Source organism: Streptomyces sp. NPDC001599 (genome assembly GCF_042893535.1).
Lineage (GTDB): Bacteria > Actinomycetota > Actinomycetes > Streptomycetales > Streptomycetaceae > Streptomyces.
The window spans coordinates 56,145-113,487 of record NZ_JBIAVA010000022.1 but is presented as its reverse complement, the minus strand read 5'-3'; the positions used below and the strand labels follow the sequence as shown (position 1 = coordinate 113,487).

Genomic DNA, 57,343 nt, shown 5'->3' with positions numbered 1-57,343 from the left:
AGGGCCGCGTCGAGGGGCACGGCGACGGGGGTGCGGCGGGCGGCACGGGCGGCGGTGCGGGCGGCACGCTCGGCGGTCGCCCGGGCCTCGGGCCAGGGGGTGGCGTGATGGTGGGCGTCCGCCGGGTGGTGCGGGGTGGACGCGCCTTGACCGCCGTGGCCGTCGTGGCCGTCACGTCCTCCGTGGCCGTCGCGCCTGCCGTGACTGCTGTGGCTGCCGTGACTGCTGTGGCTGCCGTGGCTGCTGTGGCCCGAGTTCTCCCTCACGAGGGCGAGCGCCTCCTCGACGTCGAGGTCCTCGGCGTCCGCGTCGGACCGTGTGCCGGGGGAGGTCATCAGGCGTCCGGGCGGGTGTCGGTGGTGGCGTCGGGCGCCACGTCGGGCTTGCCCCGCTCGGGAGCGGGCCCGGTGTCGGCGGCCTCCTCCGCCCAGCGCTGGGCGAGAGCCGCGGCCCTGCGGGCGGTCTCGGCGACGGCCTCGGGCCCTCCTCCGGCCCGCCCGGCCGCGTAGCCGACGAGGAAGGTGGTCAGCGGGGCGGCCGGCCGGGCCACCCCGTGGGCGGCGTCGCGCGCGAGATCGAGCAGGATCCCGGTGTCGACGTCCAGGTCGATGCCCAACTCGTCCTTGGCTGCGGAAATCCATTCATCCAACACGTGACCATGCTCCCTGATGCGTGCCCTTGCGGTGGCGAGGTCGTCCCAGGTGTCGCAGTCGAAGGAGGCGACGGCGTCCGGGACGCGAGTGAGGCGCAGAGCGCCGGTCAGGCGGCGCAGCGGCAGCCCGGTCAGTTGTGCCCCGGCTGCCCGTCCGCCCCGGCCGGCGCGGTCCCGTGCGAGGGCGGCCAGTTCCCGGCGCAGCGCCGATGCGCGGTAGGCGGCGACGAGAGGCTGGTCGCGGCCGTCGGCGTCGGTGAGCAGCACCCCGTCGGCGTCGCCCGCGGCGAGGGCGGACAGCAGCCGCCCCACGGTCGGTCCGGCCAGGAACGGCAGGTCGGCGGAGACCACGAGGACGTGCTCCGCCGTGGTGTGCCGCAGTCCGGCGGCGAGGGCGGCGAGCGGTCCGCCGCCGGGCGGGTCCTCGCGCGCCCAGGTCACGGGGCGCGCGGTGGGCCGGACGTCGGCGACGACGACGGTGGTCCGGGCCCCGGCGCAGGCGGTGAGCACCCGGTCGAGGAGCGCGCGTCCGCCCACCCGCAGCCCCGGCTTGTCCGCGCCCCCGAGCCGCCGGGCGGCCCCGCCGGCGAGCACGACGGCGTCGTACCCGGCGGGGCCGGGATCGGTGCCGGCGCCTGGATCGCCGGGGGGCTCGTACGCGGTCACCCCCCGAGTATGGGGCCCTGCGCGATCACAGGGAACGCAAGGGAGCCCGCCTGATCGGAGTGTGCGCGGACACACCGTCATCTTGTGGGCGTCATCACCCCGGTCACAGGGTCCGCAGCAGCACCGCCGGCTGTTCCACGCAGTCCGCCACGTACCGCAGGAAACCGCCCGCCGTACCGCCGTCGCACACCCGGTGGTCGAAGGTGAGCGAGAGCTGCACGACCTGACGGACCGCCAGCTCACCCTCGTGCACCCAGGGTTTGGGGACGATGCGGCCGACGCCGAGCATGGCCGCCTCGGGGTGGTTGATGATCGGCGTGGAGCCGTCGACGCCGAACACGCCGTAGTTGTTCAGCGTGAAGGTGCCGCCGGTCAGCTCACCCGGCGTCAGCCGGCCCGCGCGGGCCGCCTCGGTCAGCCGGGCGAACTCCGCGGTGAGCGCTTCGGCGTCCCGCGTGTGCGCGTCCCGGACGACGGGCACGACCAGTCCCCGGTCCGTCTGGGCGGCGAAGCCGAGGTGGACCCGGTCGAGCCGGACGATTTCCCGGGCCTCGGCGTCGACCGTCGAGTTCAGCTCCGGGAACCGGGCCAGGGCGGCCGTGCAGATCCGGGCCAGCAGGGCGACCAGGGAGATCTTCGGACCGCCGGACGCGTTCATCGCGGTGCGCGCCCGCATCAGCTCGGTCGCGTCGGCGTCCACCCAGCAGGTCGCGTCCGGGATCTCACGCCGGCTGCGGGAGAGCTTGTCCGCGACGGCTCCGCGTACGCCCTTGAGGGGGACGCGGGTGCCCTCGGCTCGCGAGGCGGAGGATGCGGCGGACACAGCGGAGGGCGCGGCATCCGGCACCCGGTTCGTCCCGGCCTCCGGGTCCGCCGTACGACCGCCCTGTGCGGCGGCGGCACGCAGCGCGTACTCGACGTCCGCGCGCAGGATCAGCCCGTCCGGTCCAGAACCGGTCAGCTCACGCAGGTCCAGGTCGTGCTGCCGGGCCAGCCTGCGCACCAGCGGGGAGATGACCGGGACGGGTCCGTCCACCGGCTCGGCGGTACGCACCGGTCCGTCCACCGCGTCGGCGCCGCGGACCCGGCCGTTCGCCCGCCCGGACGCGCCGGTGGCCGCCTGCTGCCCGGGCCGCACCCTGCGCCGCCGCGCGGGCGCCTCGGAGGTGCCGTAGCCGACCAGGACGTTGCCGGAGCCCTCCGCCTTCGTCTGCGCGGCGGGCCTCTCGGCGTCCGGTGTCGCGGCGGCACCGGCGTCCGTCTCGGAGTCCCGCGCCGGGCCGGTGGCGGCCGCTGTGCCCTCGCCCACCGCGACGCTCACCAGCGGCGCCCCCACGGGCAGCTCGGTGCCCTCCTCGCCGAAGCGGGCGGTGACCACGCCGCCGTAGGGGCAGGGCACCTCGACCATCGCCTTGGCCGTCTCGACCTCGACGACCGGCTGGTCCACGGCGACCACGTCGCCGACCTCGACCAGCCAGCGCACGATCTCCGCCTCGGTGAGCCCCTCGCCGAGGTCGGGCAGCTTGAACTCCAGAACGTGCCCGTCAGAAGCTTGTGCCATCAGCTCTCGGCCTCCCACTGCAGGCGCCCCACGGCGTCCAGGATCCGGTCCACACCGGGCAGGTGGTGACGCTCCAGCATCGGCGGAGGATACGGGATGTCGAACCCGGCCACACGCAGCACCGGCGCCTCCAGGTGGTGGAAGCAGCGCTCCGTGACCCGGGCCGCGATCTCCCCGCCCGGGCCCCCGAAGGAACCCGACTCGTGGACGACGACCGCGCGTCCCGTCCGCCGCACCGAAGCGCACACCGTCTCGTCGTCGAACGGCACCAGGGAGCGCAGATCGACGACTTCGAGGTCCCACCCCTCGGCCCGGGCCGCCTCGGCCGCCTCCATGCAGACGGTCAGCGACGGCCCGTACGTGATGAGCGTGGCACTCCGGCCGGAGCGCCGCACCACCGCGCGGCCCACCGGTTCAACGGACGCCGGCTCCTCCGGGTTCCACGAGTCCTTCGACCAGTACAGCCGCTTCGGTTCGAGGAAGACCACCGGATCGTCGGAGGCGATGGACGCCCGCAGCAGCCCGTAGGCGTCGGCGACCGTCGCGGGCGTGACGACATGGAGCCCCGGAGTCGCCATGTAGTACGCCTCGGACGAGTCGCTGTGGTGCTCGACACCGCCGATGCCGCCGCCGTAGGGGATGCGGATGGTCAGCGGCAGGGGCATCTTCCCCCGCGTGCGGTTGCGCATCTTGGTGACATGGCTGACGACCTGCTCGAACGCCGGGTAGGCGAAGGCGTCGAACTGCATCTCGACGACCGGGCGCAGCCCGTACATCGCCATGCCGACGGCCGTGCCGAGGATGCCGGCCTCGGCGAGCGGGGTGTCCGTGCAGCGGTCCTCGCCGAACTCCGCGGCGAGCCCGTCGGTGACCCGGAAGACGCCGCCGAGGGTGCCGACGTCCTCACCGAGGACGTGCACGCCCGGGTCGGCGGCCATGGCGTCGCGCAGTGCGCGCGTGAGGGCCTGCGCCATGGTGGCCGGCTTGACGGCGACGGTGGTCATCGGTGCCCGCCTTCCTGCGTGCCGGACGCGGAACCCGCCTCGGACTCGGCCTCCGCCGCCAGCTCCGCGCGCAGCTGCGCCCGCTGCTCGCGCAGTTGCGGTGTGGACTCGGCGTAGACGTGCGCGAACAGGTCCAGGGGGTCCAGCTCGGGGTCCTGGTTCATGCGGGCGCGCAGGTCGGCGGCCATGGTCTCGGCGTCCTCGCGGGCGGCGCGGATGCCGTCTTCGTCCAGCAGGCCGCGCTCGGTCAGCTCCCGCTCCAGCAGCTCGACCGGGTCGTGCCGGCGCCAGGTCTCCACCTCGGCGTCGCCCCGGTAGCGCGTGGCGTCGTCGGCGTTGGTGTGCGCCTCGACGCGGTACGTCACCGCCTCCACCAGGGTGGGGCCGCCGCCCGCGCGGGCGTGCCGCACGGCCTCGGACAGGACCTCGTGCACCGCGGCGGCGTCGTTGCCGTCGACCAGGCGGCCGGGCATCCCGTAGCCGACGGCCTTGTGGGCCAGCGACGGGGCGGCGGTCTGCTTGTCGAGCGGGACGGAGATCGCGAAGCCGTTGTTCTGCACGAGGAAGACGACCGGGGCCCGCCAGACGGCGGCGAAGTTCAGCGCCTCGTGGAAGTCGCCCTCGCTGGTGCCGCCGTCGCCGACCATGGCCAGCGCGACCACGTCGTCGCCCTTGAGGCGGGCGGCGTGGGCGAGACCCACGGCGTGCGGCAGCTGGGTGGCCAGCGGCGTGGACAGCGGGGCGACCCGGTGCTCGTAGGGGTCGTAGCCGGTGTGCCAGTCGCCGCGCAGCAGGGTGAGGGCCTCGACGGGGTCGACGCCGCGCGAGACGACCGCGAGGGTGTCGCGGTAGCTGGGGAAGAGCCAGTCCCGCTCCTGAAGGGCCAGCGCGGCGGCGATCTCGCACGCCTCCTGACCGGTGCTGGAGGGGTAGACGGCCAGCCGGCCCTGCTTGGTCAGCGCCGTGGCCTGCGCGTTGTAGCGCCGGCCGCGCACCAGCCGCGCGTACAGCGTGCGCAGCAGCTCGGTGTCGGCGCGGTCCGCGGCCTTGGTGCCGAGGACGCGGTAGGGCTCCGTGTCGGGCAGCAGCGGCGCGGGGTCGGTTCGGGGCTGCCAGGCGGGCGGCGGTGTGGGCCGGTACGCGCCCCGCTGCTCCATGACCGTCATGACGGCACCTCCTCGTGGGAGACGGCTCCGGGCTCGCCACGGGTGTGACGGGCCTCACCTACCGATTGTTCGGTCGTCGGCACATTTTGGCTACATGCGGCCCCAGGCTGTGGACAAACGGTTCTCCACAGCCTGTGATGGACGCAGTACGTCCATGAGGGGAAGGCGGGGGCGCGTGGCATCTGAACAAATGGCCGATCGCCCCGGGGAGGGCGGCGGCCCGGACGAGCCCGGCGCCCCGCCGCCCCCGCGCCCGCTGGACGCCATAGACCAGGACATCCTGCGCATGCTCCAGGCGGACGGCCGGGCCTCGATACGGTCGGTCGCGGAGCGGGTGCACGTCTCGCGCGCGAACGCCTACGCCCGCATCAACCGGCTCGTCGAGGACGGTGTCATCCGCGGCTTCGGCGCCCGCGTCGACCACGAGCGCGCCGGGCACGGCACCTCCGCCTACATCACCCTGAAGATCGTCCAGAACTCCTGGCGGACGGTCCGCGCCCAGCTGCGGCAGCTGCCCGGCGCCTCGCACATCGCCCTGGTGGGCGGCGACTTCGACGTCCTGCTGCTGGTGCACACCCCGGACAACCGGGCCCTGCGCGAGCTGGTGCTCAGCCGCCTCCAGGCCATCCCCGAGGTACTCAGCACCCGCACCCTGCTGGTCTTCGAGACCGAGGACCTCGAACCGCAGGGCTGACCGGCTTGACCCGGGCCCGGTGCCGCCCGGGCGGGCCCCGCCCGTCCCAGGCCGCTCAGGACACCTTGCGCAGCCCGCCGAACACCAGCCGCGCCACCGCGTCGACCACCTCGCGCTCGCCCGCGCCGCTCACGCCACTGGCGCCGCCACTCGCGCCGCCCCGGCCGTCAGGACCGTCGGGCCGGTACCACTCGACGATCGAGTTGATCATGCCGAAGACGAGGCGGGTGGCGAGCCGCACCTCCACGTCCGCGCGCACGTCCCCCTCGGCCGCGGCGTCCTTCAGCAGGCCGGCGACCCGGTGGTCGAACTCGCGGCGCCGCTCCAGCGCCCACCTCTCGGTGCCGGTGTTGCCGCGCACCCGCAGCAGCAGCGTCACGTAGGGCAGTTCGGCCATGAGCACCTCGACCATGCGCCGCACGACGTACTCGAGACGCTCGGCGGCGGTCCCCACGCGCGCGTGCTCCTCGTCGAGGATCCCGAACAGCTCGTCCAGGGCCCGGCTCACGGCCCGGCGCAGCAGCTCCTCCTTGCCGCTGACGTGGTGGTATATCGACGACTTGGAGATCCCCGCCGCCTTGGACAGATGCTCCATGGAGGTGCCGTCGTAGCCGCGTTCGATGAAGACCTGCACGGCGACCGACAGCAGCGTCTCGGGCGTGTACGTGTCGCGCTTGGCGGTGGTCATGAGGGGGTGCCCTTCCGGTCCTCGGCGGCCTCGGCGTGGCGGTGGAGTGCCAGGGACGGCGCGCAACGCCCGGACGGTTCCCACTCGTGCACGTTGGCCAGCAGGTAGCAGGCCCAGGTGTCACCGAGCCGACGGCTCCATTCGAAGGGGCCGAGTGGGTAGTTCACACCCAGGCGCATCGCCGTGTCGACGTCCTCGGGGGCGGCCACGCCCTTGGCCACGGCGTCGAACGCCAGGTCGATGATCCGGGCGACGGTCCGGGCCACGATCATCCCGGGGACGTCGCCGACGACGCTGACCTTCTTGCCGAGCGCCTGGAACAGACCGGTGGCCTCGGACAGGAGGCTCGGGCGGACGCCGTCGGACGCGGACAGGGCGATCCGGGCGGCCGCGCGGTAGTCGAGCGCGAGGTCGAAGTGGACGAGGTCCTTCGACACGGGCATCTCACCGTCGGTGAGGCACAGCGTGCCGCCGCCGGGCAGGACGAGCCTCCCCGCGCCGTACCCGTCCTCCGGGCGCACCTCGATGCCCGCCTCGCGAATCAGCGCGACCAGCTCGGCCGCCGGGCCCAGGTCCCCCTCGACGACGACGTACGCGGGCGCATCGGCCGGTTCGGCGGTGTGCGGCCGGGGGCGCTCGGCACCGTCCCGGTAGTCGTACCAGCCCTGCCCGCTCTTGCGGCCGAGCCTGCCGGACTCGACCAGGCGGCGCTGGACCAGCGACGGGGTGAAGCGGACGTCCTGGAAGAACGCCTGCCACACGGAGTGCGTGACGGACTCGTTGACGTCCTGCCCGATGAGGTCGGTCAGTTCGAAGGCGCCCATCCTGAAGCCGCCGGACTCGCGCAGCACGGCGTCGATGGTGGCCGGGTCCGCGCCCTGGTTCTCGAAGACCGCGAGGGCCTCGGCGTAGAAGGGCCGGGCGATGCGGTTGACGACGAAACCGGGGGTGTCGGCGCAGGCGACCGGGGTCTTCCCCCAGGCGCGGGCCGTCTCGTAGGCGCGCGTGGCCGACACCGGGTCGGTGGCGAACCCGGAGACCACCTCCACCAGCGGCAGCAGCGGCGCGGGGTTGAAGAAGTGCAGGCCGACGAAGCGACCGGGCACGCGCAGCGCACCCCCGACGGCGGTGACGGACAGGGAGGAGGTGTTGGTGGCGAGCAGGCAGTCGTCGCCGACGACCTCCTCCAGCGCGCGGAACAGCTCCTGCTTGACGTCAAGACGCTCCACGACCGCCTCGACGACGAGGGCGGAGTCTGCCAGCTCGCCGAGGGTGCCCGCGGGCACGAGCCGGGCGCGGGCGGCGTCCCGTTCGGCGCCGGTGAGGCGGTCCTTCTCGACGAGCCGGTCGAGCCGGGCGCCGATCGCGTCGGCCGCTTCCCGGGCCCGGCCCGGGGCGGCGTCGTACAGCCGCACGGGATGGCCCGCGACCAGCGCCACCTGGGCGATGCCCTGGCCCATGGTGCCGGTGCCGACGACGGCCACGGGGCTGCTGAGGTCGAGTGCTGTCATGTGCGCGATCCTCCCGCACGGGGTTTTCCACAGATGCGGCGGTCCCCCTTGTCCCGACCGATCGTTCGGTTACTCTAGCCGTGTCCGCCTGTTTCTGCCCAGGTTTCCCCCCAGGTCCACGGACTCGACGACGAGTCGACGGCGAGTTCGTGAGAGACGAGGAGTTGGTCCCGCATGGCCGCCGAACTCACCGCACACCAGCTGATCGCCCGGCACCGGCCGACCCTGGACCTGGCGCTGGAGACGATCCGCACGCGCGCGTACTGGTCCCCCCACCCCGAGCACCCCAAGGCCTACGGGGAGAACGGCAGCCTGGACACGGCCGCGGGCAAGGCCGCCTTCGACGCCCTGCACGGCACCCGCATCGACCTCGGCCAGCCCGGCACCGACGGGTGGGTGGGCGGCGAGACCTCCCCGTACGGGGTCGAGCTGGGCGTGGAGTATCCGCACGCGGACCTCGACGTGCTGCTGCCCGCCATGCGGGCGGGACAGAAGGCATGGCGGGACGCGGGCGCGGAGCTGCGCGCGATGGTCTGCCTGGAGATCCTCGGGCGGATCGCCGCCCGGACGATGGAGTTCGCCCAGGCCGTCATGCACACCTCGGGACAGGCCTTCATGATGGCCTTCCAGGCGGGCGGCCCGCACGCCCAGGACCGCGGCATGGAGGCCGTGGCCTACGCGTACGTGGAGCAGTCCCGCACGCCCGGGACGGCGGAGTGGACCAAGCCGCAGGGCAAGCGCGACCCGCTCGCGCTCACCAAGCACTTCACGCCCGTCCCGCGCGGCATCGGCCTGGTCATCGGCTGCAACACCTTCCCGACGTGGAACGGCTACCCGGGCCTGTTCGCCTCCCTCGCCACCGGCAACGCGGTCCTGGTCAAGCCCCACCCCCGCGCGGTGCTGCCGCTCGCGCTCACCGTCCAGGTCGCCCGTGACGTCCTCACCGAGGCCGGCTTCGACCCGAACCTGGTGGCGCTGGCCGCCGAGCGCCCCGGCGAGGGCATCGCCAAGACCCTCGCCACCCGCCCGGAGATCCGGATCATCGACTACACCGGCTCCACCGCCTTCGGCGACTGGCTGGAGGCCAACGCCCGCCAGGCGCAGGTGTACACGGAGAAGGCCGGCGTCAACACGGTGATCGTGGAGTCGACCGACGACTACCAGGGCATGCTCGCCAACCTGGCCTTCTCGCTCTCCCTCTACAGCGGCCAGATGTGCACCACCCCGCAGAACCTGCTCATCCCCCGCGACGGCATCCGCACCGACCAGGGCGCCAAGTCCTACGACGAGGTCACCGCCGACCTGGCCCGCGCCGTCGACGGCCTCCTCGGCGACGACGCCCGCGCGAACGCCCTGCTCGGCGCGATCGTCAACCCGGACGTCAAGGCCCGCCTGGAGGCCGCCGCCGGTCTCGGCGAGGTCGCCCTCGCCTCCCGCGAGGTGACCAACGCGGAGTTCCCTGACGCGGTCGTGCGCACCCCGGTGATCGTCAAGCTGGACGGCGCCAAGCCCGAGGACGAGGCCGCCTACACCAGCGAGTGCTTCGGTCCGGTCTCCTTCGCCGTCGCCGTCGACTCCGCCGACCACGCCGTCGAGCTGCTGCGCCGCAGCGTCCGGGAGAAGGGCGCGATGACGGTGGGGGCGTACACGACCGACCCCGAGGTCGAGGAGGCCGTTCAGGAGGTCTGCCTGGACGAGGCGGCCCAGCTCTCCCTGAACCTCACCGGCGGGGTGTACGTCAACCAGACGGCCGCCTTCTCCGACTTCCACGGCTCCGGCGGCAACCCGGCGGCCAACGCGGCCCTGTGCGACGGCGCGTTCGTCGCCAACCGCTTCCGGGTGGTGGAGGTCCGCCGCCCGGCCTGAGACAGGGCCTCTACGGCACCCGCGGTGCGCCCCCGCCGGCGCTCCAGTGGTACAGCGTCATGGCCACACTGGTGGCGAGGTTGTAGCTGGAGACCTGGGGGCGCATCGGCAGCGCCACCAGCCGGTCGGCCCGCGCGCGCAGCTCGGGCGTGAGCCCGCTGCGCTCGGAGCCGAACGCGAGCAGCGCGTCGTCCGGCAGCTCCAGTCCCCGGATGTCCTCGCCCTCCGGGTCCAGTGCGAACAGCGGCCCCGGCGGCAGCCCGGCGACCTCCAGCCGCTCCACCACGGTCGCGAAGTGCAGCCCCGCCCCGCCGCGCACCACCGTGGGGTGCCAGGGGTCGAGCGTGCCGGTGGTGACCACGCCGGTCGCGCCGAAACCGGCGGCCAGCCGGATCACCGCCCCCGCGTTGCCGAGGTTGCGCGGCTGGTCGAGGACCACGACGGGGGCGCGGCGGGGCGTACCGGCCAGCGCCTCCAGGCCCGCCGCCCGGGAGGGCCGTACGGCCAGGGCGGCCACCGCCGTGGGGTGCGGCCGCGCCACGAGCGACGCGTAGGTCGCGTGCGACACCTCGGTCAGCAGCCCCGCCAGCGCCTCGCGCACGTCCGGCGCCAGCTCGTCGGCGAGGGCCAGGGCCCCCGCGCGGTCGCTCGTGACCGCCACCGGCACCTCGGCGCCGAAGCGCAGCGCGTGCTTGAGGGCGTGGAAGCCGTCCAGCAGCACGCACCGGCCGGCGTTCCGGTGCCAGGCGGCCGGCGGGCCGGAGTCGGGTGCGGGGTCGGTCATGCCCGGAAGCCTACGTGCGTGTGGTCGGGGTCCTTCCCGTCCACCGCGCCCGCTCCGGCCGCCGCCCCCTCGTCCTCCCGGGCCCGGGGCCCGGGCACCGTCGCCGTACGCGCGTCCCCATCCCCATCCCCGTGCCCGTGCCCGTGCCCGCCCGGCGCCTTGGCCAGGACCCCCGAGGGCCCGCGACCGGACAGCCGGCCACGCGCGCGTGCCGCCCAGCCGCCCAGCCGGCGCAGGAACGAGGTGGGCAGGAAGACCGCGTCTGCGGCGATCATCGCCAGCGAGAAGAACGGCAGTCCGAGCGTCACGGCGATCACCGCGTGCTCGATCATCATCGCGGCGAGGAGCACGTTCTTGACCCGCCGGTTGAACAGCGTGAACGGGAAGGCGACCTGGACCGCGACCGTGCCGTACGTGATGAGCATGACCATCGTGCCGTTGGCGGCCAGCGCGTCGGAGAGCGCGGGCCACGGCGAGAAGTAGTCCAGGTGCAGCGGGTAGTAGACGGCCGTCCCGTCCTGCCAGCGGGAACCCTGGATCTTGTACCAGCCGGCCGTCGCGTAGATCAGACAGGCCTCGGCCATGATCACGACCAGCGCGCCGTTGTGCACGATGTTGGTGACCACGTCCAGCAGGATCCGCGGCTGACTGCCCTCCGCGCCCCGCCCCACGACCCACCACAGGCCCAGCGCGACCCACACCGCCCACAGCAGTGCCGGGACGAACCAGTCGCCGTCGAGACCGCCCGCCAGCGTCACCGTGAGCAGCAGGAACCCCAGGACGCACCACAGCACCGGCCCGACCCGGTCCCCGACCCGCTCACCACGCGCGCGTGCCGCCGCCGCGCGCCCGGCCCGGCGGGCGTCCAGCGACCACACCCGGCCGCACCGGGTGAGGACCAGGTAGATGCTCATCAGGTGCACGACGTTGTCACCGCCGTCCCCCATGAAGACGCTGCGGTTCTGCAGCGAGAGCACGCCGACCATGAAGAGCACGGACATGGTCCGGGTGCGCCAGCCCAGCAGGAGCAGCACGCTGCTCAGCACGGCCACCGCGTAGACGATCTCGAACCAGACCCGCCCGTCCGACCACATCAACACCGTGAAGGCGCCGTTGTCCGAGATCAACTGCTCGGCGAGGTCGTGCCCCCAGGGCCCGTCCGGGCCGTACAGCTCGCCCCGGTGGGGCAGTTCGCGCAGCAGGAAGAGCAGCCAGGTGACGCTGAAACCGATGCGGATCACGGCGGTCTGGTACGGGCCGAGCGCGGCACCCGTGACGCGGGCGATGCCGCGGGAGACGGAGAGGACGGCGGCGTTCACGCGGCGCCCCCTTCCTGCTCGGAGTGCCCGGACCGCCCGGACTGCCCTGCCCTCGTGTCCCGGGTCTCGGCGGCCACCGACCACCAGGGCAGCTCGCGGACGGTCGGACGGTCGGAGACCTTCTCACCGCTCCACGGGGGCGGCTCCACGTTGGTCGTCCGGGAACGGTACTGGACGCGCTCGACGACATCCCCGGGCCCGGCGGCGCCGTCACGGTCCAGGCGCAGGAGCGCGATGCGCCGCAGATACGTCTCGGAGAGGGTGCCCCGCAGGCCCACCGGGCGGTCCTCGGAGTCGTGGCTGGCGACGAAGAAGTCCCAGGCCCGGCGCAGTTCGTTCTGCTGGGTGTGGCTCGGCAGCGGATTGCCGTCGATGGCCCGGCCGTCCTGGGCCGACAGGTCGTACCAGCGGGTCGTCCGTATCTCGCCGTCCGCCGTGCTGACCTCGGCGCGGAGCTGGACGGAGACGTTCTGCTGGAGGGGGTTGGGAGCGAAGAGCTTCCAGTTCTGCTCGAACTCGGGGAAGACCCACTCGTCCACCACGGAACCGTGCTGCTTGGTCAGGGTGTTGGACGGGGCCACGTGCAGGAACACCAGGCCTATGTGGGCACAGACGGCGACCGCGACCACCGCGAGGGCGACCACGGCACCGACCTGGTAGCGCGGGGAGAGCGCGGCGACCCCGGTACTGGGCCCGGCGGACCGACCCGGCCCAGCGGGCTCAGCGGGCTCGGGAGCCCGGGAGGCCCAGGCGGGCCCAGCGGGCTCGGGAGCCCGGGAGGCCCAGGCGGGCCCAGCGGGCTCGGGAGCCCGGGAGGCCCCGGCGGGCTCGGGTGCCCCCGAGGGCTCGGGGATCCCGTCGGGCTCGGGCGCCCCGGAGGGCTCAGCGGACTCGGATGCCCCCGAGGGCTCGGGTGCCCCGGAGGACTCGCGAATCCCGTCGGGCTCGGGGTTCCCGACGGATGCGAGGGCCCCGGAGGTCCCGGCCGGCTCGCCGGTCCCCTCCGGGCCCGCTTCGCCGTCCTGCCCGTCCTGCCCGCCCTGCCCCTGCCGGGCGTCCGAGCCCTTGTCGTACGCGTCCATTCCGCCCCGTTCGGTCCCGATCCGTCCATCCGCCCGCCCCGCCGGGGGCGTTCACGCGCCACCCTCGCGGCTGCTCGGCGGCGTTCGCACGCGAACGGTACTCAGGACCGGCCACCCGCACAGCCCCCGGTGGGCCGACCGCATCGTGGCCGTCGCCACATCCGGCGGGCGACAGCCTAGAGAACGTGCCCCGGACCGCCCTTGTCGTCCACCACGGGACGCCCGGCGGCGGCCCACTCCTGCATGCCTCCGTCGACGTTCACCGCGTCGACGCCCTGCTGGACCAGGTACATGGTGACCTGCGCCGAACGGCCCCCGACGCGGCAGAGCACGTGCACCCGGCCGTCCTGCGGCGCGGCCTCGGCCAGCTCGCCGTAGCGGGCCACGAACTCGCTGAGGGGAATGTGCAGCGCCCCGGCGGCATGACCCGCCTGCCACTCGTCGTCCTCGCGGACGTCCAGCAGGAAGTCGCCGTCCTTGAGATCTTCGATCCCGACCGTGGGCACACCAGCTCCGAAACTCATGCCCCAGACGCTACCGGAGCCGCCACCCGGCTCAGTCCCCCGCGAGCGCCGCCGCGAGCTCGGCCTCCCGCTCTCGCACCTGGGTCGCCAGCTGCTCGGCGATCTCGTCGAGGAGCCGGTCGGGGTCGTCCGGGGCCAGCCTGAGCATGGCGCCGATCGCGCTCTCCTCCAGCTCCTTGGCGAGCAGCGTGAGCAGCTCCTTGCGCCGGTCGAGCCATTCGAGGCGGACGTACAGCTCCTCGCCACGGCTCGGGCGCCGCTCGGGCACCGGCCCGGCGGCCCACTCCTCGGCCAGCTCGCGCAGCTCCGCCTCGTCACCGCGGGCGTAGGCGGCGTTGACGCGGGCCATGAACTCCTCGCGCCGGACCCGCTCGGTCTCCTCCTGGGCCAGGTCGGGGTGGGCCTTGCGGGCCAGCTCGCGGTAGAGCTTGCGGGCCTCCTCGCCGGGCCGGACCCGCTGCGGAGGCCGTACCGCCTGGTCCGTGAGCATCGCGGTGGCCTCCGGGAACAGCCCGTCCCCGTCCATCCAGCCGTTCAGCAGCTCCTCGACCCCGGGGATCGGCATCAGCCGGGCCCGCGCCTCGTCGGCCCGGCGCCGGTCGTCGGCGTCGCCCGTGCGGGCCGCCCTCGCCTCCAGGATCTGCGCCTCCAGCTCCTCGAGCCGGGCGTACACCGGGCCGAGCCGCTGCTCGTGCAGCCGCGAGAAGTTCTCGACCTCCACGCGGAAGGTCTCCAGGGCGATCTCGTACTCGATGAGTGCCTGCTCGGCGGCCCGTACGGCCTGTTCCAGCCGTTCCTCGGGACGCGGCGCACCCCCCTGCTCGGGCTCAGCTTCGGGCGTCGTCACCCGACCAGCCTAGGGCCTGCGGACCCGGGGAGGCGCCCGCGCGGCCCCCGCCCCCTCAGACCCCCGGCTCCGCTCACACCCCCAGCTCCGCCGCGATCCGCCCCGTGCGCACCGCGCCCACCAGCTCCGCGTGGTCCGCCTCGGTGCGGTCGGCGTAGGCGACGGCGAAGGCGGCCACCGCCTCGTCCAGTTCCTCGTTCTTGCCGCAGTAGCCCGCGACGGTCCGCGGGTCGGCGCTGTGCGCGTGGGCCCGGGCCAGCAGGGCGCCGGTCATGCGGCCGTAGTCGTCCAGCTGGTCGGCGGCCAGGGCCGCGGGGTCGACGCTGCCCTTGCGGTTGCGGAACTGCCGTACCTGGAAGGGCCGTCCCTCGACCGAGGTCCAGCCCAGCAGGATGTCGCTGACCACCTGCATCCGCTTCTGCCCCATGACGACCCGGCGGCCCTCGTGCGCGACCTCGGGCGCCTCGAACCCGGCGGCCGCCAGATGGGGCAGCAGCGCGGAGGACCGGGCCTCCTTGACCTGGAGTACGAGCGGTTCGCCCCGGTGGTCCAGGAGCAGCACGACGTACGACCGCGTGCCCACGCTGCCGGTGCCGACGACCCGGAAGGCCACGTCGTGCACGGCGTACCGGGCCAGCAGCGGCAGCCGGTCCTCGGAGAGGGTGGCCAGGTACGACTCCAGGGCGCCCGCGACCGCCGCGGCCTCCGCGTCCGTCACCCGGCGCAGCACCGGCGCCGCGTCCACGAAGCGCCGCCCGCCGTCCTCGGTCGGCTCGGTCGACTTCGCTGCGAAGCGCCCGCTGGTGTTGGCCCGCGCCTTCTCGGACACCCGCTCCAGCGTGCCGAGCAGGTCGTGGGCGTCGGTGTGGGAGACCAGCTCCTCGTCCGCGATGGCGTTCCAGGCGTCCAGCGCGGGGAGCCTCGCCAGCAGCCGCATGGTGCGCCGGTAGGCGCCCGCCGCGTCGTGGGCGGCCTCGCGGCAGGTGTCCTCGTCGGCGCCGGCCTCCCGGCCGGCGAGCACGAGGGAGGCGGCGAGCCGCTTGAGGTCCCACTCCCAGGGGCCGTGGACCGTCTCGTCGAAGTCGTTCAGGTCGATGACCAGGCCGCCGCGGGCGTCGCCGTAGAGACCGAAGTTGGCGGCGTGCGCGTCACCGCAGATCTGGGCGCCGATCCCGGTCACGGGCGTGCGTGCCAGGTCGTACGCCATCAGGCCCGCCGACCCGCGCAGGAACGCGAACGGCGTGGCCGCCATCCGCCCGGCGCGGATCGGGGCGAGCCCCGGTATCCGGCCGCGGCTGGACTCCTCGACCGCACTCACCGCGTCCGGCCGGGCGGCGTCCAGGTCGAGCGCGGCGTGCGCGGACCGCGGCACGCGCGTGCGCAGCGCCTTGCCCTCGGCCTTCGGCGAACCGGCCACGGGCCACCGCGCGAACCCCGGGACGTGCGGCACCCGATCGCCCCGCGCCGCACCGGCCGGCCGTTCGGCGTCCCCGTCCCGGTCCCCGCCCGCACGCGCCGCCGGCACCACCCTGGTCGCCGCCTCCCTGGTCGCCGCCTCCCCGGTCGCCGCCTCCGTGCCCGTCCCCGCCGTCGCCCCGGTCATACCGGCCGCCCTCCCCGTCCTCGTCGTGCTCGTCCTCGTCGTGCTCGTCCGCACCCGTGCGTCACGCGTACGTGCCGTACCGCGCCGTACCGCGCCGCGCCGTACCGCGCCGTACCGCGCCCGGCGGTCCGCCGCGGGCTCCGGCGCGCCACGACCGTACCGCCGGCCGCACCGCCCGTACACGGGCCCCCGTGCGCGCCCTCATAACGCCGGGCAGGGGGCGAAACAGGAGGTGCCCCCGGCCCCTGCGCCGCGCCTACGGTGGCCAGCGATCACCACGGAGCGCGCCCGTCGTAGCAACAGCAGCCTGCCCCGCGCCGGCGGGCGCGCTCCCTGTCCCCGACGTCCCGGATGTCGCACGTCCCGTTCAGCTTCCCCAGGGACCACTCACCGAGGAGACCGAGGAACCGCCATGACCTCCGACACCCCCACCACCCCTGACGAGCCCGGGCCCAGGCCCGGCCCCGGCCCGGGCTCCGGCGCCGACCGCGGGATCAGCCGCAAGACGCTGCTCAGGGCGGCCGTCGCCGCCGGTGCCACCGTTCCGCTGCTCGCCACCGGCGGTATCGCGCTGGCCCGGGACGCCGCCCGCTCCTCCGGCGGCCAGAGGCTGACGCCGACCCCGTACTGCGACGACGGCGACGACCTGACGCCCGACCAGATGGAGGGCCCGTACTTCAAGCCGAACTCCCCGCTGCGGACCGACCTGGTCACCCCCGGCACCCCGGGCACCCCGCTGACCGTCAGCGGCTACGTCTTCGGCCGGAACTGCGTGCCGCTGTCCGGCGTGCTCCTCGACTTCTGGCAGGCCGACGACAACGGCGACTACGACATGGCCGGGTACACCTTCCGCGGCCACCAGTTCAGCGACGCCACCGGCGCCTTCGCCCTGAAGACGATCGTCCCCGGCCTCTATCCCGGCCGCACCCGGCACATCCACGTCAAGGTGCAGGCCCCCGGCGAGCCCGTGCTCACCACCCAGCTCTACTTCCCCGGGGAGCCCCGCAACAGCACGGACATGATCTTCGACCCGGCCCTGCTGATGAACGTCCGCGGCGCCGGCGGCGGCAAGGAGGGCACCTTCGACTTCGTCCTGAACGTCGACGGCGACACCGGCCCCACGGATCCGCCCACCGACCCGCCCACCGACCCGCCGGGCGGCACCTGGGCGAGCGGCCACGCCTACACCGCCGGTGACCGGGTGACGTACGGCGGCCGCTCCTACCGGTGCCTCCAGGCGCACACCTCGATGACGGGCTGGGAGCCGCCCAACGTGCCGGCTCTGTGGCAGTCGGAGTCCTGAGACCTTCCTCACAGCGCACGCATCGCGGGTCACCGCGCCCGGACATGCGAAAGCCCCCCAGGTCCGAGACCTGGGGGGCTTCCGGCTGGTGCGCGAGGGGGGAGTTGAACCCCCACGCCCTTGCGGGCACTGGAACCTGAATCCAGCGCGTCTGCCTATTCCGCCACCCGCGCATTGGGTGTGTCTTCCGGGCTTTTCCTTGCGGTCCGGCGCCTTCCGACACGAGAACATTAGCACGCTGGAAGGGGTCGATTCACATCCCTTTCCCCCGGCGGAGCGGGGCGCCCGACCTCCTTCGGGCACTCGTCCCGGTCCGTGGCCGTTCACGTATCAACCTCGTACCGGTCCGGCCCGTCTCCCCAGGAGCCGGTGGGGTACCGCACTCAGGTGCGGGACACTGGTCTGCGGCCGCCTCTACGATCCTGGGCATGAGTTACCTGCGGGAGCACATCCCGCAAGCCCGCGGGAGTTCGAAGGGGAGCTCCGGCGGGAACTCCGTCAGGCGTCGACACCCGTCGACCGGGCCGACAGGGGGAACCAGCCGATCGACCGGCGCGTGGATACGATCAGTAAGCAGTACCAGGTGGGCAGTGCACGGACGCACGGCACTGCGCGAGGCAGCACGACGCAACGCAGCACGACGCAAGGCAGCAGTACGCAAGGCAGTCGACAGGACGGCAGCGACGGAGGAGGTGCCCCATGGGAGTCCTGAAGAAGTTCGAGCAGCGTCTCGAAGGTCTGGTCAACGGCACCTTCGCGAAGGTGTTCAAGTCCGAGGTGCAGCCCGTGGAGATCGCGGGAGCGCTCCAGCGCGAATGCGACAACAACGCGACCATCTGGAACCGCGACCGCACCGTCGTGCCCAACGACTTCATCGTGGAACTGAGCACGCCCGACTTCGAGCGCCTCAGCCCCTACTCCGGGCAGCTCGGCGACGAGCTGGCCGGCATGGTCCGCGACTACGCCAAGCAGCAGCGCTACACCTTCATGGGACCGATCAAGGTCCACCTGGAGAAGGCGGACGACCTCGACACCGGCCTGTACCGGGTGCGCAGCCGTACGCTCGCCTCCTCCACCAGCCACCAGGGCGGTCCGGGCCCCGCCGCACCCCCGGCACCGCCCGCGCGGCCCGCCGGACCGGGCGGCGGGTACGGCTACCCGCCGGCCGCCGCCCCCGCGGGCGCCCCGCCCATGCCGTCCGCGCCGCCACCCGGCCGCCCCGGCGGCTACGGCTACCCGCAGCCCGCCGGCGGCCAGCAGCCGGCGGCCGCACCCGCACCCGGCGGACGCACCCGCCACTGGATCGAGATCAACGGCACCCGCCATCAGATCTCCCGCGCGACGCTCGTGCTCGGACGCAGCACCGAGGCCGACGTGCGGATCGACGACCCCGGCGTCTCCCGCCGGCACTGCGAGATCCGGACCGGAACGCCCTCGACGATCCAGGATCTCGGGTCCACCAACGGCATCGTGGTGGACGGGCAGCACACCACCCGCGCTACGCTCCGCGACGGCTCGCGGATCGTCGTGGGCAGCACCACCGTTATCTACAGGCAAGCCGAAGGGTGATCCGGGGGCAATGTCAGAGCTGACCCTCACGGTCATGCGGCTGGGTTTTCTCGCCGTACTGTGGCTGTTCGTGATCGTGGCCGTGCAGGTCATCCGCAGCGACCTCTTCGGTACGCGGGTCACCCAGCGCGGCGCGCGGCGCGACGCCGCCCGACCGCAGCAGACCGCCACGCGCCAGGGCCAGGCGCCTCCACCGCAGCGCCAGCAGTCCGGCGGGGGCCGCGGCCGCCGGGGCGCGCCCACCAAGCTGGTCGTGACGGAGGGCACGCTCACCGGCACCACCGTCGCCCTCCAGGGCCAGACCATCACGCTCGGCCGGGCACACGACTCGACGATCGTGCTGGACGACGACTACGCCTCCAGCCGCCATGCCAGGATCTACCCGGACCAGAACGGCCAGTGGATCGTCGAGGACCTGGGCTCCACCAACGGCACCTACCTGGACCGGGCCCGGCTGACGACCCCCACCCCGATTGGCCCCGGGGCGCCGATCCGCATCGGCAAGACCGTCATCGAGCTGCGGAAGTAGTGCTACACCAATGAATGAGCGCGAGCGGAGCGAGCACGCAGCGGCGGCCGGCACCCCGGGCCCCGGCGCGCTCCCGACCGGAGGGTGGGCAGTGTGGCTCGACACGACCGGCTGCAGTCGGAGCCGACGGGCGAGGTGCGCATGAGTCTGTCACTGCGCTTCGCCGCCGGATCCCACAAGGGCATGATCCGGGAGGGCAACGAGGACTCCGGCTACGCCGGTCCCCGCCTGCTCGCCATCGCCGACGGCATGGGCGGCCAGGCCGCCGGTGAGGTCGCCTCCTCCGAGGTGATCTCCACCATCGTCGCCCTCGACGACGACGTGCCCGGCTCCGACGTCCTCACCTCCCTGGGCGCCGCCGTCCAGCGCGCCAACGACCAGCTGCGGCAGATGGTCGAGGAGGACCCCGCCCTGGAGGGCATGGGCACCACGCTCACCGCCCTGCTGTGGACCGGCCAGCGCCTGGGCATGGTCCACGTCGGCGACTCCCGCGCCTACCTGCTGCGCGACGGCGTCCTCACCCAGATCACCCAGGACCACACCTGGGTGCAGCGCCTCGTCGACGAGGGCCGGATCACCGAGGAGGAGGCGGGCACCCACCCGCAGCGCTCCCTGCTGATGCGCGCCCTCGGCAGCGGCGACCACGTCGAGCCCGACCTGTCCATCCGCGAGGTGCGGGCCGGCGACCGCTACCTGATCTGCTCCGACGGACTCTCCGGCGTCGTCTCCCACCAGACGATGGAGGACACCCTCGCCAGCTACCAGGGCCCCCAGGAGACCGTTCAGGAGCTGATCCAGCTCGCCCTGCGCGGCGGCGGCCCGGACAACATCACCGTCATCGTCGCCGACGTCCTCGACCTCGACACCGGCGACACCCTCGCCGGACAGCTCTCCGACACCCCCGTGGTCGTCGGTGCCGTCGCCGAGAACCAGGCCCAGATGGGCGACAACGGCATCATGCAGACCCCGGCCGGACGCGCCGCGGGCCTCGGCCGGCAGGGCGGACAGCGCGGCGGGGGCGGCGAGTTCGGCCCGCCCGGCAGCGGCGACGTCACCGGCTTCATCCCCACCGGCGGCTTCGACGACTACGGCCCCGACGACTTCGTCAAGCCCCGCAAGAACCGCAAGTGGCTCAAACGGTCCCTCTACACCGCCCTCGCCCTCGCCGTCATCGGCGGCGGCACCTACGGCGGCTGGCGCTGGACCCAGACCCAGTACTACGTCGGCACCAACGACGACCACCTCGCGCTGTACCGGGGCATCAGCCAGGACCTCGCCTGGGTCTCGCTCTCGAAGGTCCAGAAGGACCACCCCGAGATCGAACTCAAGTACCTGCCGCCCTACCAGCAGAAACTGGTCGGGGCCACCATCCCCGAGGGCGACCTCAACGACGCCCGGGCCAAGATCGAGGAACTGGCGATCCAGGCCTCCGCCTGCAAGAAGCAGGCCGCCAGGCGCACCGCGGAGACCGAGAAGAACGCGAAGACGGGCGAGGGCGAGGCCGGAGGCACCACGGGAACCACTCCCGCCTCCTTCACGTCCAAGGCCTCACCCAGCCCGAACCCGTCGGGCTCACCCGAGGCACCCGAATCGTCCGAGTCCCCGTCCACGACCGCACCCACTCCAGGCTCAGGACCGACCCTCTCGGAGGAAGAGCAGAAGGTCGTCTCGCTGTGCGGTAAGCAGTAGGCAAGCCGTGAGAGGCCCTTTCACACGATGAGCAGTACTACCAACCCGTCGACGCACCACACGTCCACGATCGGCGCCATCGGCGCCCCGAGCCGGCGCAACACCGAGCTGGCTCTGCTCGTGTTCGCCGTCCTCATCCCGGTCTTCGCCTACGCCAACGTGGGCCTCGCCATCAACGACGAGGTGCCCGCGGGCCTGCTGAGCTACGGCTTCGGCCTCGGCCTGCTGGCCGGCGTCGGCCACCTCGTCGTGCGCAAGTTCGCCCCGTACGCGGACCCGCTGCTGCTGCCCCTGGCCACGCTGCTCAACGGCCTCGGACTCGTCGCCATCTGGCGCCTGGACCAGTCCGAACTGCTCCAGAGCATCCACCAGGCCGGCAACGCCGCACCCCGCCAGCTGATCTACACCGCGATGGGCATCGCCCTGTTCGTCGCCGTGCTCGTCTTCCTCAAGGACCACCGCGTCCTGCAGCGCTACACCTACATCTCCATGGTCGGCGCCCTGTTCCTGCTGCTGCTCCCGCTCGTACCGGGCCTCGGCAAGAACATCTACGGCGCCAAGATCTGGATCCAGGTCGGCTCCTTCTCCATCCAGCCCGGCGAGTTCGCCAAGATCGTCCTCGCGATCTTCTTCGCCGGCTACCTGATGGTGAAGCGCGACGCGCTCGCCCTGGCCAGCCGCCGCTTCATGGGTCTCTACCTGCCGCGCGGCCGCGACCTCGGCCCGATCCTGGTCGTCTGGATCGTCTCGATCCTGATCCTCGTCTTCGAGACCGACCTCGGCACCTCGCTGCTGTTCTTCGGCATGTTCGTGATCATGCTGTACGTCGCCACCGAGCGGACCAGCTGGATCGTCTTCGGCATGCTGATGTCCGCCGTCGGCGCCGTCGGCGTGGCCACCTTCGAACCGCACATCCAGCAGCGCGTCGACGCCTGGCTCGACCCGATGCGGGAGTTCATGCTCTCCCGCGCCAACCAGGTCGGCCACTCCGAGCAGGCCATGCAGGCCCTGTGGGCCTTCGGCTCCGGCGGCACCCTCGGCACCGGCTGGGGCCAGGGCCACTCCGAGCTGATCCGCTTCGCCGCCAACTCCGACTTCATCCTCGCCACCTTCGGCGAGGAACTCGGCCTCGCCGGCCTGATGGCCCTGCTCCTGCTCTACGCCTTGATCGTGGAACGCGGCGTGCGCACCGCCCTCGCCGCCCGCGACCCCTTCGGCAAGCTCCTCGCCATCGGCCTCTCCGGCGCCTTCGCCCTCCAGGTCTTCGTCGTCGCCGGCGGTGTCATGGGCCTCATCCCGCTCACCGGTATGACCATGCCCTTCCTGGCCTACGGAGGCTCCTCCGTCATCGCCAACTGGGCGTTGATCGGCATTCTGCTGCGCATCAGCGACACCGCGCGCAGACCGGCACCCGCCGCGCCCGCCAACCCCGACGCCGAGATGACCCAGGTGGTCCGACCGTGAACAAGCCACTGCGCCGAATCGCGATCTTCTGCGGCCTCCTCGTCCTCACCCTCCTCATCCGGGACAACTGGCTCCAGTACGTCCAGGCCGACGAGTTGAAGGAGGACGAGCACAACCGCCGGGTCGCCATCGAGCGGTACGCCAGCCCCCGCGGCGACATCATCGTCGACGGCAAGGCCATCACCGGACACGCCACCACCGAGGGCGACTTCAAGTACAAGCGCACCTACAAGGACGGCGCCATGTGGGCGCCCGTCACCGGGTACGTCTCCCAGGCCTTCGGCGCCACCCAGCTCGAGTCCATCGACGACGGCATCCTCACCGGCAACGACGACCGGCTCTTCTTCCGCAACACCCTCGACATGATCACGGGCAAGAAGCGCGAGGGCGGCAACGTCGTCACCACCCTCAACAGCGCCGCCCAGAAGGCCGCCTACGACGGCCTGAAGAAGCAGGGCGCCAAGGGCGCCGTCGTGGCGATCGAGCCGTCCACCGGCAAGATCCTCTCGATGGCCTCCTACCCGTCGTACGACCCCACCGTCATCGCGGGCAGCAACGACGCGGCCGGCGAGGCCTGGAACAAGCTCCAGAAGAAGAACAACCCCGACGACCCGATGCTCAACCGCGCCCTGCGCGAGGTCTACCCGCCCGGATCCACCTTCAAGGTGGTCACCGCGGCGGCCGCCCTGGAGCACGGGAAGTACGACTCGGCCGACGAGAAGACCGACTCCCCGCTGCCCTGGACGATGCCCGGCACCACCACCGAGCTGAAGAACGAGGGCAACATCCCCTGCGAGGACGCCACCCTCCGCGAGGCCCTGCGCGTCTCCTGCAACACCGTCTTCGGCAAGCTCGGCTACGACCTCGGCAACGACAAGATGCTGGAGACGGCCAAGAAGTTCGGCTTCACCGAGGAGCAGTTCGTCCCGGTCCGCTCCAGCGCCTCCGTCTTCTCCGAGGGCATGAACGACTCCCAGGTCGCGCTCTCCTCCATCGGCCAGTACAACACCGCGGCCACCCCGCTGCAGATGGCCATGGTCACCTCGGCCATCGCCAACAACGGCACCCTGATGAAGCCGTACATGGTCGACGAGCTCCAGGGCCCGGGCCTCGACACCGTCGAGAAGACGGACCCCGAGGAGATGAGCAAGCCGCTGTCCGCGGACAACGCCCAGATCCTCCAGTCCATGATGGAGACCGTCGTCGAGGACGGCACGGGAACCAACGCCAAGATCGACGGCGTCAAGGTGGGCGGCAAGACCGGTACCGCACAGCACGGTGTCGACAACAGCGAGAACCCCTACGCCTGGTTCATCTCGTACGCCAAGGCCGACGACGGCAGCTCGCCCGTCGCCGTGGCCGTGGTGATCGAGGACGAGAACGCGGTCCGCGACGACATCTCCGGCGGCGGCCTCGCGGCACCGATCGCCAAGAACGTCATGGAGGCCGTCATCGACAGCAAGAAGTGACCGCGCCATGAACGGGGCGTGACTCCGGTCACGTCCCCTTCACATCGGCGCACGTTGCGATACCGGTCCTGTATCGGCTGCCCGGCTCGGCCAAAGCGCCAGGAGCGAGCCGGGTACGGTAGGCCGGACGGCAGCCTCCGACCGTACAAGCATGCCGGTCGGGACCGACGGAGAGGGCTGGTAGGTAACCATGGAAGAGCCGCGTCGCCTCGGCGGCCGGTACGAGCTGGGCCCTGTGCTCGGCCGTGGTGGCATGGCGGAGGTTTACCACGCTCATGACACCCGGCTCGGACGCCAGGTGGCGGTGAAGACACTCCGCGCGGACCTCGCGCGTGACCCGTCCTTCCAGGCCCGCTTCCGCCGGGAGGCCCAGTCGGCCGCCTCGCTCAACCATCCCGCGATCGTGGCGGTCTACGACACGGGCGAGGACTACATCGACAACGTGTCGATCCCGTACATCGTCATGGAGTACGTCGACGGCTCCACACTCCGTGAGCTGCTCCACTCCGGCCGCAAGCTGCTGCCGGAGCGGACGCTGGAGATGACCATCGGCATCCTCCAGGCACTGGAGTACTCGCACCGGGCCGGCATCGTCCACCGCGACATCAAGCCGGCCAACGTCATGCTCACGCGCAACGGCCAGGTCAAGGTCATGGACTTCGGCATCGCCCGCGCCATGGGCGACTCCGGCATGACGATGACCCAGACCGCCGCCGTGATCGGCACCGCCCAGTACCTCTCCCCGGAGCAGGCCAAGGGCGAGCAGGTCGACGCCCGCTCCGACCTGTACTCCACGGGCTGCCTGCTCTACGAGCTGCTCACCGTGCGCCCGCCCTTCGTCGGCGACTCCCCGGTCGCGGTCGCCTACCAGCACGTGCGCGAGGAACCGCAGGCGCCGAGCGTCTTCGACCCCGAGATCACGCCCGAGATGGACGCGATCGTGCTGAAGGCCCTGACCAAGGACCCCGACTACCGCTACCAGTCGGCCGACGAGATGCGCGCGGACATCGAGGCCTGCCTCGACGGCCAGCCCGTCGCCGCCACCGCCGCACTGGGCGCCATGGCCGCGGGCGGCTACGGCGCCTACCCCGACGACCAGCCGACCACCGCCCTGCGCTCGGACGGGGGCGGCGGCGCCACGACCATGCTGCCGCCCATGAACCCGGACGACGGCGGCTACGGCTACGACGAGCGCCCCGACCGGCGCCGCCAGCAGCCCCGCAAGAAGAACACCTCCACGATCTTCCTGGTGCTGGCCGGCATCCTCGTCCTGGTCGGCGCCATCCTGATCGGCAAGTACGCCTTCAGCGGGGACGGAGGGCCGGGCAACGACAAGGTCCCGGTGCCCGCCTTCATCGGCCTGAGCAAGGCCGACGCCCAGCAGCAGGCCGACAACATCGACCTGGTGCTGACGTTCAAGCAGCAGGAGTGCGAGGACCAGCCCAAGGGCAACATCTGCGCCCAGGACCCCAAGCAGGGCACCGACGTCGAGAAGAAGTCCACCGTCAACCTGGTGGTCTCGACCGGCGCACCCAAGGTCGCCGTCCCGAACGTCATCGACAAGAACATCGACGAGGCCACCAAGCAGCTCGAGGACAAGGGCTTCGAGGTCGAGACCAAGCAGACCGAGTCCTCCCAGGACGAGGGCACGGTCCTCAGCCAGGACCCCGACCCGGGCAAGGAGCTGGAGAAGGGCTCCACGGTGACCCTGGAGGTCGCCAAGGCCGAGGAGAAGGCCACGGTGCCCGACGTCGTGGGCCGCACCTGCGACGAGGCCAAGGCCCAGGTGGAGAGCGGCGGCGACCTGACGGCCGTCTGCTCGGACCAGCCGACGAACGACCCGAACCAGGTCGGCAGGGTCATCTCCACGACGCCTTCGGCGAACACGCCGGTCGACAAGGGCTCCAAGGTGACGATCGTCGTCGGCAAGGCCGTGGAGAAGACGAAGGTGCCGGAGATCCGCAACAAGACCGTCGCGGAGGCCCGGCAGATCCTGCAGCAGAACGGCTTCACCAACGTGCAGGTCGCGCAGGGCTCCCCGGGCGACGACAACGCGAGGGTGGTCGCCTCGAACCCGCAGCCCGGCAGCGAGGTCGACGACCCGGCCGCCACGCCGGTCACGCTGATGACCATCCCCGGCAACGGAAACGGCAACGGCGGGAACGACAACGGCGGCGCCATCGGCGGCCTCCCCGGCTTCGGCGACTGACCCGCCCGACCCACCGATCAACCGGAGCCCCGGTCCCTCAGCTCAGCTGAGGGACCGGGGCTCTGTCGTACATGCCGACATGCGTCGATCGTGTCTTCGTATGTCATGACTCGTTTACTCAGGGTGACCGCACGAACCCGATCGAGAGGCACACCATGATCAGCGAGACGGCCCTGCTGGAATCACCGGCCCTGCGCAGCGGAGTCCTCGACCGCACGGACGTCCTCGACCGCGTGAAGGTGCTGTCACTGCTGCCGGACGGCATGCACGTGACAACGGCGATGGTGGCGACCTACTTCGAGGTCGGCATCGAGGCGATCAAGTCACTCGTCAAGGACCACCGGGCGGAGCTGGAAGGCAACGGCTACCACCTTCTGACCGGCGAGCCACTGAGGTCCTTCAAGAACCTCAGTGGCACCCAGTCGCGTGCCCGCTCGGTGGCGCTCTTTTCCCGCCGCGCCGTCCTCAACGTCGCCATGCTCCTCCGTGACAGCGAAGTCGCACGTCAGGTGCGTGTCTACCTCCTGGACATGGAGTACCTGGCCCGCACACAGCCTGTGGAAAACCCGACGCCGACAGACACTTCCGCCCTTGACGCCCGCATCGACCAACGCATCACCCACATCCTCGGCCGGACCGTCGTACCGATGTTCAACTCCCTGATCGCCACCTCCGGCGAACACCGCCATGAGCTCATCGAACTCCGCGAGGACATCGAGAACGTCGAACGCAAACTCTGCTGGCACCACAAACGCCTCGCCACGCTGGAAGGCGACACCCCCGCAGACGACGTCAGAGCGACGATCAACGCCATGACATGGCAGGCCTTCGAGCACCACGTCGCCGGGCTGATGCAGCGTGACGGGTGCGTCGACGTCGTCGTACGCAAGGCCCGCACCGACCGGGGTATCGACATCACCGGATGCACCGCCGACGGACGTACCGTGGCCGTGCAGTGCAAGAACCGGGCCGGGCGTTGGACCGTACCCAGTGCCGACATGCAGAAGTTCGCGGGAGCGGCGCGTGCCATCGACCCCGTGGACATCGCCCTGTTCGTCGCCACCTGCAACTTCACCCACGAGTCGGAGGCGATCGCCAAGCTCAGCGGCGTCATCACCGTGAACCGCGACGAGCTGGAAGCCTGGAGCGCCGGAGTGCGTCTCAAGGCGCTCCGCTAGTCACCGCAGTTCCTTCGGCGGCGTCCGGTCCCCGTCCACCTTCTCCGTGCGGACCAGCTCGCCCCACACCACGTAGCGGTAGCGGCTCGTGTAGACCGGCGTGCAGGTCGTCAGGGTGATGTAGTGGCCGGCCTTCTTCTTGCCGGACTCCTTGGGGATGCCGTCGAGGACGTCGACGTTGAACTTCGAGGTCTCGCGGAGGACGGCGTACGTCTTGTACACGTACCAGGTGTCCTTCGTCTCGAAGACGATCGGGTCGCCCTCCTCGATCTTGTCGATGTTGTGGAACTTGGCGCCGTGCCCGTCGCGGTGGGCGGCGAGCGAGAAGTTGCCCTTCTTGTCCGAGGTGGGCAGCGTCGCCTTCACCGGGTCGGTGTAGTAGCCGGCCACGCCGTCGTTGAGGATCTTCATCGACGTGCCCTTCTCCACCAGGACGTCACCCTCGCCCATCGCCGGGACGTGCAGGAAGCCGATGCCCGCCTTGGTGTCCAGCGCCCCCGGACCGTCCGGGCCGTTCCCGCCCACCCGGTCCTGGGCCCAGTTGTCACGGACCTTCTCGGCCTGCTTGTCCGCCGCGCGGTCGGCGACCACGTTCGTCCACCACAGCGAGTACACGACGAACAGGCCCATCACCAGACCTGCGGTGATGAGCAGTTCGCCGAGGACGCTGACCGCCTGCGCGACGATCCGGCCGGGACGACGCCGCCCGCGACCGCCCGTCTGGGCGTGCTCCTGGTGCTCCGTGTCGGTGGTCGCTGCCACTGGTCATCCGCCCTTAACTGACGAGCGCATCCGGCTTGCCCTTGCTGCGCGGCCGTTCCTCGACCATCTTGCCCCACACGATCATGCGGTACTTGCTCGTGAACTCCGGCGTGCAGGTGGTGAGGGTGATGTAGCGGCCGGGTCCCTTGAAGCCGGACTGCTTCGGGACCGGGTCCAGCACGCTCACGTTGCTCGGTGAGGTCACCGGCAGGATCGACGCCATCTTGTAGACGAAGTACTTGTCCTGCGTCTCCACGACGATCGGGTCGCCCGGCTCCAGCTTGTTGATGTACCGGAACGGCTCACCGTGCGTGTTGCGGTGCCCCGCGAGCCCGAAGTTGCCGGTCTTCGCGTCCGGCATCGCCGTCTTCAGCCCGTCCTCCGCGTAGTGCCCGACCATGCCCCGGTCCAGCACCTTCTTGCTGCTGATGCCCTCCGCGATCGGCACCACCACGTCCAGCTTGGGGATGTGCAGCAGCGCGAAACCCTGGCCCGGTTCGAACGACCCGGGACTGCGCTTGCCGTTCGCCCAGTCGTCCTGGAGGTTGCTCGCGGCCTGGTTCGCCTGCGCGTGCGCCCGCACGTTCGTCCACCACAGCTGGTAGGTGACGAACAGCAGCATCAGCACGCCGGTCGTGATGAAGATCTCACCGATCGCCCGGCTGGCGATCACCGCGGCGCCGGGCTTGCGCGCCCGGGCCTGCCGGCGGGCCTCCACGCGCGACAGAGGCGCCTTCCGGCTCTCCTCGGCCTCCTCCTCCGGAGCCTGGCCCCTGGGCGCCCCACGGCGCCCGTGACGCCGTTTCGCGGCCTTCCTGCGAGCCGCGCGACCGCCGCCCACGGGACCATCCCCGGCAGAAGCGGCGACGGAGCCGCTCTCGGCGGCCGTCCGGCGCACCGGCGGCTCCGGGACCCGCAGCGCCACCGTCTCGTCGTCCAGGAGCGGCGGCCGGTACTGCTCCCCGAACGCACCGGAATCCCCGTACGGCTGTCCGTACGAGGATCCCTGGTCACCGGCCGTGCCGGAGTCGCGCTCGGGGCGCAGTGCGGTCACGCCGTGGCCCTGCCCACCACCGGGGCGAGCCCCGCCGACCTCGCCACCGCCCCCTGGTCGCCGCACTCCACCAGCCAGTTGGCCAGCATCCGGTGCCCGTGCTCGGTCAGCACCGACTCCGGGTGGAACTGCACGCCCTCGACGAGCAGTTCCCGGTGACGCAGGCCCATCACGATCCCGTCCGGCGTACGGGCCGTCACCTCCAGCTCCGCAGGCACGGTGCCCGGCTCCGCCGCCAGCGAGTGGTACCGCGTCGCCGTGAACGGCGAGGGCAGCCCCGCGAAGACGCCCCGGCCGGTGTGCTCCACCGGCGAGGTCTTGCCGTGCAGCAGCTCCGGCGCCCGGTCCACCACACCGCCGTAGGCCACCTGCATCGACTGCATGCCCAGGCACACACCGAAGACCGGCACTCCGGTGGCCGCGCAGTGCCGCACCATCTCGACGCACACCCCGGCCTGCTCCGGCGTGCCCGGGCCCGGCGACAGCAGCACACCGTCGAAGCCGTCCTGGGCGTGCGCCGTCGACACCTCGTCGTTGCGCAGCACCTCGCACTCGGCGCCGAGTTGGTAGAGGTACTGGACGAGGTTGAAGACGAAGCTGTCGTAGTTGTCGACGACGAGGATGCGCGCGCTCACTGGTTGTCCACCGTCACATCGTTGAAGGGCAGCAGCGGTTCGGCCCACGGGAAGACGTACTGGAACAGGACGTAGACCACGATCATCGCCAGCATGAGCGAGAGCAGCGCCTTCACCCAAGCGTTCCCCGGCAGATGCCGCCAGATCCAGCCGTACATGCCGTCCCTTCCGTCGCACCACGACGCCAGACTCACGTCGTACCGCACCAGACTAGCGGCGCGCGGCCCTCGGGAACGGCCCTAATCCACAGGCCGGGCATAGTGCAGGTCCGCCGTGCCGGAGTAGCCCGGCAGGGTCACCCGGCCGTCGTCCTCGACCTTCCAGCCGAGCCCGTACACGTTGACGTACACCATGTAGTTCTGGATCGCCGGCGACTTCGCCAGCGCCTTCTTCAGCCGCTCCGGGTCGCCGACCGCCTGGATCTTGTACGGCGGTGAATAGACGCGGCCCTGGAGGATCAGCGTGTTGCCCACGCAGCGCACCGCGCTGGTGGAGATCAGCCGCTGGTCCATGACCTTGATGCCCTCGGCGCCGCCCTGCCACAGCGCGTTCACCACGGCCTGGAGGTCCTGCTGGTGGATGACCAGGTAGTCGGGCTGCGGCTCCGGGTAGCCGGGGAGCTTCGCGGTGGCGTCCGGCGGGGCGTCGTCGAGCGTGACGGTGACCGCCTCGCCCTTCAGCTTCTGCGTGCCCGCCTTCTCCTCCAGCGCCGCGAGCTTGTCGTCCTCCGACTTCGTACGGCCGTCGTCGCGTTCCGCGAGCGATTCGACGTCCTCCCGCAGGGCTCCGTTGGACTCCTCCAGATCGCCGTTCTCCCGACTGCGCTCGTGGATGAGATCGGACAACTTGAGCAAAGAGGAGTCCGTACGGATATTGGTGCCCTTCGCGGTATTGAAGCTGGTGAAGAAGATAAGTCCCGCGAGCGCGAAGACGGCCGCCGTCAGTACCCGCACGGGCCGGAAACGGCGCCGGCGGACAGGGCTGGATCCCGTCCCGGGGGAGTCGGCAGAATTGCTCAACGTACCCTTATCTCCTTCGGCGCCACGGAAGGACTACGCTAACGGACGCCCGGGGGAGCGCTCAGAGTCCCCTCGTCCCATGTACGCCGCACCCGAGACCGAGCCCCGTTCCCTGCGCGGCCACGCAGCGCATCGACAGGAGAGACCCTCGTGCCGAAGTCACGTATCCGCAAGAAGGCCGATTACACGCCGCCGCCCTCGAAGCAGGCGACGAGCATCAAGCTGACCAGCCGCGGCTGGGTGGCGCCGGTGATGCTGGCCATGTTCGTCATCGGCTTGGCCTGGATCGTCGTCTTCTACGTCACCGACGGTTCCCTGCCCATCGACTCGCTGGGCAACTGGAACATCGTGGTGGGCTTCGGTTTCATCGCCGCGGGGTTCGGCGTCTCGACGCAGTGGAAGTAGCCCCGGCGGCGGCTCCGCGGTAGCTCTGCCCAGGGGTATTCGCGGAGTTATCCACAGGCATTGTCCACACGCTGGGGAAAAGAAAGACGATCTGTGGATAACCCACCCGGCGTTGACGCCGGTGTGACGGAAGTACCGGCTGGACCCAGCTTCCGAAAGCATGTTCGCCCCCTGCCTGACCTGCGATAACACTGGTCAGCGTCAGGGGGCACATGTGTTCCCGCACGCTGTGCACAAGATCCGCCACCGACTGTGGACAACGGGCGCTCAGGTGAGCTGCGCCGACCTCAACAGGGTCAGGCCGACGACGACCAGGAGGACCAGCGCACAGGTGCCGTACTGGACGAGCGTGCGCCGCTCGCGGGGCGCGTGGAGCATGGCGTAGCCGATCACGGCACCCGCGACGAGGCCGCCGACGTGGGCCTGCCAGGAGATGTTGCTCCGGGTGAAGGTGAAGATGAGGCTGATCACCAGCAGGATGACGACCGGCCGCATGTCGGCGTTGAGCCGGCGCACGAGGGCGGCGGTGGCGCCGAAGAGGCCGAAGATCGCGCCGGAGGCGCCGAGGGTGGCCGTGGTGGGTGAGGCCAGCAGATAGGCGAGCACGCTGCCGGCGAGGCCGGAGACGAGGTAGAGAGCGAGGTAGCGGGCTCTGCCGAGGGCCGCCTCCAGGGGGCCGCCGAGGAACCAGAGGCTGATCATGTTGAAGCCGATGTGCCAGATTTCCTCGTGGGTGAACATCGTGGTCACCAGCCGGTACCACTCGCCCTCCGCGACGCCCTCGGTCGGGACGAAGGGGGCGGGGGGCCAGCGTCCGATGAGCACCATGTCGCTGAGGAAGGACGACGGGAGCGCCTGGACGGCGATGAACACCGCCACGTTGATCCCGATCAGGATCTTGGTGACGAGGTGGGGGTCGGCGGCGACGGTGCCGCCCGCGAGGGTGCGGGGCCGGGAGGCGCTCGGGGCCGGGCCGGTGGCCCCCGGGGTGCGGCCGGCGGCGCAGTCGGGGCAGTGGAAGCCGACGGAGGCGTTGACCATGCAGTCCGGGCAGATGGGGCGCTCGCAGCGGGTGCAGCGGATGCCGGTCTCGCGGTCCGGATGGCGATAGCAGCCGGGCAGGCTCTGGGCATCCGGTCGGCCGGCGGCCGCGTGGTCCATGGCATCCCCTCGGTCGTCCCTGCGGGCGGTGTGTGCAGATGCACCGCCCCGCCCTTCTCTACGGATGAGCGGGGCGTTTGGTTCCTGCCCGGTGTGGCGGGGTGTCAGGCGTTGCGTGTCTCGACGACGACCGACTCGATGACGATGTCGGTGAGGGGCCGCTCGGTGCGTGGGTTGGTCCGGGCGGCGGCGATGGTGTCGACGACCTTCTGACTGGCCGCGTCGGTCACTTCGCCGAAGATCGTGTGCTTGCGGTTCAGCCAGGTCGTCGGGGAGACGGTGATGAAGAACTGCGAGCCGTTGGTCCCGGGGCCGGCGTTGGCCATGGCCATCAGGTAGGGCTTGTCGAAGGCGAGGTCGGGGTGGAACTCGTCGGGGAACTGGTAGCCGGGGTCGCCGGTGCCGTTGCCCAGCGGATCGCCGCCCTGGATCATGAAGCCGCTGAGGACCCGGTGGAAGACGGTGCCGTCGTAGAGCCTGGCCATGGACTTCTCGCCGGTGGCGGGGTGGGTCCACTCCCGCTCGCCGCGGGCGAGCTCGACGAAGTTCTTGACGGTCCTGGGTGCGTGGTTCGGCAGCAGCCGGACCTCGATGTCACCTTGGTTGGTCTTCAGGGTGGCGTAGAGCTGCGCGGCCACGAGGTGCCTTCCGTCGTCCTGTTGTGCGCACCGATCCTCGCACGGTCGGGGGTGCGTTCGGCGCTCTTACCGCTGGGTCACGAGCGTGGGCCGCCGATCCGTGGCATGGTCGTGGACAGGCTCGTGTTGCCCGGTATTCATCGGTTATTGACGTTGATCAGCTCTTGTTCGCAACTTCATCACCACTTGCCCCAGAGGACGCGGCGGCATCGTCCGTGACCCGGATGCCCGCCCTCGCATGCCTGGCGGCGCGTCCGCAGGCATGATCCGTAAAAGGGTGGAAAGTCGAATTACCGTACGCCACCGAGGAGGAGGAACCCGTGACCCGCATCGACAGCGTGCGCGCCGCGACCGGTTCGGCGAAGGACAGCGTGCTGCACGCCGCGGAAGTGGTGGCGCCCTACGCCGACACGGCCAAGGACAGGGCCGCTCACTATGCACAGGAGGCGCGCGTACGGCTGGCGCCCAAGGTGTCGCAGGCCACGTGCCAGGCGCGCCTGCAGTACGGCACCCATGTGGCGCCGCGGCTGGAACAGGCCCGTACGCATGTGCCGCCGAAGATGGACGCGGCCGCGCAGGAGGCCGCTGTCCGTACCCGGCTGGCTGCTCGGCAGGCGGCCGACTACTCACGTCCGAGGATCGAGCAGGCGGTGGCCGCGGCGGGTCCCGTGCGCGACGAGGCCACGGCGCGCGGTGCCGCCGCGCTGGCCGCGCTGCGTGGTCAGGTCACGGCGAAGGAGATCCAGAGGCTGACGCGCAAGCACCAGCGTCGGGCCAGGGCGGGCCGGGTCGCCAAGGTGCTCGCGGTGGTGGGCGTCGTCGCGGGCGGTGCCTTCGCCGCGTGGAAGTGGTGGGACAAGCAGGCCAACCCGGACTGGCTGGTGGAGCCGCCGGAGGCGACGGAGGTTCCCGAGTCGGGTCGGCTGACGTCGGTGGACGGCACCGGTGAGGCGGTCCTCGATCCCGAGGTGCAGGCCAAGCAGGCCCAGGATGAGGCGGAGGGCGACGAGCCCCGCTGATCCCGGCTCGCCGTAGCGGCGCCGGCCGCCTTCTGTCGTTTCCACATCGCCGCGGGGCGGGAGACTCACGGTCTCCCGCCCCGCGGCGATGTTTCACGTGAAACGGCGCTCAGCGGCCGTAGCGGCGTTCCCGCAGGGAGTAGGAGCGCAGGGCGCGCAGGAAGTCGATCTCCCGGAAGTCCGGCCAGTACGTCTCGCAGAAGTGGACCTCGGCGTAGGCGGACTGCCAGAGCAGGAAGCCGGAGAGCCGCTGTTCGCCGGAGGTGCGGATGATGAGGTCGGACTCGGACCGTGTCTTGGAGTACAGGTGCTTGGAGATGTGCTCCATGGTGAAGGTCTCGATGAACTCGTCGATGTCGCCGCCCTGGGAGCTGTGCTCGGTGAGGGCGGAGCGCACGGCGTCGACGATCTCGCGTCGGCCGCCGTAGCCCACGGCGACGTCGACCTTGGTGCCGCCCTTGCGGCCCTGGGTGGCGGCGGTGGCGGTCTTGAGGCGGCTCGCTGACTCCGCGGGCAGCAGGTCCAGGGCGCCGACGGCCTCGACGGGCCAGGGGTTGCCCGGCGCGGCCAGCTGCTCGACGACCTCGGCGATGATGTCGATGAGGGGGTTCAGCTGTTCTTCGGGCCGGGCAAGGTTGTCGTCGGAGAGCATGAAGAGGGTGACGTGCTCGATCTGCGCGGAGTCGCACCAGCGCAGGAAGTCCAGCACCTTGGCGCCGCCGGCCCGGTAGCCCTCGCGGGGGTCGTCGATGCCCGACATCTTGGCCCACCGGCGGTTGCCGTCGAGCATGATGCCGATGTGCTGGGGGCGTGGGCGTCCTTCCAACTCTCTGACCAGCCGCTTCATATAGAGCGCGTCGAGAGCGGCCCGTACCTTCGCCCGCATGGTCTACCCCTTCCACCTCGTCGGTAGCGACCGGACGGCTCCGACGGCGATGAGCCACGTGGCACCGCCCCGCAGGGGTCTGCGCTGATGCCCTGTGGGGTGACGATATCAAGAGCAGACAGCGCCGCCGGGGCGCCGAGAGGGGCCCGTGCGGGGGCCGGTTCCCGTGGCGGCGCGGGCGCCGGAGCGCTGTTCCACGTGCTCAACTGGCCCTTTCCCTCCGGTCGTTGTTGATCACCCGGTCGGTGCGTGCGGTACCGGGCGCGGTGTGGGGCCGGCGACGGTGAGGAACGTCTCCGTCCGCCGGCGCCCGCGAGGGCGGGCCCCCTGCGGCCCGCCGGAAGCGAACAGAGCGCCTCCGATCTACGTTTCCGCAGGTCGGAGGCGCTCTCTTGACGGTGGAGCCTAGGGGAGTCGAACCCCTGACATCTGCCATGCAAAGACAGCGCTCTACCAACTGAGCTAAGGCCCCTCGGGTGGCGTCGCCGGTCCTGGTGTCGCGGACCGTCGGTCGCCGCGGACAAGAGTACCGGGTCGCCCCCCGTATCTCACAAATGATTGGGGCTCCCGGGGAACGACCACGCTCCGTAAGATGCTCGGCGTGGTTCGCTGGAGCGAACTGCGGTTTTTGGGGAAGCGATGGGGAGACGCAATGGACGCCGCACAGCAGGAAGCCACCGCAAGAGCGCGGGAACTGCAGCGGAACTGGTACGGGGAGCCGCTGGGGGCGCTCTTCCGCAGGCTTATCGACGATCTCGGTCTCAACCAGGCTCGTCTCGCGGGGGTGCTGGGGCTGTCCGCGCCTATGCTGTCGCAGCTGATGAGCGGCCAGCGGGCGAAGATCGGCAATCCCGCGGTGGTCCAGCGGGTGCAGCTGCTGCAGGACCTGGCGGGGCAGGTCGCCGACGGCAGTGTGAGCGCGGCCGAGGCCACGGAGCGCATGGACGAGATCAAGAAGTCCCAGGGGGGCTCGGTGCTCAGCAACACCACCACGACCACCAGTAGTTCGGGTGCGCCCACGGTCAAGCGGGTGGTCCGGGAGATCCAGTCGCTGCTGCGCTCGGTGGCGGCCGCCGGAGACATCATCGACGCGGCGGACTCCCTGTCCTCCTCGCATCCGGAGCTGGCGGAGTTCCTGCGGGTGTACGGCGCGGGCCGCACCTCGGACGCGGTCGCGCACTACCAGTCCCACCAGAACTGATCCCGGGGGTCCGGTCGCCGAGGGGGTCGGCGGCCGGGCCCGCGGGAGTGGCGCGACAGGTCCCAGGGGAGGAGCGGCGCACAGCCATGGGTGAGGTCTTCGCGGGCCGGTACGAGCTGGTCGACCCGATCGGCCGGGGCGGGGTGGGTGCCGTCTGGCGTGCCTGGGACCACCGGCGCAGGCGTTATGTGGCCGCGAAGGTGCTTCAGCAGCGGGACGCGCACTCGCTGCTGCGGTTCGTCCGCGAGCAGGCGCTGCGGATCGATCACCCTCATGTGCTCGCCCCCGCGAGCTGGGCCGCCGACGACGACCAGGTCCTGTTCACCATGGACCTGGTCACGGGGGGTTCGCTGGTTCATCTGGTCGGGGACTACGGGCCCCTGCCGCCCGACTTCGTGTGCACGCTGCTCGATCAGCTCCTGTCGGGCCTGGCGGCGGTGCACGGGGAGGGGGTGGTGCACCGTGACATCAAGCCCGCCAACCTGCTCCTGGAGGCGACGGGGACGGGCCGTCCGCGCCTGAGGCTGTCCGACTTCGGTATCGCGATGCGGCTGGGTGAGCCCCGGCTGACGGAGACCAACCTCGTGGTGGGGACGCCGGGTTATCTCGCGCCGGAGCAGATGATGGGTGCGGAGCCGGACTTCCCGTCGGACCTGTTCGCGGTCGGTCTGGTGGCGCTGTATCTGCTGGAAGGGGCCAAGCCGGACGCCAAGGTGCTCGTCCAGCATTTCGCCGAGCACGGTACGCCGCCCGCGCCGCGGGGGATTCCCGAGCCGCTGTGGCAGGTCGTGGCGACGCTGCTGCAACCGGACCCGTCCGCGAGGTTCCGTACGGCGACGGGGGCGCGCAAGGCGCTGGCGGCGGCTGTGGAGCTGCTGCCTGAGCCCGGGCCCGACGACGAGCTGATCGAGATCTTCGACCAAGTGGGCCCGCTGCCAACGGGGTTCGGGCCCGAGGGTCCGCTCAAGAAGGCCTCCGGCGTGGACGACGTACCGACGGACCCGCGACGCCCTGCGGTCGCGTCTTCGGCCGCGGACCCGTCCCCGCCCGCCACTCCGCCGGCATTCCCGCCTGCGCCCCCCTGGCGGGGCACGCCCTCGGCCCCGCGGCCGGCCGGCCCACCGCCCGACCGGGACCAGCCGTCGCCCGGCGTCCCGAGCCCGCCTCCGACGGACCCGGACCCGGCACCCGCGTCCACACCGCCCGGCACTCCCGCGACGGCGACCGGCGGCGCCTCCGCCCCCGCCCCCGGACGGGCGCCCGCGTCCCCGCACCTGCCCCCGCCGAGTGCACCGCCTGCCTTCGGCGACACGCCGTCCGCACCGAACGGCGTACCGCCGGACCAGGACTGGACGCCCTCCACACCCTCCACACCCTCCGGGCCCACCGCACCGCCCTCGGCCCCCGGCAGCCCGCGTCCCGCCCCGCACGGCACGCACTCCGAGGAGGTGCCCCTGGCCGGGCGGTCGGGTGCCATGTCGGAGACCGGCAGTTTCCACCTGCCGCCCCCGCAGCCGACCGTCACGCCGGCGCCGGACGCGGCGGCCGAAGCGACGCAACCGCCCGCACCGCACCCGGCGTTCACGGGCGGACCGCAGCACCTGCCGCCGGACCGGGCCCCCGGCCGCAGCCGGTCCCCGGCACCGCACGGGCCGCCGCTCCCCGCCCAGTCCCTCGCGCCGTCCCCGGCGCGGCGTGCCGACGTCCCCACCGCCGCGTACACCGCCCGGAACCCTCGGTCCGCCCCTCCCGCCCAGCACCGTGGGGCACGGCGCCGCCGCCGTCCCGGTCCCCCGGCGCGGGTGGCCCTGCCGCTGCTGCTGCTCGCGCTGGCCTGCTACGCCGTGGGCTTCTGGGCGCTGACCCGGATCTGAGTCCGGGGCGCCGGACGGCCGGGGCCTGCCCCCGGGTCCTACGACCGTGGCCTGCCCCGGGTCCTACGACCGGGGCCCGTTCCAGGTCCTGCGCCGGGCCGTCGCCGTCCACCCGGCCAGGCCGAGCAGCAGCAGGCTGCCGGTGCCGATTCCGCCGACGGCGACCGCCTTCATGGCGAGGTCGTCGTCCGCCGCCCCGCCCTCCGGGGCGGCCACCCGTTCCTGCGCGGAGACCTCGAAGAGGCCCTTCGGCCGGGACTCCCCCGCGTACCCGGGGCCGGTCCCGGCCGATCCCCCGAGTCGCAGGCGCAGCGTCAGTGCGAAGGGGCCCCGGCCGAAGTCGTCGGCCACCTGCGACGCGAGATGGACCACGACGTAGTAGTCGCCGGCGAACCGCAGCGCGCCGACCTGTCCCGCGGTGGCGTACCGGTTGGAGTACGCCACGGGCGGCAGGGGAGCGAGGCCGACCGTGGTCGTCCGCCCGGTGTAGCCCTTGGCCGCGTCGTCCACCTCGCCGCGCACGGGGTTGTGCAGGGCCAGTCGCAGGGCACCGGTGGCATAGCCGGAGGCGTCCGCGGAGCCGGCGAGTTCGGCGGTGGCGTACACCTGACGGCCCCAGTCGACCGGCACCTTGTAGTAGAGGCTCTCCCCGGGCCGGATGTCGTCGCGCCAGACCCCCTGCCCGACCAGGGTGGCGCGGGCGAATCCGTTGCCGCCCGCCCGGCGTTCCGGTTCGCCGGCGAGGGGTTCGGGCGAGGCGGAGTCCCAGGCCTCGGGGGCCTTCGTCGCGCCGGTCTCGCGCGGGCGGGGCTCGGTGGCGACGGTGATTTCCAGGTCCCAGTCGTCCGGCGGGGAGTCCTGGGGCCGGGTCCGCTCGACGCCCACGTAGTACGTGCCGGGGTCCTGGCACCGGTGGGCGGCGGGGTCGATCTCGCGCATGCCCCGGGCGGTGACCGGGCGGGGGCTGCGGGCGGCGCCGAAGGTCGCGCTCTGCACGGAGCACGAGCCGCCGTCGGCGTCCCGCACGGAGACCCGGATGCCGTCGACCGCGGTGACCTCATCGTCGGCGCCGGGAACGGCGGTGACGGAGACGTAGGCGTCCGAGGCGGCGTCGAGTTCGAGGCGGTAGTAGAGGGTGCCGTTCCTCGGCAGGGAGCTGCGGTACGTGGCGCCCGCCTCCAGCGGTTCGGCGCCCGCCGTGGCACTCGCGCCCGCGACCCGTACGGCGTCGTCGGCGAAGTCGTACCCGGCGGCCGAACCGGCCGAACCGGACCCGAGACCGGCCGCGAGGGCCGTGGCACCGGGGAGGGCGGCGGTCGTGGCCAGTACGGCGGCCACCACGGCCACGCGCCCCGTCGCGGCGCCCCGTCGAGCCGTACACCACCGTCCCATGACCCGCCACCCCTCGCGCTCACCGGCTCTGTCGCCGCCCGCCCCGAGCGGACCGTGCCCCCTCAGGGCAACACAAAACCCCGACCGTTTGACGGCCGGGGTCTGCTCAGGACCGGATGTCGGTCGTACTCACGAACCCGTGGGCACGGAGTCAGTCGCCTCCGTCCACAGATCCTGCTCGGCGCGATCCGCCTGGATCTGGCGGTACACGAGGAGCCCGCCGATGGCGGCCAGTGCGACCAGGAGAAGCTTCTTCACCGCGCGACCTCGTCTTTCCTTGACGTTGGGGACCTTCGGCGCCCGACTATACACACCGGCCGATACCGATCGGTGACCTGCGTCGGCGGTCAACTGCCCGTCGCCGGAGCCCTTTAGAAGCGGACGAACCCATTCTGATCGGAGGGTGATCACACCCTCACGTGCGGTGACTTTTGCCCGCCTCCCTCCCGTCTGCGCACCTTTTCCCGCACCTTGCGGCTATTCGGGTGGTGTTCATCTGAACATCGACGCGCCACGGGCGCAGGTCCACCACTTCGCGGCCCTCATACACATCATGAGGAAAGTACGCAAATCGCCCAACCCGAAAGTGAGGGGCCATGGCCCGGAACAAGGTCCTGACGCTGTGGACCAGCATCGTCACCGCCTTCCTCGCGCTGTGCACGGCGCTCGGACTCGTCACGACGACGGCCGCCGCGGCCGTACCGCAGACCGGAACGCACAGCAACACCGAGAGCGCCTCCCCCGAGGCGGCACCCGCGGCCGCCCTCCCGCTGCCCCGGTCCCGAACCGGCTCCCTGCCCCCCACCATGAAGCAGCGCATCCGCGCCGAGGCGCACGGCGCGGCGCCCAGCTGCCGCCACCACCCGCTCGCCGACGCCGCGACGGCCTCGACCACGGCCACGACCACCGGACTTCCGTGCGACGACACCGCGGTCGCGCCCCGGGCCCAGCACTCCATCCCGCTCCAGCGCTGAGCGGCCCGCGCCACCCCCGACCCTGACGTAACGGCGATCTGCGTACCGCACCACACGCGAGAAACGGCCCGGCCGCTCGACAGAGCAGCCGGGCCGCCGCCGTGTGTGCGCGGGAACACGGCGGTACCCGTACACCGACCCGACTCTTCAAGACCTCTTGAGGAGTTGTAGCCTGCGACCGTGCCCAAGGCCTATGAAGTGATCGCGGACGATCTGCGCCGCTCCATCCGGGCGGGTGAGCGGCCACCCGGCGAGCGGCTGCCCTCGGAGGCCGACCTCGCCCACCACTACCGGCGCAGCGTGCCCACCGTGCAGAACGCGCTCCGGCTGCTGAGCGACGAGGGACTGATCGACAGGCGCCACGGCCTCGGCACCTTCGTCCGCCGCCCCCGCACCCCGGCGGTGCGGGACAACCGGCGCCACCAGTGGGAGAAGGACCGGGCCCGCCGGCCGCTCGCCACCAGGGCCGAGACCGGCGCCACGGAGCACGACACCGGACTGCGGGGCGACGACCTCGTCTTCCACGCCGAGTACAGCGAGCGGAAGGCGTCCGGGGAGCTGGCCGAGGCCTTCGGCGTTCCCGAGGGCACCGTGCTGCTCCAACGCACCTTCCGCACGCGGTACTCGGCCGAGCCCGCTCCCTTCAGCCTCGTCACCTCCTACCTCGTCCGCGACCTGATCGCCGCCAATCCCGCCCTCCTGGACGAGGCCAACGAGCCCTGGCCGGGCGGGACTCAGCACCAGCTCCACACCGTGGGCGTCGAACTGGACCGCGTGGAGGAGCGCTTGACCGCCCGCCCGCCGACACCGGAGGAGGCCGCGGCCCTGGACCTGCCGCCGGGCACGTCGGTGATCCTGCTCCGCAAGACCTCGTACGACACCGGCGGCCGGGTGGTGGACGTCTCCGACGTCACCCTGCCCGGGGACCGTACCGAACTGCTCTTCACGACCCGTCTGGAAAGGTGGTGAGTGCCGTCGTGAACCGGCGCGTCGTCATCGTCACGGCCGTCCACGGCCCCTCCGCCCCCTTCCTCCCCGAGGCCTACGCCTCGCTGTGCGCACAGGAGCTGCCCGGCGGCTGGGAGTGGCGCTGGGTGATCCAGGAGGACGGCCGCACGCAGGACGTCCGGCCGTACGTGCCCGACGATCCGCGGGTCGCGTTCCACCAGGGGCGCCACGGACGGCAGGGCGGGCCCGGAGTGGCGCGCACGATGGCCCTGGCCCACGCGGACGGTGCGTACGTGAAGGTCCTGGACGCCGACGACCGGCTCACTGCGGGCGCCCTGGCCCGCGACCTGGCCGCTCTTGAGGCCGACCCGTCGATCGGTTGGGCCACCTCGCGGGTCCTGGACCTCCTGCCCGACGGTTCGACGGCCGGTTTCCCCGGTGACCCGGCGCACGGGCCGATCGAGCGCGGGGAGGTGCTCGACTTCTGGAGGGCGAACGGCTTCCGGGCCCAGGTCCATCCGGCGACCCTGCTGGTCCGGCGTGACCTGCTGCTCGCCCTCGGCGGCTGGATGGCCCTGCCCGCCTCCGAGGACACCGGCCTGCTGCTCGCGCTCAACTGCGTGAGCCGGGGATGGTTCTCCGAGGACGTGGGCCTCCTCTACCGCAAGTGGGAGGGCCAGGAGACCGGCCAGGCGTCCCACGTGGAACCCGCGGAACGCGATGCCCGGATGGCGGTGGTGGAGGCCAGGGCGCGCGCCCTGGGGTCCTTCGGATGGCGCCTGCCGGAGGGCACGGGCGGCCTCGGTCGCTGAACGCCGGGAGACCGAAGGCCAGGAGGCTGACGGCCAGAGGAGACCGAACGGCAGGAGCACCGACCGGCAGGAGCACCGACCGGCCAGCACCGGCCGGTCAGGGCAGCCGTTCCGCGTCCACCCGCGAGAAGACCAGGTCGCTCTCCCCGGTCACAGGACCGCGCAGACGCTCCGGGGCCCGGGGCGAACCGCTCAGTGCCGGGGGATAGCTCCCGGGCGCGTAGTCGTTGGCCAGCCGGTAGACGTGGAACCCGGCGTCCCGCATCACCGCCAGCAGGTCGTCGACCCGGTCCCCGAGCCGGGCCATGCGCTCCGGTGCCACCTCGACCGTGATCTCCGCGTCGGGACGCAGAGCGCCCAGCATCGGCGCGAGACCGCGCACGACACTCCCCTCGGCGCCCTCGACGTCGATCTTGATCACCCGGGCGGTCGCGATCTCCGCCGTGTCGAGGAGTTCCGGCAGCGGCCGGGCCTCGGTCCGGAAACTGGACTCCACCGGGCCGTCGTACGGGACGATGCTGTTCGCCCCCGTGTTCCGCGAGCTGGCGAGCGCGAAGGTCAGGGTCCTGGTGCGGTCCGAGACGGCGGCGTTGAGCGCGCGGATGTTCCCGAGGGCGTTGAGCCGGGCGTTTTCCACCAGGCGCCGGTGGACGTCCGGGGAGGCCTCGATCGCGACGACTCGGCCCGTGTCGCCGACCAGCCGGGCCGCCAGGACGCTGAAGACGCCGATGTTGGCCCCGACGTCGACGAAGGCGTCCCCCGGCCGCAGCCGGCGCCGCAGCCAGGCGGTCAGGTGCGGCTCCCAGGCACCGAACAGGTACAGGTACCGCTGGATGAGATCCTGCGTGTCCACGGCGAAGCGACCGCCCGAGGGCAGCTCGACGACGGCCCTGCGGGGGTGCTCGCGCAGGTGCGCGTTGAGCCAGCGCGTGGCGAGGGCCGCCTTCCCGAGGGTGCCGGGGCCGTTGCGCACGTACCGCGTCGCGAGGCCGACCAGGGCCTCGGCGACGGCGGCGCCCGGTTCCGGTTCGCCGCGGGTATTCAGCCCCGGACCTCTTCCGTCTCCGTGCCGGCGATGGTGATCGCGGCGGACGGACACCCCTCGGCCGCCTCGCGCACCCGCGGGGCGTCGACGTCGTGTTCCCGGCCGGGTATGACGGCACCCAGGCCGCCCACCTGGGTGAAGACGGACGGGGCCCGGTGGACGCAGTCTCCGGAGCCGTAACACTGCTCGGGGTCGACGGAGATCCTCATGCGCACTCCAGCGGCGGTCGGCGGTCGGTTTCGGAGCCTTCACGACCTGCCTGCCCACGGATCGGCGCACTGAACCCGCCCCGCACGCACGCCCGTTGGCCGACCCGCCTGTTGGCCCGCCCGCCCCCGTCCTCGTAAGATCGTCCGGCAATCCCACATTCCGCCGCGGCCCCGCGGTGGCCTGCGACGGCCCGTGACGACCCGTGATGGCCTGCGGAGTGCCGAGTGCGGAGTCGTGACCGAGGGGGGACGGTTTTGGGGACCGGCGAGCAGCTCGTGACGATCGCGGCCGTGCTGGTCGGCGCGCTGACCACGCACGTCACGAATTACCTGATGGAGCGGAGCCGCAACCGCAACCAGCTGCTGACTCGGTGGGACGACAAGAAGGTCGACGCCTACGGGGAGTACGTGGACGCCGCCAAGCTGCGGATCGCCGCGTCCGTGCCGCTGTACGAGGCGCGGGAGGGGCTGCGCGAGACCCACCGCAGCGAGGAGGACCTCCGCGACGCCCTCGCGGAGGCGAGCCTGCGCTGGGGGGGCCGCCTTCGAGCGGGTCATGCTGCTCGGCGGGGACGAGGCCATCGAGTCCGGGCACGAGCTGAACGTGGTGCTCGCCGAGATCGACTGGCAGGCGACCGGCCGGGTCGACGGCAGCCTGGAGGAGTGGCGGGAGCGGCACCGGGCGGCGTTCCGCGCCATCAACGCCTTCCACGAGGCCGCCAGGTTGGATCTCGGCATCCGGGGCCGCGTCACCGGCGAGAAGCACCCGGAGCGCGACCTGCTGGTCCCGCCCGCCCGCGGGTCGTCCACCGGCTCGTCCGCCGGGGACTGACCCACGGCGGCCGCCGCTGCCCGTTCACAAGTGCGCGTCGGCATGGTTTGGCTCCGGTCCCTCCCCTCGTGGGGACCGGTGCCAAACCATGCCGGCGCCGTTTTCGCGTGCGGTACCGGACGGGCTCGGGGAGGGACGGGCCACCGAAAGCTGACCGAGAACATGCGGCCTCATGGGGTGGCTCTCCGAGTGCTGAGCCGCTGACCTGTCCGGGTGCCGCGGGGCCGCCTCGCCACTGCGACGCGATCCTGCCACCCGAGGTCGCCGCGGAGGAGGGGCCGGAACCCGGAAGCTGCTGTAGCCGCAGGTCAGCCGTATAGAGTGAGTTTTCCGGTCCGGACGTCCAGGTGCGGGGGAAGTAAGGAGTGGAGACCTTGAGTTTCGACTCAGGGGCACGCACGGCCTTCGCAGAACGCCTCGCACTGCTGTACAGGGAGGCCGGCAACCCTCCCCTCAAACGCGTGTCCGAGGCCGTCGTCCGGCTCCAGCGCGTCGACGAACGAGGGCGTCCGGTGCGGGTCTCCGCGCAGCGGATCAGCGACTGGCGGCGGGCCAAGAACGTGCCGGCCCAGTTCCCCGCCCTCGCGGCCGTCCTGCACGTCCTCATACCCCAGGCCCGGCGCGCACGGCCCGTACCGGTCTCCGCCGGTCTGTACGACCTGGTCCAGTGGCAGCGCCTGTGGGAGCGGGCGGTGGCCGACCCGAGCGGTGAACGCCCGGGGGCGGCCGCGGCGGAGGAGCAGACCCCCGCCGAGGCTCCGGCGGCCCTCGGCGGGGTCTGCCCCTACCGGGGCCTGGCCGCCTACCGCAGGCAGGACGCCGACTGGTTCTTCGGGCGGGAACGAAGCACGCGGGCCCTCCTCGCCCAGCTCCAGGCCACGCGGGACACGGGCGGTCTGGTCATGCTGGTCGGCGCCTCCGGGGCAGGGAAGTCCTCCCTTCTGAACGCCGGCCTGGTGCCCGCCCTGCGCACCGGCACGCGCGACGCCGGGGGCGGTCCGCCCAGAAGAGTGCTCCAACTCGTGCCGGGCGCCGACCCGCTCGGCGAACTGACCCGGCTGATACCGCAGCTCACGCCCGTCGTCGTCGCCATAAGGGAAACGGCGGCCCGGGAGACGGACTCCCCCGAGACGTGGAACCCGGGCGACCCACAGACGGAGGACGCCGCCAGGGCGGCCTTCGCGGCCTGGGCAGCATCCCCGGCCCTCCCGCCCGGGCGGGAGGGCCGGGACGGGCAGAACGGGCCGGAGAGTCAGGACGAGCAGGACGGACGGAACGGGCCGGACGGGCGAGAAGGGCAGGACAGGCACCGCACCGACCCGGCCGACCCTGCCGACCCCGCAGAACGGACCAACCAGGCAGCCTGGGCCGGTCGGGCAGGACAAACCGCCCAAACAGACCGAGCCGATGAGGCAGGCCAGGCAGGACAGGCAGGCCGCACAGACCCTGGCAGCCAGCCGGACCGGAACAGCCGAACCGGGCTGAACGGCCGGGGCGACCCGGACGTCTCGGCATGTCGGAACGGCCGGACCGGACGGACGGTCCGGGTGAGCCAGGCGGACGGGCCGGACCCGGGCGGCCGAGACCGTCGGGACGGACGGCACGACCTGGTCGCCCCAGAGGGGCAGCCGAACGGGGGCGACAGGGCCGGCCCGGACAGCCGGCCGGGCAACGCAGGCCAGGTCGAGCAAACAGACCAAACAGACCAAACGGGCCGAGTGAGCGATGTAGGCCAGGGAGGCCAGAGCGGCCAGAGCGGCCGGACAGGGCAGAGCGGCCAGGACGGCGGGGAGATCCAGCCCGCCCCGGTACCCCTCGCGAGGCGGCCAGACGGGCACGACAGGGCCGGCCCGTACGGCGAGGACGGCGGAGACGGCCAGGACCGGCAGATCGGCAGGCACGGCCGGGACGCACAGGACGCACAGGACGACCGCGACGACCGCGACGACCGCGACGACCGCGACGACCGCGACGACCGCGACGACCAAGACAGGCAGGCAGGCCCCCGCGACCGGGCACGCCGGCTCAGCCCCAGCACCCAGGACGGACCGAACAGCCAGGCACGCCGGCTCAGCCGGACGCACTCGGACGGCGAGACCCGCCCAGCGGGACCGCAAGGGCAAGCGGACCCGACCGGCCGGGCGAGCCGGACGCGCCCGCCGGACCGGGCACCCTCCGACAGCCGGGACGGCCAAGAAGAGCACGCGGCCCCCGATGCCCGGCAGCGTCCGGCCCTCTCCGGCAGCCGGGAAGAGCACGCAGGCGGCCCCGACGCCCCCGCGGCTGCCCGGCCGGTCGTCATCGTGGACCAGTTCGAGGAGCTGTTCACGCTCTGCGCCGACGAGGCGGACCGGCGCGTGTTCATCCAGCTGCTCCAGGCCGCCTGTGTGCCCGGCGCCGACGGTGACCCGCCGCCGGTGCTGGTGACCCTGGGCGTACGCGCCGACTTCTACGACCGGTGCCTGCGGTACCCCGAGCTGGCCGACGCGCTGCAGCACCGGCACATGGTGCTCGGGCCGCTGACCACCGCGGAGCTGCGCGAGGCGGTGACCGCGCCCGCAAGGGCCGTCGGCATGGAGCTGGAACCGGGGCTCGCCGAGCTGATCATCCGCGAGGTGAGCACCGACGGCCCGCGCGGTGCAGGCGGCGCCCACGCCTTCCGGGCCGTGGGGGAGCACGACGCGGGCGTGCTGCCGCTCCTGTCCCACGCCCTGCTCGCCACCTGGCAGCGGCGCAAGGCGGGCCGGCTGACCCTGGCCGGGTACCGCGCGGCCGGCGGCATCCAGGGCGCGGTGGCCGCGACCGCCGAGCGGGCCTGGTCCGGTCTGGATCCGGCGGCCCGCACGGCCGCGCGGCTGCTGCTGCTCAGGCTGATCCGGCTGAGCGAGGACACGCAGGCCACCCGCAGGCGCAGCACTCGGCGTCGGCTGGCCGAGGAGTCGAGGGACCCGGGCAAGACCGAGGAGTCCCTCGAGGCGCTGGTGCGGGCCCGGCTGGTGACGCTCGACGCGGACACCGTGGAGATCACCCACGAGGCACTGCTGCACGCCTGGCCCCGGCTGCGCGACTGGATCGACGAGGACCGCGCCGGAAACCTGCTGCGCCAGCGGCTCGAGGAGGACGGCCTGGCCTGGGAGGAGTCGGCCCGCGACTCCGCGCTGCTCTACCGGGGCTCCCGGCTGGCGCAGGCCGACGGCTGGGCGAAGTCGGCCGACGACACCTTCCTGACCCGCAGCGCGGTGGAGTTCCTGGCCGCCGCGGTCAGGCTGCGCAGGCGCACCGTCATGATCAGCCGTGCCGCGGTGTCGGCGCTGGTCGTCCTGGCCCTCCTGGCCGTCGGTTCCGCGGTGCTCGCCTGGCAGCAGCGCAACGACGCCGTGTTCGAGCAGGTGGTCGCCGAAGCGGACCGGGTCCAGGACACCGACCCGTCCCTGTCGGCCCAGCTCGACCTGGCGGCGCACCGCCTGCGGCCGGACGACGAGGACGTCAGGAACCGGCTGATCTCGATCGTGAACGCGCCCCTGGCCACCCCGCTCCTCGGGCACACCGGGGCCGTCTACCTCACCTCTTTCAGCCCCGACGGACGGATCCTGGCGACGGCCAGCTACGACCGGACCGTCCGGCTCTGGGACGTCTCGGACCCCGACCGTCCGAGGCAGCTGGGCAAGCCCCTCACCGGACACACCAGCTGGGTGAGCACCGCGGTGTTCAGCCCGGACGGCCGCACCCTGGCCAGCGCCTCGGACGACGGCACGATCCGGCTCTGGGACGTCACCGACCCCGGCCGCCCGCGACCGCTCGGGGCACCGCTGGCCGGCCACGGCGGCACCGTCTACCTGCTCGCCTTCAGCCCGGACGGCCGCACCCTGGCCTCCGCCCACGACGACCACGCCGTCCGCCTGTGGAACGTGGCCGACCGACGCGCCCCCGAGGCGCTCGACACCCTGACCGGTTCCACGGGGGCGGTGCGCTCGGTGGCCTTCAGTCCCGACGGGGACACGCTCGCGGCCGGCGGCGACGACGACAAGGTCCGGCTCTGGGACGTGAGCGATCCCCGCCGGCCCGAGCCGGCCGGCGCACCGCTGGCCGGCCACAGCGGCCTGGTGCACTCCGTGGCCTTCAGCCCCGACGGCCACACCCTCGCCAGCGGAAGCGCCGACGACACCGTCCAGCTCTGGGACGTCACCGACCCCGCCCGGGCGAAGCCCGTCGGCGCGCCGCTCACCGGCCACAGCGGCCCCGTCTGGGCGGTGGCGTTCAGCCCCGACGGCGCCATGCTCGCGGTGAGCAGCGCGGACAGTACGGCGAGCCTGTGGAACGTCAGCGACCCGGCCTACCCCTCGCAGGTCGGCGTGCCCCTTGCCGGGGGCAGCGGCGAGATGTACGCCCTCGGCTTCAGTCCCGACGGCCACACCCTCGCCACCGGCAGCGGCGACAGCAAGGTCCGCCTGTGGTCGCTGCCGACGTCGGACATGATCGGCCGCATCGGGGCCTTCCGTCCCGACGGGCACGTACTGGCCACGGCGGCCCGCGACGGCCGGGTCCGGCTGTGGGACGTGACGGACCCCGGCCGGCCCGTCTCGCTGAGCGCTCCCTTCGAGCCGGGGGACGGCGACATACGGTCCTTGGTGTTCTCCCCGGACGGCGGGACGCTCGCGGTCCTCGTGGGGGGCAGCGCGCTGCAACTGTGGGACGTCACGGACCCGGCCGGGCCCACCGCCCACGGACCGCCGGTGGCACTGAACACCCGCTACGCGGGCCCCGACACCCTGGCGTTCAGCCCGGACGGCCGCACCCTGGCCACGGCCCACGACGACCGCACCATCCAGTTGTGGAACGCCGCCGACCCGTCCCGCCCCCGCCGCCTGGGCAAGCCGCTCACCGGCCACTCGGGATACGTGAACACGCTCGCGTTCAGCCCGGACGGCCGCACCCTCGCCAGCGGCGGTGCCGACGACGCCGTACGCCTCTGGGACGTCACCGACCCCGCGCACGCCACCCGCCTCGGCGCGGCCCGTACCGGGCACCTAGGGCCCGTCAACGTCCTCGCCTACAGTCCCGACGGCCACACGCTGGCCAGCGGCAGCGACGACGGCACGGTCCGGCTCTGGGACGTCACCGAGCCGGGCGGGGCGTCCGGCGCCGAGACCGCGCTCGCCGGACACACCGACTCGGTGGTGTCGCTGACGTTCAGCCAGGACGGCGACACCCTGGCCAGCGGCGCCAACGACAACACGGTCCGGCTCTGGAGCGTCACCGACCCCGCCGAGGCGGCCCCCATCGGCCGGGCGATGAGCCCCAACGCCAAGACGGGCAACTTCCTGTCCTTCAGCCCCGTCAGCCACATGCTCGGGGTGTCCAGCGGCACGGACTCGGTCCGGCTGTGGAGCCTGGACGTGGACGACGCCATCGACCGCATCTGCTCGGCCACCCGGGGTGTGCTGACCGAGGAGAAGTGGCACGAGTACCTGCCACGCCTGGACTACGAGCCGCCGTGCGACCAGTGAGACACCACCACCGCACACGTGATCCCTGTCACATCGCCGGTACCCGACCGACCAGTCGGCACCCACCGGCCACCCGGCCTTGTTAGCCTTGGCCACAGCCCGACCGCTGGCGCATCCCCCGTCGCCAGCGGTCGGGTCTTTTCCTGCGCGGTCAACGTCGAACGGCGGACGGCGAACGGCGAACGCAAAGACCCCCAACCGGTACCGGCTGGGGGTCTAGGTGCTGGTGGGGCTAACAGGATTTGAACCTGTGGCCTCATCCTTATCAGGGATGCGCTCTAACCAACTGAGCTATAGCCCCGCCGCGCTCTGCGGTGTATGTCCCGCGCGCTGACTCCTGAAGATTAGCGCACGAGGCGGGCAGTCCCAAAATCGGTTGTCGCGCGGCCCGAGGGCCGGGACGGCTCGCCGATCACTCGTCCTCGGCGAGCGTCAGCTCCACACCGCCGACGAAGCCGGCGGACAGGTTGTAGATGAACGCGCCCAGGGTGGCCAGGGCCGTCGCGAGGACGACGTCGATGACCGCGATGATCGTCGTGAACATCAGCACGTTGGGCAGCGACAGGAAGGACTGCAGGTCGAAGCCGTTGGACTCGTTGGATCCGGTGGCCTCGGAGATCGTGCCGCCGACCGTCGAGAAGACGCCCATGGCGTCCATGACCATCCACAGCACGGCGGAGGCGACGATGGTGCAGATGCCCAGCGCGATGGAGAGCAGGAAGCTGACCTTCATCACCGACCACGGGTCGGCCTTCGAGACGCGCAGACGCGCCTTGCGGACGCGGGGCGTGGTGCGGGCGCCGGTGCGCGGGCGGCGCACGGCGGACGCGTTGCCGCCCTGGGTCTGGTAGGCCTGCGGCGGGTGGTAGGGCCCGCCGGGCTGCTGTGGCTGCCGTTCCCCCGGCAGCGGCGAGGCCGCCTGCTGAGTCTGCTGGCCTCGGGTGTCCGTCACAGTTCCCCCCTGGGATCCATGCGTTGAGGACGAGCTCCCCGAGTGCGAGTCGGTCGCTCCGTCGTCGATCTTGCGCAGTTGAGTCGTGTGCGAATCCGTCGCACGCGCGGCTGAGCCACGGCCGCCGCCGCCCGTTTCCGTACCCGTGGGGGTACCGGCCGATCCGGCGCCCGTGGCTCCGCTCACGATGACTCTCTCCTCGTGCTACTCGGCCGAGGGCGCCTCGCCCTCGTCCGTGCCGGTGGTCGCGGCACCCTCGGCGGTCTCGTCGACGACCACATCGCCGTCGACCTCCTCCGCCTCGCGTCCCGCCTCGGCGTTGCGTGCGATGCCGACGACGGCATCGCGCTTGCCCAGATTGATCAGTTGAACGCCCATGGTGTCACGGCCGGTCTCCCTGACCCCGTTGACTCGCGTACGAATCACACCGCCCGAGAGTGTGATGGCGAGGATCTCGTCGTGCTCCTCGACCACCAGCGCGCCCACGAGCGACCCGCGGTCCTCGACGATCTTGGCGGCCTTGATGCCGAGACCGCCGCGACCCTGGACGCGGTACTCGTCGACGGAGGTCCGCTTCGCGTAACCGCCGTCGGTGGCAGTGAACACGAACGTACCGGCTCGAACAACATTCATCGAGAGCAGCTCGTCCCCTTCGCGGAAACTCATGCCCTTGACGCCCGAGGTGGCACGCCCCATCGGACGCAGTGTGTCGTCCGACGCGGTGAACCTGATCGACTGTGCCTTCTTGCTGATCAGCAGCAGGTCGTCCTCGGCCGAGACGAGTTCGGCGCCGATCAGTTCGTCGTCGCTTCCGTCCGCCTGCTCCCGCAGGTTGATGGCGATGACACCGCCCGAACGCGGCGAATCGTAGTCCTTCAGCGACGTCTTCTTCACCAGGCCGGCCTTCGTGGCCAAAACCAGGTACGGAACCGCCTCGTAGTCGCGGATCGCGCGGATCTGCGCGATCGTCTCGTCCGGCTGGAAGGCCAGCAGGTTCGCCACGTGCTGGCCGCGCGCGTCCCGGCCGGCGTCCGGCAGCTCGTACGCCTTGGCGCGGTAGACGCGGCCCTTGTTGGTGAAGAACAGCAGCCAGTGGTGCGTGGTGGACACGAAGAAGTGGTTGACGATGTCGTCTTCCTTGAGCTTCGTGCCGCGCACGCCCTTGCCGCCGCGCTTCTGCGCCCGGTAGTCGTCGGTCTTGGTGCGCTTGATGTAGCCGCCACGGGTGACCGTGACGACGATGTCCTCCTCGGCGATCAGGTCCTCGATGGACATGTCGCCCTCGTACGGGATCAGCTTGGTCTTGCGGTCGTCGCCGTACTTCTCGACGAGCGCGGTCAGCTCCTCGCTGACGATCCCGCGCTGGCGGACCGGGGAGGCGAGGATCTCGTTGTACTCGGCGATCTTCGCCTGGAGCTCGTCGTGCTCGCGGACGATCTTCTGCCGCTCCAGGGCCGCGAGGCGGCGCAGCTGCATCTCCAGGATGGCGTTGGCCTGGATCTCGTCGATCTCCAGGAGGTCCATCAGGCCCCCGCGCGCGATCTCGACGGTGTCGCTGCGCCGGATCAGCGCGATGACCTCGTCGATGGCGTCCAGGGCCTTGAGCAGGCCGCGCAGGATGTGCGCCCGCTCCTCCGCCTTGCGCAGCCTGAAGCGCGTACGGCGGACGATGACCTCGATCTGGTGGTTCACCCAGTGGCGGATGAACGCGTCCAGGGACAGGGTGCGCGGCACGCCGTCGACCAGGGCCAGCATGTTGGCGCCGAAGTTGGTCTGCAGGTCGGTGTGCTTGTACAGGTTGTTCAGGACGACCTTGGCGACCGCGTCCCGCTTGAGGACGATCACCAGGCGCTGACCGGTGCGGGAGGACGTCTCGTCGCGGACGTCGGCGATGCCGCCGATCTTGCCGTCCTTCACCAGGTCGGCGATCTTCTGCGCGAGGTTGTCCGGGTTGACCTGGTAGGGCAGCTCGGTGACCACCAGGCACTGGCGGTTCTGGATCTCCTCGACCTCGACGACCGCGCGCATGGTGATCGAGCCGCGGCCGGTGCGGTACGCCTCCTCGATGCCCTTGCGGCCCACCACCAGGGCGCCGGTCGGGAAGTCGGGGCCCTTGATGCGCTCGATCAGCGCGTCGAGGAGCTCCTCGTGCGAGGCCTCGTAGTTCTCCAGGTACCACTGGGCGCCGGCCGCGACCTCGCGCAGGTTGTGCGGCGGGATGTTGGTCGCCATGCCGACCGCGATGCCCGCCGAACCGTTGATCAGCAGGTTCGGGAACCGGGCGGGCAGGACGGTCGGCTCCTGGGAGCGGCCGTCGTAGTTGTCCGTGAAGTCGACGGTCTCCTCGTCGATGTCGCGGACCATCTCCATCGACAGCGGCGCCATCTTGCACTCGGTGTAGCGCATGGCCGCCGCCGGGTCGTTGCCCGGCGAGCCGAAGTTGCCGTTGGAGTCGACGAGCGGCATCCGCATCGACCAGGACTGCGCGAGGCGGACCAGGGCGTCGTAGATGGAGGAGTCGCCGTGGGGGTGGTAGTTGCCCATGACGTCGCCGACGACGCGGGCGCACTTGTAGAAGCCGCGCTCGGGGCGGTAGCCGCCGTCGTACATGGCGTACAGCACCCGGCGGTGCACGGGCTTGAGGCCGTCGCGGACGTCGGGCAGCGCGCGCGAGACGATGACGGACATCGCGTAGTCGAGGTAGGAGCGCTGCATCTCCGTCTCGAGCCCGACGGGCTCGACACGCATCGCCAGGGCGTCACCCTCGGGCGTCGTCACAGGAGTGTTCTCGTCGGTCATTGCTGGTGAAGGTCCTTCCTGGTGCGGTCAGCTGAGACCGACTCAGATGTCGAGGAAGCGGACGTCCTTGGCGTTGCGCTGGATGAACGCGCGCCGGGCCTCGACGTCCTCGCCCATCAGCACCGAGAACAGGTCGTCGGCCTGCGCGGCGTCGTCGAGCGTGACCTGGCCGAGCACCCGGTGCTCCTGGTCCATGGTCGTGATGCGCAACTCCTCGGCGTTCATCTCGCCGAGGCCCTTGAAGCGCTGCACGGAGTCCTCGCGGATGCGCTTGCCCGCGTTGCGGCCCAGCTCGATCAGCGCGTCGCGCTCGCGGTCGGAGTACGCGTACTCGAAGTCGTCCCGGCCCCACTTGATCTTGTAGAGGGGCGGGCGGGACAGGTACACGTGCCCGGACTCGACCAGCGGCCGCATGAAGCGGAACAGGAAGGTCAGCAGCAGGGTGTTGATGTGCTGGCCGTCGACGTCGGCGTCCGCCATCAGGATGATCTTGTGATAGCGGAGCTTCTCGATGTCGAAGTCCTCGTGCACACCGGTGCCGAACGCGGAGATCATCGCCTGGATCTCCTGGTTCTGCAGGATCCGGTCGATGCGCGCCTTCTCGACGTTGAGGATCTTGCCGCGGATCGGGAGGATCGCCTGGTACTGCGGGTTCCGGCCGGACTTGGCGGAGCCGCCGGCGGAGTCGCCCTCGACGATGAAGATCTCGCACTTGGTCGGATCGTTCGACTGGCAGTCGGACAGCTTGCCCGGCAGCGACGCCGACTCCAGCAGCCCCTTACGGCGCGTCAGGTCGCGGGCCTTGCGGGCCGCCACGCGCGCGTGGGCCGCCTGGATGCCCTTGCGGATGATGTCCGCGGCCTCGTTGGGGTTGCGGTCCAGCCAGTCCGTCAGGTGCTCGTAGACGACCTTCTGCACGAAGGTCTTCACCTCGGTGTTGCCCAGCTTCGTCTTGGTCTGGCCCTCGAACTGGGGCTCGGCCAGCTTCACCGAGATGATCGCGGTCAGACCCTCGCGGATGTCGTCACCCGTGAGGTTGTCGTCCTTCTCGCGCAGCAGCTTCTTGTCGCGCGCGTACTTGTTGATCAGCGAGGTGAGCGCCGCGCGGAAGCCCTCCTCGTGGGTGCCGCCCTCGTGCGTGTGGATGATGTTGGCGAAGGAGTACACGCCCTCCGTGTAGCCGCCGTTCCACTGCATCGCGACCTCGAGGGACAGGCTCTTGTCCTTGTCCTCGGCCTCGAGGTCGATCACGGTCGGGTGCACCAGCTCTCCCTTGCGGGAGTTGAGGTACGTCACGAAGTCGACGATGCCGCCCTCGTAGTGGTACGAGACGCTCTTGACCTCGTGCTTCTCGTCCTCGCCCGCCTCGTCCGCGCCGGCGGTGGCCTTCGCCGACTCGCGCTCGTCGGTGAGGTTGATCTTCAGGCCCTTGTTGAGGAAGGCCATCTCCTGGAAGCGCCGGGAGAGCGTCTCGAAGGAGTAGTCGGTGGTCTCGAAGATGTCGCCGTCGGCCCAGAAGGTGACCGACGTGCCGGTCTCCTCGGTGGCCTCGTGCCGGGCCAGCGCCGCCGTGGGGACGCCCAGCTTGTACTCCTGCGTCCAGCGGTAGCCGTCGGTCCTGACCTCCACCGCGACCCGCGTGGAGAGGGCGTTGACGACGGAGACACCCACGCCGTGCAGACCACCGGAGACCGCGTAGCCGCCACCGCCGAACTTGCCGCCCGCGTGCAGCACGGTCAGCACGACCTCGACGGCGGGCTTCCCCTCGGAGGGGACGATGCCCACCGGGATGCCGCGGCCGTTGTCGACGACGCGGACACCGCCGTCGGCGAGGATCGTCACGTCGATCGTGTCCGCGTGACCGGCCAGTGCCTCGTCGACGGAGTTGTCCACGACCTCCTGCACCAGGTGGTGCAGGCCCCGCTCACCGGTCGAACCGATGTACATACCGGGTCGCTTGCGGACCGCGTCCAGACCCTCGAGGACGGTGATGGCACTGGCGTCGTACGACGCGGAAGCATCGCCGTGCGGGGTGCTCACCGCGTCGTTCACGCCGGTGTCGGTGGACGGGTTGTTCTCGTTGGGGTTGCCGGAATCGGCCACGAAGCGCCCTTTCTGGCACAGCACGAGCCGGGCTCGTCGGCAGGTTGCCGGAGCGGCTGCGGCATGTTGCGTTGGTAAGCCTTGATCAGCGTTGCTCAGCTAGTCCCGGACGGTCCCCACGTTCGGGGCGGGATTCTCTCTCATTCTACCGGTACCACTGACACTGATGGGGGTTTGCCGGTACCTGAGTCCGCATGTGCCGCCCTGAACCAGTCGCGTCCGACTCCCGATATACGGATGGGGGCCTCAAGAGGCTCACAACGGCACTCAGCGCTTCGAGGCGTCAACCCTTTGCTACTTGGGAGTCAGATCGGGATGCGCGGCCATGCGCGGTGGTGCGCCGCGGCGCGCGCCGACGGCTCACGTCGCCCGTCGGCGCCGTTTTTTGTGAGGTACATCACGCACCTCTGACGGGGCGCCAGAACGCCCGCACATCACCCGTAGGTGTCACCCGGGCCCTGGCTTCCAGGGGCCCGCAACGGCCCGTACCGCCGGCCCGGACCGCCCGGGCCACCCGGTCCGAGAACCTTGATCATCCGTACCGACCCGTGCCCCAGGTCCTCGTTGAGCCGCGCCACCAGCGTCGGCGCGAGCAACCGCAGGTTCGTCGCCCAGGCCGTCGAGTCGCAGCGCACCACCAGCACCCGCTCGTCCTCGTCGTACCGCTCCGGCACGCAGTGCTTCGCCACGTCCGCGCCCACGATCTCCGGCCAGCGGCCCATCACCCCGCCCACCGCGGCCGGCGTCTCCCAGCCGCGCTCGGTGATCAGCCGGTTGATCGCGGAACCCAGCGCCATGGGGTCACGGCCGTCGGCCCGCGCCCCCGAGCGCAGACCCCCGCGCCGCGCCTGCTTCTTCTGCTGGGCCGCGTCCCCACGCGCGCGTGCCGCCTCCCGCGCCGCCCTGAGCGCCACGCGCGCGAGGTCGACGCCGGACGGCTCCGGGCCGCCGCTCCCGCGCTCACCGGAAGGCTGTCCGGGGCCCGGCTCCGGTGCGTCCGCGCTCATACGCGCTCCACCGTCCCCTCCGCCACCGTGAACCGCGCCCCCGCGAGCACATGCGGTACGTCGTCGTCGACCGCGGCCGTCACCAGCACCTGCTCGCCGGGCGCCACCAGCTCGGCCAGCCGCTCCCGGCGCCGCGCGTCCAGCTCGGCGAACACGTCGTCCAGCACCAGCACCGGCTCGTTGCCCTCGGCCCGCAGCAGGTCGAACGAGGCCAGCCGCAGCGCCAGCGCGTAGGACCACGACTCGCCGTGGGAGGCGTAGCCCTTGGCGGGCAGCGAGCCGAGCTTGAGCAGCAGGTCGTCCCGGTGCGGACCGACCAGGGTGACGCCCCGCTCGATCTCCTGCTTGCGGGCCTCGGCGAGCGCCGCCATCAGCTGCTCGTACAGATCCTCACGCGTGTGCGCCTCACCGGGCGCCGACGGCTTGTACTCCAGGGCGAGGGGCCCCCCGCCCGGGGCCAGCTGCTCGTACGCCTTGTCGGCCAGCGGCTGCACGGCCGCGATCAGGTCCAGCCGCTGGGCGAGCAACTCGGCGCCCGCGCGCGCGAGGTGCTGGTCCCAGACGTCGAGCGTCGACAGGTCCATCGTGCGGCCACCGTGCCGGCGGGCGAGCGCGGCCGACTTCAGCAGGGTGTTGCGCTGCTTGAGGACCCGGTCGTAGTCGGAGCGCACCCCGGCCATCCGCGGGGAACGGGCGGTGATCAGCTCGTCAAGGAACCGGCGCCGCTCGCCG

Annotated in this window: 49 protein-coding genes and 3 tRNA genes (2 of these 52 only partly in view); 19 read left to right on the top strand and 33 right to left on the bottom strand. The window is 71.9% G+C overall.

Annotation, left to right across the window (positions count from 1 at the left end; all coding sequences use genetic code 11):
* From ACFYZ3_RS35465 to pdhA, 5 genes are all read right to left on the bottom strand, one after another.
* On the bottom strand, positions 1–335 hold the beginning of the coding sequence (locus ACFYZ3_RS35465; protein ID WP_388526645.1) for a molybdopterin molybdotransferase MoeA. The gene continues 1,102 nt to the left of window position 1, outside the view; only the first 335 of its 1,437 coding nucleotides appear in the window; the start codon lies at positions 333–335; its stop codon lies off the left edge, out of view.
* Complete coding sequence (locus tag ACFYZ3_RS35460; protein WP_388526642.1) at positions 335–1,318, bottom strand: NTP transferase domain-containing protein; 984 nt, start codon at positions 1,316–1,318, stop codon at positions 335–337. Before ACFYZ3_RS35460 ends, ACFYZ3_RS35465 begins: the two co-directional genes overlap by 1 nt.
* Before the next feature lie 103 nt (positions 1,319–1,421).
* Complete coding sequence (locus tag ACFYZ3_RS35455) at positions 1,422–2,879, bottom strand: dihydrolipoamide acetyltransferase family protein (RefSeq protein ID WP_388526639.1); 1,458 nt, start codon at positions 2,877–2,879, stop codon at positions 1,422–1,424.
* Complete coding sequence (locus tag ACFYZ3_RS35450; RefSeq protein ID WP_361013959.1) at positions 2,879–3,883, bottom strand: alpha-ketoacid dehydrogenase subunit beta; 1,005 nt, start codon at positions 3,881–3,883, stop codon at positions 2,879–2,881. The genes ACFYZ3_RS35455 and ACFYZ3_RS35450 overlap by 1 nt, the downstream gene beginning before the upstream one ends.
* Positions 3,880–5,049 carry a pyruvate dehydrogenase (acetyl-transferring) E1 component subunit alpha gene (gene pdhA, locus ACFYZ3_RS35445; protein ID WP_388526635.1) on the bottom strand — a complete coding sequence of 390 codons (1,170 nt, stop codon included), beginning with the start codon at positions 5,047–5,049 and terminating at the stop codon, positions 3,880–3,882. Before pdhA ends, ACFYZ3_RS35450 begins: the two co-directional genes overlap by 4 nt.
* Positions 5,050–5,239: 190 nt before the next feature.
* Between pdhA and ACFYZ3_RS35440 the strand changes: the two genes are divergently transcribed.
* Positions 5,240–5,743, top strand: a complete 504-nt coding sequence (locus ACFYZ3_RS35440; protein WP_356862044.1) for an Lrp/AsnC family transcriptional regulator — start codon at positions 5,240–5,242, stop codon at positions 5,741–5,743.
* A 55-nt stretch (positions 5,744–5,798) separates the two neighbouring features.
* On the opposite strand, the gene ACFYZ3_RS35435 is transcribed toward ACFYZ3_RS35440, so the two are convergent.
* Both ACFYZ3_RS35435 and ACFYZ3_RS35430 read right to left on the bottom strand, forming a co-directional pair.
* On the bottom strand, positions 5,799–6,431 hold the full coding sequence (locus tag ACFYZ3_RS35435) for a TetR/AcrR family transcriptional regulator (RefSeq protein WP_388526632.1): 633 nt from the start codon (positions 6,429–6,431) through the stop codon (positions 5,799–5,801).
* On the bottom strand, positions 6,428–7,942 hold the full coding sequence (locus tag ACFYZ3_RS35430) for a 3-hydroxyacyl-CoA dehydrogenase (RefSeq protein ID WP_388526629.1): 1,515 nt from the start codon (positions 7,940–7,942) through the stop codon (positions 6,428–6,430). The genes ACFYZ3_RS35435 and ACFYZ3_RS35430 overlap by 4 nt, the downstream gene beginning before the upstream one ends.
* 174 nt (positions 7,943–8,116) lie before the next feature.
* Here ACFYZ3_RS35430 and paaN point away from each other — a divergent pair, with 174 nt between their 5' ends.
* Positions 8,117–9,808, top strand: a complete 1,692-nt coding sequence (gene paaN / locus ACFYZ3_RS35425; RefSeq protein WP_388526626.1) for a phenylacetic acid degradation protein PaaN — start codon at positions 8,117–8,119, stop codon at positions 9,806–9,808.
* Positions 9,809–9,818: 10 nt separating this feature from the next.
* Here paaN and ACFYZ3_RS35420 read toward each other — a convergent pair whose 3' ends face one another.
* From ACFYZ3_RS35420 to ACFYZ3_RS35395, 6 genes are all read right to left on the bottom strand, one after another.
* Positions 9,819–10,592 (bottom strand): TrmH family RNA methyltransferase, encoded by a 774-nt coding sequence (locus tag ACFYZ3_RS35420; RefSeq protein WP_388526623.1) that lies wholly within the window; start codon positions 10,590–10,592, stop codon positions 9,819–9,821.
* Positions 10,589–11,911 (bottom strand): HTTM domain-containing protein, encoded by a 1,323-nt coding sequence (locus ACFYZ3_RS35415; protein ID WP_388526621.1) that lies wholly within the window; start codon positions 11,909–11,911, stop codon positions 10,589–10,591. The genes ACFYZ3_RS35420 and ACFYZ3_RS35415 overlap by 4 nt, the downstream gene beginning before the upstream one ends.
* On the bottom strand, positions 11,908–12,993 hold the full coding sequence (locus tag ACFYZ3_RS35410) for a DUF5819 family protein (RefSeq protein ID WP_388526618.1): 1,086 nt from the start codon (positions 12,991–12,993) through the stop codon (positions 11,908–11,910). Before ACFYZ3_RS35410 ends, ACFYZ3_RS35415 begins: the two co-directional genes overlap by 4 nt.
* Positions 12,994–13,169: 176 nt before the next feature.
* Positions 13,170–13,499, bottom strand: coding sequence for a rhodanese-like domain-containing protein (locus ACFYZ3_RS35405; RefSeq protein ID WP_356862255.1), 330 nt, complete (start codon positions 13,497–13,499; stop codon positions 13,170–13,172).
* Positions 13,500–13,548: 49 nt separating this feature from the next.
* Positions 13,549–14,364, bottom strand: a complete 816-nt coding sequence (locus ACFYZ3_RS35400) for a hypothetical protein (RefSeq protein ID WP_388526615.1) — start codon at positions 14,362–14,364, stop codon at positions 13,549–13,551.
* Between the two features lie 73 nt (positions 14,365–14,437).
* Positions 14,438–15,967 (bottom strand): DUF2252 domain-containing protein, encoded by a 1,530-nt coding sequence (locus tag ACFYZ3_RS35395; protein WP_388526612.1) that lies wholly within the window; start codon positions 15,965–15,967, stop codon positions 14,438–14,440.
* A gap of 412 nt (positions 15,968–16,379) precedes the next feature.
* Here ACFYZ3_RS35395 and ACFYZ3_RS35390 point away from each other — a divergent pair, with 412 nt between their 5' ends.
* Positions 16,380–17,270 (top strand): carbohydrate-binding protein, encoded by an 891-nt coding sequence (locus ACFYZ3_RS35390; protein ID WP_388526609.1) that lies wholly within the window; start codon positions 16,380–16,382, stop codon positions 17,268–17,270.
* Between the two features lie 86 nt (positions 17,271–17,356).
* On the opposite strand, the gene ACFYZ3_RS35385 is transcribed toward ACFYZ3_RS35390, so the two are convergent.
* Positions 17,357–17,443, bottom strand: a tRNA-Leu gene (locus ACFYZ3_RS35385).
* Between the two features lie 526 nt (positions 17,444–17,969).
* Here ACFYZ3_RS35385 and fhaA point away from each other — a divergent pair.
* From fhaA to ACFYZ3_RS35350, 7 genes are all read left to right on the top strand, one after another.
* Positions 17,970–18,839 carry an antibiotic biosynthesis regulator FhaA gene (fhaA, locus tag ACFYZ3_RS35380; RefSeq protein ID WP_388526606.1) on the top strand — a complete coding sequence of 290 codons (870 nt, stop codon included), beginning with the start codon at positions 17,970–17,972 and terminating at the stop codon, positions 18,837–18,839.
* 10 nt (positions 18,840–18,849) lie between these two features.
* A complete protein-coding gene (gene fhaB, locus ACFYZ3_RS35375; RefSeq protein ID WP_003975090.1) occupies positions 18,850–19,368 on the top strand; it encodes an antibiotic biosynthesis regulator FhaB in 519 nt (172 codons plus the stop codon).
* Between the two features lie 141 nt (positions 19,369–19,509).
* Positions 19,510–21,057, top strand: coding sequence for a Stp1/IreP family PP2C-type Ser/Thr phosphatase (locus ACFYZ3_RS35370; RefSeq protein WP_388526603.1), 1,548 nt, complete (start codon positions 19,510–19,512; stop codon positions 21,055–21,057).
* A gap of 27 nt (positions 21,058–21,084) precedes the next feature.
* Complete coding sequence (locus ACFYZ3_RS35365; RefSeq protein WP_109029186.1) at positions 21,085–22,521, top strand: FtsW/RodA/SpoVE family cell cycle protein; 1,437 nt, start codon at positions 21,085–21,087, stop codon at positions 22,519–22,521.
* Positions 22,518–23,990: a peptidoglycan D,D-transpeptidase FtsI family protein gene (locus ACFYZ3_RS35360; RefSeq protein WP_388526600.1), complete on the top strand. Its 1,473-nt coding sequence runs from the start codon at positions 22,518–22,520 to the stop codon at positions 23,988–23,990. The genes ACFYZ3_RS35365 and ACFYZ3_RS35360 overlap by 4 nt, the downstream gene beginning before the upstream one ends.
* Positions 23,991–24,180: 190 nt before the next feature.
* Positions 24,181–26,199, top strand: coding sequence for a Stk1 family PASTA domain-containing Ser/Thr kinase (gene pknB, locus ACFYZ3_RS35355; RefSeq protein WP_388526597.1), 2,019 nt, complete (start codon positions 24,181–24,183; stop codon positions 26,197–26,199).
* A gap of 155 nt (positions 26,200–26,354) precedes the next feature.
* Entirely contained in the window at positions 26,355–27,377 is a 1,023-nt protein-coding gene (locus tag ACFYZ3_RS35350; protein ID WP_388526594.1) for a restriction endonuclease, read from the top strand.
* Here the strand turns inward: ACFYZ3_RS35350 and ACFYZ3_RS35345 are convergent, their stop codons facing one another.
* Genes ACFYZ3_RS35345 through ACFYZ3_RS35325 form a run of 5 tightly spaced genes read right to left on the bottom strand, consistent with a single transcriptional unit; the run spans position 27,378 to position 30,847 of the window.
* On the bottom strand, positions 27,378–28,139 hold the full coding sequence (locus ACFYZ3_RS35345) for a class E sortase (RefSeq protein WP_388526591.1): 762 nt from the start codon (positions 28,137–28,139) through the stop codon (positions 27,378–27,380). It lies immediately after the preceding gene.
* A gap of 13 nt (positions 28,140–28,152) precedes the next feature.
* Positions 28,153–29,193, bottom strand: coding sequence for a class E sortase (locus ACFYZ3_RS35340; protein WP_388526588.1), 1,041 nt, complete (start codon positions 29,191–29,193; stop codon positions 28,153–28,155).
* The gene (locus ACFYZ3_RS35335) at positions 29,190–29,828 is read right to left on the bottom strand and encodes an aminodeoxychorismate/anthranilate synthase component II (RefSeq protein WP_388526586.1); all 639 of its coding nucleotides are present in this window, start codon (positions 29,826–29,828) and stop codon (positions 29,190–29,192) included. Before ACFYZ3_RS35335 ends, ACFYZ3_RS35340 begins: the two co-directional genes overlap by 4 nt.
* Positions 29,825–30,022, bottom strand: coding sequence for a hypothetical protein (locus ACFYZ3_RS35330; protein WP_162832944.1), 198 nt, complete (start codon positions 30,020–30,022; stop codon positions 29,825–29,827). The genes ACFYZ3_RS35335 and ACFYZ3_RS35330 overlap by 4 nt, the downstream gene beginning before the upstream one ends.
* A gap of 45 nt (positions 30,023–30,067) precedes the next feature.
* Positions 30,068–30,847 (bottom strand): DUF881 domain-containing protein, encoded by a 780-nt coding sequence (locus ACFYZ3_RS35325; protein WP_388526583.1) that lies wholly within the window; start codon positions 30,845–30,847, stop codon positions 30,068–30,070.
* A 150-nt stretch (positions 30,848–30,997) separates the two neighbouring features.
* Between ACFYZ3_RS35325 and crgA the strand changes: the two genes are divergently transcribed.
* Entirely contained in the window at positions 30,998–31,252 is a 255-nt protein-coding gene (crgA, locus tag ACFYZ3_RS35320) for a cell division protein CrgA (protein ID WP_003975080.1), read from the top strand.
* Between the two features lie 267 nt (positions 31,253–31,519).
* On the opposite strand, the gene ACFYZ3_RS35315 is transcribed toward crgA, so the two are convergent.
* A complete protein-coding gene (locus ACFYZ3_RS35315; protein ID WP_115743071.1) occupies positions 31,520–32,413 on the bottom strand; it encodes a rhomboid family intramembrane serine protease in 894 nt (297 codons plus the stop codon).
* Between the two features lie 104 nt (positions 32,414–32,517).
* Positions 32,518–33,051, bottom strand: a complete 534-nt coding sequence (locus ACFYZ3_RS35310) for a peptidylprolyl isomerase (protein WP_361013904.1) — start codon at positions 33,049–33,051, stop codon at positions 32,518–32,520.
* A gap of 320 nt (positions 33,052–33,371) precedes the next feature.
* On the opposite strand from ACFYZ3_RS35310, the gene ACFYZ3_RS35305 reads away from it, so the two are divergent.
* The gene (locus ACFYZ3_RS35305) at positions 33,372–34,070 is read left to right on the top strand and encodes a DUF5324 family protein (RefSeq protein ID WP_361013901.1); all 699 of its coding nucleotides are present in this window, start codon (positions 33,372–33,374) and stop codon (positions 34,068–34,070) included.
* Positions 34,071–34,179: 109 nt separating this feature from the next.
* Here the strand turns inward: ACFYZ3_RS35305 and ACFYZ3_RS35300 are convergent, their stop codons facing one another.
* Both ACFYZ3_RS35300 and ACFYZ3_RS35295 read right to left on the bottom strand, forming a co-directional pair.
* Entirely contained in the window at positions 34,180–34,956 is a 777-nt protein-coding gene (locus ACFYZ3_RS35300) for an isoprenyl transferase (RefSeq protein WP_011029274.1), read from the bottom strand.
* 399 nt (positions 34,957–35,355) lie between these two features.
* Positions 35,356–35,428 (bottom strand) — tRNA-Ala (locus ACFYZ3_RS35295).
* Between the two features lie 180 nt (positions 35,429–35,608).
* On the opposite strand from ACFYZ3_RS35295, the gene ACFYZ3_RS35290 reads away from it, so the two are divergent.
* Both ACFYZ3_RS35290 and ACFYZ3_RS35285 read left to right on the top strand, forming a co-directional pair.
* Positions 35,609–36,157, top strand: coding sequence for a DNA-binding protein (locus tag ACFYZ3_RS35290; protein ID WP_104636363.1), 549 nt, complete (start codon positions 35,609–35,611; stop codon positions 36,155–36,157).
* Positions 36,158–36,243: 86 nt separating this feature from the next.
* Positions 36,244–38,031 carry a protein kinase gene (locus tag ACFYZ3_RS35285; RefSeq protein ID WP_388526577.1) on the top strand — a complete coding sequence of 596 codons (1,788 nt, stop codon included), beginning with the start codon at positions 36,244–36,246 and terminating at the stop codon, positions 38,029–38,031.
* A gap of 63 nt (positions 38,032–38,094) precedes the next feature.
* Here ACFYZ3_RS35285 and ACFYZ3_RS35280 read toward each other — a convergent pair whose 3' ends face one another.
* Together ACFYZ3_RS35280 and ACFYZ3_RS35275 are read right to left on the bottom strand one after the other, a co-directional pair.
* Positions 38,095–39,423 (bottom strand): hypothetical protein, encoded by a 1,329-nt coding sequence (locus tag ACFYZ3_RS35280; protein WP_388526574.1) that lies wholly within the window; start codon positions 39,421–39,423, stop codon positions 38,095–38,097.
* A gap of 129 nt (positions 39,424–39,552) precedes the next feature.
* Positions 39,553–39,681: a DLW-39 family protein gene (locus ACFYZ3_RS35275; RefSeq protein WP_003999697.1), complete on the bottom strand. Its 129-nt coding sequence runs from the start codon at positions 39,679–39,681 to the stop codon at positions 39,553–39,555.
* Between the two features lie 338 nt (positions 39,682–40,019).
* Here ACFYZ3_RS35275 and ACFYZ3_RS35270 point away from each other — a divergent pair, with 338 nt between their 5' ends.
* The 3 genes from ACFYZ3_RS35270 to ACFYZ3_RS35260 all read left to right on the top strand — a co-directional run bounded on the left by ACFYZ3_RS35270 (position 40,020) and on the right by ACFYZ3_RS35260 (position 42,157).
* On the top strand, positions 40,020–40,397 hold the full coding sequence (locus ACFYZ3_RS35270; protein WP_388526573.1) for a DUF6344 domain-containing protein: 378 nt from the start codon (positions 40,020–40,022) through the stop codon (positions 40,395–40,397).
* 180 nt (positions 40,398–40,577) lie between these two features.
* A complete protein-coding gene (locus ACFYZ3_RS35265; protein WP_388526570.1) occupies positions 40,578–41,366 on the top strand; it encodes a GntR family transcriptional regulator in 789 nt (262 codons plus the stop codon).
* On the top strand, positions 41,363–42,157 hold the full coding sequence (locus ACFYZ3_RS35260; protein ID WP_388526567.1) for a glycosyltransferase family 2 protein: 795 nt from the start codon (positions 41,363–41,365) through the stop codon (positions 42,155–42,157). Before ACFYZ3_RS35265 ends, ACFYZ3_RS35260 begins: the two co-directional genes overlap by 4 nt.
* A gap of 97 nt (positions 42,158–42,254) precedes the next feature.
* On the opposite strand, the gene ACFYZ3_RS35255 is transcribed toward ACFYZ3_RS35260, so the two are convergent.
* Together ACFYZ3_RS35255 and ACFYZ3_RS35250 are read right to left on the bottom strand one after the other, a co-directional pair.
* Entirely contained in the window at positions 42,255–43,130 is an 876-nt protein-coding gene (locus ACFYZ3_RS35255) for an FkbM family methyltransferase (RefSeq protein ID WP_388526564.1), read from the bottom strand.
* A 68-nt stretch (positions 43,131–43,198) separates the two neighbouring features.
* Entirely contained in the window at positions 43,199–43,411 is a 213-nt protein-coding gene (locus ACFYZ3_RS35250; RefSeq protein ID WP_388526560.1) for a ferredoxin, read from the bottom strand.
* 556 nt (positions 43,412–43,967) lie between these two features.
* Here ACFYZ3_RS35250 and ACFYZ3_RS35245 point away from each other — a divergent pair.
* Complete coding sequence (locus ACFYZ3_RS35245) at positions 43,968–44,243, top strand: hypothetical protein (RefSeq protein WP_388526557.1); 276 nt, start codon at positions 43,968–43,970, stop codon at positions 44,241–44,243.
* 374 nt (positions 44,244–44,617) lie between these two features.
* Positions 44,618–49,750: a hypothetical protein gene (locus ACFYZ3_RS35240; protein WP_388526554.1), complete on the top strand. Its 5,133-nt coding sequence runs from the start codon at positions 44,618–44,620 to the stop codon at positions 49,748–49,750.
* A gap of 224 nt (positions 49,751–49,974) precedes the next feature.
* Here the strand turns inward: ACFYZ3_RS35240 and ACFYZ3_RS35235 are convergent.
* The 6 genes from ACFYZ3_RS35235 to recF all read right to left on the bottom strand — a co-directional run.
* Positions 49,975–50,051, bottom strand: a tRNA-Ile gene (locus ACFYZ3_RS35235).
* 111 nt (positions 50,052–50,162) lie between these two features.
* Positions 50,163–50,888: a DUF3566 domain-containing protein gene (locus ACFYZ3_RS35230; protein ID WP_361013849.1), complete on the bottom strand. Its 726-nt coding sequence runs from the start codon at positions 50,886–50,888 to the stop codon at positions 50,163–50,165.
* Between the two features lie 18 nt (positions 50,889–50,906).
* Complete coding sequence (gene gyrA, locus ACFYZ3_RS35225; protein ID WP_388526552.1) at positions 50,907–53,501, bottom strand: DNA gyrase subunit A; 2,595 nt, start codon at positions 53,499–53,501, stop codon at positions 50,907–50,909.
* Between the two features lie 42 nt (positions 53,502–53,543).
* A complete protein-coding gene (gyrB, locus tag ACFYZ3_RS35220; protein WP_388526549.1) occupies positions 53,544–55,604 on the bottom strand; it encodes a DNA topoisomerase (ATP-hydrolyzing) subunit B in 2,061 nt (686 codons plus the stop codon).
* A 434-nt stretch (positions 55,605–56,038) separates the two neighbouring features.
* On the bottom strand, positions 56,039–56,611 hold the full coding sequence (locus ACFYZ3_RS35215; RefSeq protein WP_388526546.1) for a DUF721 domain-containing protein: 573 nt from the start codon (positions 56,609–56,611) through the stop codon (positions 56,039–56,041).
* On the bottom strand, positions 56,608–57,343 hold the 3' portion of the coding sequence (gene recF / locus ACFYZ3_RS35210) for a DNA replication/repair protein RecF (protein WP_388526543.1). The gene runs 386 nt beyond the window's last position; the window shows 736 of its 1,122 coding nt (coding positions 387–1,122); its start codon lies off the right edge, out of view; its stop codon occupies positions 56,608–56,610. The genes ACFYZ3_RS35215 and recF overlap by 4 nt, the downstream gene beginning before the upstream one ends.

What these genes read in the sequence shown, in the direction of transcription:
- ACFYZ3_RS35455 (WP_388526639.1), bottom strand. Translation starts at nt 2,879, where the DNA reads ATGGCACAAGCTTCTGACGGGCACGTTCTGGAGTTCAAGCTGCCCGAC.
- ACFYZ3_RS35450 (WP_361013959.1), bottom strand. Translation starts at nt 3,883, where the DNA reads ATGACCACCGTCGCCGTCAAGCCGGCCACCATGGCGCAGGCCCTCACG.
- pdhA (WP_388526635.1), bottom strand. Translation starts at nt 5,049, where the DNA reads ATGACGGTCATGGAGCAGCGGGGCGCGTACCGGCCCACACCGCCGCCC.
- ACFYZ3_RS35440 (WP_356862044.1), top strand. Translation starts at nt 5,240, where the DNA reads ATGGCCGATCGCCCCGGGGAGGGCGGCGGCCCGGACGAGCCCGGCGCC.
- ACFYZ3_RS35435 (WP_388526632.1), bottom strand. Translation starts at nt 6,431, where the DNA reads ATGACCACCGCCAAGCGCGACACGTACACGCCCGAGACGCTGCTGTCG.
- ACFYZ3_RS35430 (WP_388526629.1), bottom strand. Translation starts at nt 7,942, where the DNA reads ATGACAGCACTCGACCTCAGCAGCCCCGTGGCCGTCGTCGGCACCGGC.
- paaN (WP_388526626.1), top strand. Translation starts at nt 8,117, where the DNA reads ATGGCCGCCGAACTCACCGCACACCAGCTGATCGCCCGGCACCGGCCG.
- ACFYZ3_RS35420 (WP_388526623.1), bottom strand. Translation starts at nt 10,592, where the DNA reads ATGACCGACCCCGCACCCGACTCCGGCCCGCCGGCCGCCTGGCACCGG.
- ACFYZ3_RS35410 (WP_388526618.1), bottom strand. Translation starts at nt 12,993, where the DNA reads ATGGACGCGTACGACAAGGGCTCGGACGCCCGGCAGGGGCAGGGCGGG.
- ACFYZ3_RS35395 (WP_388526612.1), bottom strand. Translation starts at nt 15,967, where the DNA reads ATGACCGGGGCGACGGCGGGGACGGGCACGGAGGCGGCGACCGGGGAG.
- ACFYZ3_RS35390 (WP_388526609.1), top strand. Translation starts at nt 16,380, where the DNA reads ATGACCTCCGACACCCCCACCACCCCTGACGAGCCCGGGCCCAGGCCC.
- fhaA (WP_388526606.1), top strand. Translation starts at nt 17,970, where the DNA reads ATGGGAGTCCTGAAGAAGTTCGAGCAGCGTCTCGAAGGTCTGGTCAAC.
- fhaB (WP_003975090.1), top strand. Translation starts at nt 18,850, where the DNA reads ATGTCAGAGCTGACCCTCACGGTCATGCGGCTGGGTTTTCTCGCCGTA.
- ACFYZ3_RS35370 (WP_388526603.1), top strand. Translation starts at nt 19,510, where the DNA reads ATGAGTCTGTCACTGCGCTTCGCCGCCGGATCCCACAAGGGCATGATC.
- ACFYZ3_RS35365 (WP_109029186.1), top strand. Translation starts at nt 21,085, where the DNA reads ATGAGCAGTACTACCAACCCGTCGACGCACCACACGTCCACGATCGGC.
- pknB (WP_388526597.1), top strand. Translation starts at nt 24,181, where the DNA reads ATGGAAGAGCCGCGTCGCCTCGGCGGCCGGTACGAGCTGGGCCCTGTG.
- ACFYZ3_RS35350 (WP_388526594.1), top strand. Translation starts at nt 26,355, where the DNA reads ATGATCAGCGAGACGGCCCTGCTGGAATCACCGGCCCTGCGCAGCGGA.
- ACFYZ3_RS35315 (WP_115743071.1), bottom strand. Translation starts at nt 32,413, where the DNA reads ATGGACCACGCGGCCGCCGGCCGACCGGATGCCCAGAGCCTGCCCGGC.
- ACFYZ3_RS35300 (WP_011029274.1), bottom strand. Translation starts at nt 34,956, where the DNA reads ATGCGGGCGAAGGTACGGGCCGCTCTCGACGCGCTCTATATGAAGCGG.
- ACFYZ3_RS35290 (WP_104636363.1), top strand. Translation starts at nt 35,609, where the DNA reads ATGGACGCCGCACAGCAGGAAGCCACCGCAAGAGCGCGGGAACTGCAG.
- ACFYZ3_RS35285 (WP_388526577.1), top strand. Translation starts at nt 36,244, where the DNA reads ATGGGTGAGGTCTTCGCGGGCCGGTACGAGCTGGTCGACCCGATCGGC.
- ACFYZ3_RS35280 (WP_388526574.1), bottom strand. Translation starts at nt 39,423, where the DNA reads ATGGGACGGTGGTGTACGGCTCGACGGGGCGCCGCGACGGGGCGCGTG.
- ACFYZ3_RS35270 (WP_388526573.1), top strand. Translation starts at nt 40,020, where the DNA reads ATGGCCCGGAACAAGGTCCTGACGCTGTGGACCAGCATCGTCACCGCC.
- ACFYZ3_RS35250 (WP_388526560.1), bottom strand. Translation starts at nt 43,411, where the DNA reads ATGAGGATCTCCGTCGACCCCGAGCAGTGTTACGGCTCCGGAGACTGC.
- ACFYZ3_RS35245 (WP_388526557.1), top strand. Translation starts at nt 43,968, where the DNA reads ATGCTGCTCGGCGGGGACGAGGCCATCGAGTCCGGGCACGAGCTGAAC.
- gyrA (WP_388526552.1), bottom strand. Translation starts at nt 53,501, where the DNA reads ATGACCGACGAGAACACTCCTGTGACGACGCCCGAGGGTGACGCCCTG.
- ACFYZ3_RS35215 (WP_388526546.1), bottom strand. Translation starts at nt 56,611, where the DNA reads ATGAGCGCGGACGCACCGGAGCCGGGCCCCGGACAGCCTTCCGGTGAG.